Consider the following 57,671-nt stretch of genomic DNA (forward strand, 5'->3'; position numbering starts at 1 on the left):
CTTGACGACATCGCCAGTGAGATCCTTGGATGTGTACCAGCCCATGAAAGCATACCCCTCTGCCAACTTGGAAGCGACCATCGCCTCGCGAGGTTCGGCCACCGTGTAGTCTCCGACGGGCACCGTCAGTGTATCGACATCATTATTGAGATCATCATAAACATATGATACTTCGACTATTTCCTTAACAACCTTTACCAGACAAGTCTTCTCAGAAGAGTCGGCGTACATCGTTATCGTTGCCGTACCTTCTGTCAACCCACGTATAACGCCGCTTTCGACAGTTGCCACCTGTTCATTACTTGAATGCCACTGTATAACGATTGGTTGTCTAGAATAATTGGGCTCTAATTTATGTGTACCCCCGATAGCAATTGTTACGGATTCTTCAAAATTGGTTATAACAATTGGATCAATACGAACCAATGCCTTACCTATTACTGTACGATCGCCAACATTAGGTTGGAAAGTATAATATCCAATTGACTCGCCCGAATCATATGTCCAATGCGATGCAGAAACTCCATTTGATTTGGTAATCACATAGTAATGATACGTGTCATTGGATGTATCTATAAAGTTGTCGATGTTTTTCCACATCCCATCCTTCAATGTTCCATTAAACATGAATATGTTGTAACTACCACCTTCGCCGAATAATGATACAGGGACCTTTACATCATCATTTAATGAAACAATACTGGGATCAAGCTTACTAAGAGCATCGAATGCTGAAGATCCTGTCGAACGATACCAACCTGCCCTATCGCCATTCTCTAAGAAGAAATAATAGTTATTCTTCTCGGGCAAAGTGTATATGAATACTAGGCCAGTATCATTAGTCCATATCATCTGTCCTTCCGAACCAGTGCGTATCGCTTGTGAACAGTATTGTTTATCTGATGGGATGGATTTGTTCCATACAGCCATTCCTGAGAGATTTTTTGCTTGATTGTCTGTATGAACCATCACGCCTCCACGAAGATCGTAAGGTATAACATAGATACTTACCTCCCACCCATTACCTTCTGTAGCACGACTAGTGTCAAGAACGATACCGCCATGATTGAATGCTGATCTTTCCTTGTAAATCAAGCTCATGTCCGACATGTTATATACCAAGAGTTCGGAACCATTCACGAGATATCCTCTGCCCCTGTATATTGCCAGATTGGTCATTGCAGCTGTTCCGCCGTCAGTAACAGACGTATACGTCGGTGATGAGAAAATACATCCATTCACTTCTACACATACTATCTGATTTGCATTACTAGAAGCCTTAGCTCCAAACAGACCGGACGAATAAGCTGTAAGATACAGTTTTCCATCAGAATATGTAAGCCATGCGTCATCCAGGAGTTGTTTATTGATGCCGTTCAAAATTACAGTGTTAGTTTCTTTTGTTATTGTATCAAACGCCAACAAGCCCCTATCATAACCAGCAGTTATAGCATAATACAAGTGGTTCCCTGCCATAACAGGGCTCCCATATAATGACCAACTTCCGCCATCAATGTTAAGTGAACAGCACAATTCAAGATTTTTCATCTCGTCCTTGATGTCTTCATTCTCATCAATAGCTGAGAATCTGTACAATCCCGAACCATATGGGAAGTAGAAATAGCCGCCATAATAACTTATCTGATTTTGATAACTAGTATTCTTAATTATCTCTGGAATACAATAAATCTGATTCAAATCAAGATCGTATGCTACAAACGCATTGTTGTCTATGATCACTCCGTTTCCATATGTTATGTAATAATAAAATGCAGACACCTCTACAGATGAGACGGACTTTATCACAAGACCAGTGTCCACCTCTATCTTCATTAATTGTGTCCCTATTCTGACATACAGATAATCTCCAACAACTAGTGGCACGCTGGATTGTCCTTTCCATACCATACTCGTGGCATCAGAAACCCCGCCTCCGATAGAAACGACCTTCACCAATCTTTGAATATCATCCGCGGATGGCAATCCAGATGATACAATGTAGGGTATTGATGCTCCAGCTCCACTCTGGGCCACATTTCTGCTCACGACGGACAAATATACATCACAATCCATGGTGACATTGAATGTACTTCCAACAGTTTTAGAAACGAAACCGTTCTTCTCACACACCCACACAGGGACCTCATGTCCGTAACTTAATTTCACTGAAAATGACAATTCAGTGCCAATTTCTACTTCTGATCCAGATGGAATATTACAACTAATCTCGCCATCCAATGTGCTATATTCGATACGAACTTTACTAGATTGTTCGGACCATAGTGCCTTCAATGTAATATCGTTGGTAACTTTGGTAGAGAATGAATACGGTGTTCCATCCAATGACCATCCCAGAAATGTACATCTGTCTTTCTTTGGAATAGAGTTGGGCTTTTCCTTATCGATTATAGACATCCCTTTAGGAACATTTACCTTGTATTCGAATAAACCTGGTGAAAAGTAACCTCCGTCACTATCAAAAGTTACATTATATGTTTCAACATTGATACGATCCTTTGTAGTAATTTTTACCAGTTTAGATGGTGCAACATGATACCCATCGTCATATGGTATTTCAGAACCATCGACATTAGATACTATTACATCCAAGTAGCTATAACCGCCGTCAATAACAAATTGAATCGTGAATGTTCCATCAGAGTATCCAAGTTGATATGTAGGTCTCAAGCCCGATATTAATGTTGGCAGATAGATATTGTTTTCGGAAACATCATGTTGCTTGTAAAGGTTGTTGCCCTCCAGTCCAAACAAATCCCCTTCGATGCAAGTTATCAAACCAGATTGTTTTAAATACTGAATCTCAGCCTCCGTGGGTTCCTTTACATAAATTGACGTCAAAGTTGAAGCGCCAAATAAAGAATCGTTACGTATCGCTAAACTCTGAGGTATATTCAATTCTGTTAATTTGTTACAACCGACGATTGCGTAAGGCATGAGTACAGAATATTCATTTAAACTCAATTGATCTGCATCAGACAATACTTTTTGAATGGATTTTTGTCCATCATGTTCTGTATACAATATTTTTCCAGTACTATCTACATTCAACCATGTTGATTGTATTTCAATAGAATCGATTGCGCCATTCAGCACATCCCTTGTAATGAAATCGATATGTTCATTAACAGTCAAATTCGACGAATATTTGTTAAGAAATGCCCCACCATTAATTCTTTTTTTACCTTTTTCTTCGCCCGCGTATTCCAAATATTTCCTGAGATCAATGTCTATGACGCCATGGGGAAGCGTATATGTCGTATCGTTTTTGCACAACTCACCCATTGATTCCAACTTTGTTGCGTTCGACAGATCAACATCGAACCATGTATTGAAAGCACTATCCCCTACACTTATTAAACTGCTCTTGTCCGCAACTGAGAATTGTTTATCCTGCTGACCAGAATATATAAGGTAAAATGCATAATCTCCTATTTCTTTGATTGATTGAGGTAAAACATAATCATTAGGGAAATAACACTCATAAAAACAAGATGCGCCTATAAAAGACAAACTATCTGGTAATTTTAACTCGGCCCCTAATTCCATATAGACATATTGAAAAGCATAATCCGAAATTTTTGACAAACTCGTTAATCCAGAAATATCGATTTTGGTAACCGTACCAACCCTGTATGAGTATTTATTTTCACCAGTACTCTCAAATGGCCCCATGACATCTCCATATCCAGCAAAACAAGCAAGAGGGATCTCATTGATGTTATTATTTGCCTCAAATAATATCTCCGCAATGTGCTTATTTCTGCCTATTCCATTAACATAATTTTTTCCTTCTAAAACGTTAGCAGATGTCTCTCTGTTACCAAGTTTTCCTATGAATGCCCCTTCTCCCAAAGTCCTGACAGAAGAAGGGATTGTGATGCGCCCATCTGTGTCTCCAAACTGTTTTATTTCTGATGTACACATCGCATAATTGCCAATTTTTATTATCCTGGTGTTTTCCTTAAATTCAAATTTTAATGGATCTAACTCAACACTTCCATCGGAGCGTGTGAATGCATGTGTGCCGATACTCAGCCCTTCATTTTTCTCTGATAAACCATTGATTTGGAAAAATGTCAAATTTTTACATCCTTTGAAAGCATAATCTGATATGACCTCCAGTAATGAATCATTTTGAATGATGACCTGTTCTATCAAGGAATCACAGAAAGAATATGCCCCTATGTACGTTACCGAACTTGGAATAGAAACAGACGATATATCTGATTGGGCAAATGAATAATCTGATATTGAATCTATATTTAATTCAACACATAGTTCATCGCGAACCCCGTTATTCGTATACGTGAACGCATAAGTCTCAATAGATGCTACAGAATCAGGAACTATGATTTTCTTTGTTGTGACAAATTCAGAACGGTTGCCTGAATTGTAATTAATTTCGAAGAAACAATAAGCCCCTATGTTTTGCGTACCTGCTTTTATTGTTAAAGTTTCTGACCCACAATAAATTCCAGCAATGATTGATAGCCCATCTTTAGTGTATAGGCCCCCATCTTTAATATCATAAAAATTGTTCTGGGGAGATATCTCTATATCTATGCCTGAACTAAAAGCCGCATACCCTATCGATTCAACGGTTGACGGTATGTAAATTGAACCTGATTGTCCGCTGAATGCAAAATTTCCAATTGTTTTTAAAGCAACATCTTTGGATAAATTGATTTTTATGGACCCCCGTTTCATAGCACTAGTTATGTTGTCTGCATCTGCACCAAATTTAGAGAAAGAATAACTGCCAATGTTTTCAACAGTTTTAGGTATATTCACAATTAGTTCTCTGTCATTATTGAATTGTGTTATCTCTGCAAAAGCTTCCGAACCGATTTCCTTTAATTGCGATTCTCCGATGAATGAAATATTTTCTAGATAAACTTGTCTTTTAAATGCAGACGGCCCGATCACATGTACAGTATCTGGTATCTCAAGATTACCTTTGATACTATACCTCTTTACCATCCAATTGAATGCATTAGATCCTATTTGAGTCACAGTGAACTGTTCTTCACCGATATTCAAAGTTTTTGGTATAGAAAGATTGTCGACATCACCACTTGTAGTAATGCCTGTAATGGTAATCGTAGAATTGCCATCCGTATTCAATTTGAATACATATTGAAATTTATCACCATCACACTGGTCTGCTACATACTCCTTATTGTATTGATACTCGCCGGATGTACCTCCATCAATAAAGGATAACGTCCCGAATGCAATAACTAAAAGAAACAACACAACGAAAAAGAAAACTACAAATGTATGATTTTCTTTCAGATTGATTTTTTTTAAAAATGAACGCATAATACCCCCTGCCAAAAAGGGCCCTCACATTGACAGATGCACCTTATTGTCATCCTCCTCGGCCCTTCAAAGGAAGGAACTGGGCCGTAGCCCAGTATGTTTTTCTTGTCAGTAGTTGTACGAGGAATAGGTCATACAGATTATGTCCGGTGCCTCGTAATACCCACCTGTGAAATGTGAATAATAGCCAAGGCTGTAATCAAATGCTACATCCACGTATTTGTCTTCATCTTCGTTGTATTGGCTGTAGTATGTGTACCAATAGTCCCATGAATTTGTTGAAGCATTGTATGAATCGCTCTTTCCACACATGGACAACATCCAACTGTAATAGTCGAATGAACCAGATGAATTAGGCACAGAAGGTGCAACATTCTGATAGGAGTAGTACGTGGCAAGTGCCTGTTTCAATGCAAGATTTGCATCCGATCCATAGCCGACGATGGTAATCCCACTGTTAAGCGATGTCGCGTTCAGAACTCCTGTCCCATACGTTCCATTGCTATATGTTATCACATTCTTGTCTGCAATGCTGATGCCATATGATATGTTTGCTTGAAGTGTGAATTTGTATTCATAAACAGAACCTTGTGATTGGGATATCTGCTGACGGTTCTGAAGAACAATGTTGTTGCTTGTTATGTAGCTATTGATCTCGTTTTGTCCTGTAGGCATACTCGTTCCATAAACAATTGCCATGTTGGCTGTCGCACAAGAGGTTCCATTTGTAGCTGAATCAACTACAGGCGCATAATCCTCGAACGGCTTAAGCCATCCAACTGTTACACCAGTCTTCACCCAATTCGGGTTTGTAGCATTGCCGATGTTTATGAAAACGGACCAATCATTTGCTGCATTTCCAACATTGTTGATTGTTTTGAACTGTCCATATTCTGGATTTGGATAGTTATATGTCTGTTGATACTGTTGGCTGTATATACCAATTGTTTGACTTGTGTTAGATGTTGTTGTGGTTGCTAATGAACTGTTTGTGAACGTAACTGTAAGATTTGAGGCCTGCAATGCCTGGCTTCCATCATATGCAGTTATGTTCAAATCGTGACTCCACGATGTTCCGTTGTAGAAGAAGACATCCATCTTCCCTGTCTGCGCCACAGTTGCATCTGAATTATCAGATGCGCCGACTATCGCGATTCCAACAACAGCCAACATCATGACTGCTGCTGCAATAGCGAAAATTTTATTCTCTTGCCTCATACTTATTACCCCTTTTTTAGGTGTAGTTTTTGATACATATCGACCTCTTGTGATCGACGAAGTATCCTCGGCTTTCATTTGGCGCACAAACATACATGCCTTGGAAGGGCGACCGATCTCTCGGCACTAACATCCTTACAAGACAATACTTTGGAGTGCTTTTGTCCTAAGAAAGCCTGATTATAATACGCGCTTCCATGGAATATAAAAGTCCGTGCATTTTTTCTGTCTTAAAATAACCGTCTAACATAGGTGTCTTATTTCAGACATTTAATTAGTTGGATTATTGCTCCAATTCAACGAATTTTTCAACTTTTTGTAAAAATCGAAGCCGTTTCTGCTGGCGAAAAATGTGGTGAAAATTACAACATTTCTCATTTTTTGAAGCAAAATCAAAAGGAATTGATTGATTTTGAACGCAATATCATTTGAAAAATAGATTCGAATGAAAGGAAAGGACGCTCATCATGCCTTTCCCTTATTCTGCATGATAAGCACGATGACAATGAGGATCGATAACGCCACCATACCAACGATTGCAAGAGAAACGATAGCATTTCCACTTCCATCCAGATCCCCCACGACCTCTAGGCCGAATTCAGATGATTCCCATGAATCCACAGCATCTCCTTTGCAATGGATCACAGCATCCACGTTCAAGAACACGGTATCATCCCCTTTAGGGGCCATACCATACGCATCGATACTCCTCAAAGAGATACAATCTGCGAACGCATAACCTTCGATCATAGATACTGTGGAAGGTATGCTCATAACCCTCAACGACTCGCATCCTCTGAACGCCATCCTTCCAATGTTCTCGACATTCTTCAGATCCATCTTCTTCAACGAAACACAATCACGGAAGGCCTCCTTGCCGATATCCTTCACTTTTTCAGGGATCCTCACGGATTCCAATGATTCGCACTGATAGAACGCTGAATGACCTATATCATTCACAGAATCGCCCAATGTCAACTCCCTCAGTGAGGTACAATATCCAAACATACGCGGACTGATGTCGGTGTCAACATTCAACGATTCCAATGAATCGCAGATGTAGAATGCTCCATCCCCAACATATCTTACAGTCTTCGGTATCGTCAATCCCATTATCGAATGACAATCGCGGAATGTCTCGAATCCGATATGATGTACATTATCGGAGAAACTCACTCCATTGAGATTGTAACACGCACGGAAGGCCTCATCCTGTATCTCCTCCACGGAATCGCTTATCCTTATCTCTGTTAGATCATTGTAATAGAATGCTCTCTTGCCGATGATCTGCAATCCGTCATTGGTCACGACAGTTTTGATATCCGATCTTCTTTTCACATTCCCATCATCCATCATGGTACCTGCGAACGCATAATCATCGATCCTCACGACCTTGTTACCATTCACTTCGTTCCTGATGGAGATGATACCATCGGTTGGTTTCCCGCCAATTACCGCAGCACCGTCCGGTAGCAATGCATAATCGATGCCATTTGATGTCACCATTTCAATGATCTCTGTATTCGTCCATCCAGTGGTGCTGGGCATCGTATGTATCACAACATCCTTCGGTACAACATCCCCCATGACGGGACGATCGCCCATGAAATAGATGTTCTTCAATGATTCGCAACCAGAGAATGCTCCATCCTCTATCGCCCTCAGATTCTTCGGAACGATCAATGTGCTCGAAGAACATCCGTCGAATGCTCCATCGGAATATGATCTCACATCATACCCTTCCAACACAGAAGGAAGATGCAATATTGCTTCATTCGAAGTCACCGATGTTATGACGCAATAGTAATCCGGATGTCCGCTCCCATGAGTCTTATATCCATAGATAGCGTCATCGAAACCCATCTCTGATGCATCGGCATCGGAGATCAATAAACAAGAGAATAGGATCAATAAAGAGACTACTACGATCCATCTTCTCATCTCATCACTAATCCAACAGCTGCGGCCACGGCTCTCGCCACATCGGCATCATTGGAATCCACAATGACCAACGCATCCCCTTCCTTCATCCCCGTGTCCCTTATCTTCTTCGCAAATCTGGGATCCCTCTCATCGATATCCCAATCCTTAGGGAATATTATCCTGCCATCCCTCATGACGAATATAACAGCACCTTCCGCACCGTTCCTTATCGCGATGTCCCTCTGGGCCATCCCATTGGTGACCTTATCTGCGACACCTTCGACCATTATGCCCTGTTGATATTTCCCCACGGCATATTTATCGTTGAAGATGTCGACATATCTCATACCGAATCCATGGAAACTCTTCCTTCCGAACTCCGTGATGCTGACGCCGGTCTGCTTCACCTCTATCCATTTCCAATCCTTCAGGACCTTCAGCATACCTCTGATGCTTCCTTCTCCGAGCCCGGTCTCGTCCACGAGACCTTTCCTGCTCATGCGTTTGTTCCACTCTAAAGCATCCATCACGAGGAATATGTGCGCGTCGGAGTACCTCGTCATCGGACCATAGTTGTTACCATCGATCAACTCCATGACTCCACCCCCAACGATTCGCAAATGGCCATGTACGGCAGTATGATGTTCATCACCTGAGAAACGGACATGGAGACATCGGATGCTATGGTCGGCACAGGTATCCCGCGGTCGAATCTTACTATGACCGTAGCTTGTTCGGGAGAGAATCCGTTATTCCTTAATGTGACCTCTCTGAAAAGATCGTCATCATTGCTCCACATCTCTATCAGAACATCCTTGTTCATCAATGATGTTCTGTTCTTGGTCACATCCTTCAGTGTACCTTTGCGAGCTCTGCCGAATATGTAATCATCTGGACCCAATTCCCCGCAGACGTGACAGACGATCGGTCTGCCTTCCCTCATCTGGTCATCCCAACGCATCCCGCATTTGTTACAGATGATCGTTATGGTTTCTGCTTCCCATCTCTTGCTTCCGCAGTCTGGGCATTTGGGAGGATTCTTCTTGGCGGTGATCCATGCGTGTCCGCATCTGTTGCATCTGACCTCGCGTACATCACTGCGATCCCATAACGATGATCTACAGGATGGACAGAGTTTGGAATTGTTCTCGCCTTTTCTTGTGTTCCATACGTAACCGCACAACTTACACTCATTCATCATACCGCTATCATCGATGCCTTTGGAGCTACGATTCTGCTTTATAATGCGTTCTAGGCGCTTCATCCCTATCTGATAGTCACTCTCATCTATCATCCCGTCACCCCCGTTGTGTTAATGGATGATACATCCAACGCGTGATGTAACTATATAGGTTATCTGTCCAAAATGTAATTTGATGTAATATTACTCCTTCTCCTCTTCGTATGAAGAGACCGGATCTTCGGTGTATACAGAATCGTTGACGACGATTCCGCTCTTATTATAGGCCTCTTGTATCTTGGTGAATTCCATCCTGATGTCCTTTAGCGTTCTATTGGATCTAACAGATATCACCTCGGGACTCATTCCTGTGAAATGCAACGCCAAGATCTCTGCAACATCCTCATCCAACCCTAGCCGTCCTTTGAGATACGGGATGTTCTCCTTATAATCGTCCTTGTGAGAGATCATATCATCGATCACACCATTCCAGAACTTCGCGTATCTCTCGGACATCGCATGCTTTATCCATGATGAGAAACTCATCGCGGATTCTTCCAGGACCTCGTTCAGATATCTGCACGATACGGGGTATGGCCCATCCCAGAGGTATATGCAACCTATACCGTCCTTGAAGAGATAGTTCAATCTCTTACTATCATTCTCCCAGAGTTCTGTCAATTTTTCGGAATTGCCCTTCTCCGACAATACCAATCCGCATTCTGGACAGACCTTGGCCCCATCCGCGGATGAAACCCATTCCATCCCGCAGAATCCGCATCTGTATGTCCTGCTCTCTTCCCCTCTGCATTCAGGACATTTCGTATTCCTCTTGGATAATATGAATGGCCTACCGCATCTGAAGCATTCCTTGATGACTGGGAGCTCATTCCATTTAGTTGATCTGCATGAAGGGCATGTCCTGACGGAGTCAGGACTTGCACCATTATTCATTATCCATTTATGGCCGCATCTGAAGCATTTGAGTTTGAACGTATCCTTATCCCATGTCTTCGACCTGCATGATGGACACCTATCTGGATGTTCTATCTTACTCCTCCACACATGACCGCATTTACGGCAAGTGAACTGCGGGAGTTTCGCACCTTTCCAGTTCCTTGACTTACATCTTGGGCATTTCAGCGGTTCATCCGAAATGCGGGATATCCAAACGTGATTGCATTGGTTGCAATGGAATTCCTCGGCATCATCCGATGCCTGATAATTGCATTCAGTACAACTATTTTCATCGGAAGGAACATCATAACGGCGTGAACGACATTCCGGACAGATCAAAGGCCTCTCGTCTGAACGTGATATCCATTGATGACCGCATTTAAAACAACGTAATCTCTTCCCCTTCCATGAATCGGGTGACCTTCCCTCATTGCGACAGTTCGGCATCATCTTCAGTAACATTATAATTGGATGTATAATCCATCATCATTCATTATCAAAGGGTACCTTCAACATACCTCTTGGGAAGAACGTAGATCTCCCCATCAGCATCGAAACCGACCCTCGCTTCGACCTCGTACACATCCTTGATCAATTGTTCTGTGATGATCTCCTTAGGATCACCGACAGCGACGATCTGTCCCTTCTTCATTATGACACAAACCTCGCAATATCTTGCCATCAAGGAGATATCATGCTCAGCCACCATGACGGTCATATCGGATCTCGCCATCTTCTGGAGGTATTCCATCACCTGAAGCTTGTATTTCATATCCAAATGGGATGTGGGTTCATCGACAAGCATCAGCTTAGGTTCCTGAACATACGCCTTTGCGATGAGTGCGCGTTGTCTCTCTCCCGAAGAACATAAAGCGACCTGTTTCCTTCTCAGATGATCTATGCCGAAAGTCCTCAAAGCTTCCCTCGTTATGCGTTCATCCTCTGGATTCTCCCACCATATCTTATCGACGAAGGGATACCTTCCGAGCATTACCATGTCCATCACACTGATACCGAATGTCTGTCCCGTCTCTGCAGGAACATTGGCAACGAGCTTCGCCACTTCCGCGGCCTTCATCGTAGAAACATCCTTCCCGTCGATCTCGATCGTTCCTTCTGTCTGAGGGTGTATCTTGGAGATGCACTTCATCATGGTGGACTTGCCGCATCCATTCGGCCCTATCAATCCTATCAACAATCCTTTACCGAACTCTAGATCTATCCCTTGAAGGGCCTTGAAACCGTCAAAATCCTTGACCAAGCCTTTGATCTTGAGGACAGGATCATCATCCGTCATAATTGCGCCCCCTCTTCATGAGCATATAAGCGAACACTGGGGTTCCGATCATAGCAGTGATCGCCCCTACAGGAAGTTCCGCAGGGGACATCACAGTCCTTGCGACAAGATCAGCGAACAACATCAGCATTGCACCGATCACTATGGATGCAGGCATTATCAAACGGTGATCGCTTCCCAATGCCATACGGCACGCATGCGGTACGACCAGACCGACGAATCCTATGATACCAACAAATGCCACACATAAGGAGGTCAATACTGAAGCAATGATCATGGTAACCCTCTTGAACATCTTGACATTCAATCCGAGCTGCGCAGCCTGATCCTCTCCCATGGAATAAAGATTGAATTCTCTCGCCCAGACCATGGAGATTATCGATATCCCTATCACAGGGATGAAGACGATCCAAGCATTCTCCCATGTTATGTTCGCGAATGAACCGTACAACCACCACATGACATCCGTCAGATTGTCCTTCCCCATGGACATGAACACCGTCTGTACTGATGAGAAGGCGAATCCCACTATGGTTCCTGCCAAGATGTAATTCACAGGCGAACCGCCAGCACCTTCCGCTACCGTCATGGTGATGGCGAAAGCGATGATACCTCCGATGATCGCTACGACAGGGATGATGTAGAGGGTGTTGTCAGCAAGGAAGGGTATGCTGAAACCCAATGCGGTGGCCGCCATGGCCAAACAACCTGCTCCAGATGATACTCCTGTGATGTAAGGATCGACCAACGGGTTCCTGATTATCGCTTGATACATACATCCTGCTATCGCAAGACCTGCCCCGACAGCGATGGATGCTATCGTCCTTGGCAATCTTGCGTTATAGATGTATAACTCGATCATATCGAGATTCCTATCTCCGCTGATCGATTTACCGATCGATGAGAACAAAGCGGCAACGGCATCGCTCAACGGGATCACACCACCTGAAGATATCGATATCGAAATCAGGAATGCGATGATCGACATGAACAATCCAAAAAACACTATCAGTCTGAACCTCTTCTTCTTCAGTTCTATCTCTGATTCATCTGGATTACTCTCCATATCGGATCTCAATCCCCTATATCCCTTCTTCAATTGAGAGAACAGCCCTTCCTTAGACATTAATGGTCCTCCTATATAGTATAATAAATATGATTATAGACAACACAACGACTATCTCCGTCAGATACCAGGACCAGTGTGCGAAACCAACGGTCTGCAACGCAAGCACCCTCTCCTCCTCGGTACCTTCGCCCTGTATGTTCGAAAGACAGTATACTGCGCCGAAGTCGTTACCAGTGTATATCCTCCCGTCCACGACAGTGGGCGGGACCATGGAGTATGAATCCTCCGAATACGGTGAGAGTAACACCCTCCATATCTCCTCCCCATTGGATGAATCCCATGCTGTCAGCCCACCTCCTGTGGGCCAGAACGCTCCAGCGGAATAATCCGTTCCGTAGAGTATGCCATCAGCATCCAATGTGAGTGCACCTTTGATCATCTGATAGTCCTGTGATTTCCAGACAACCTTCCCATCCCAATCGAATTTGTATATCGCAGTGGTAGCATCTATCTCACTGCCGTCGACTTTCATGAATTTCTTGGAACCTGATGACAATGGCGAGACGTATGTGTAGAATCCACTATCTGTGACCACAGGTGATGTGAACAACGCACTTAGTTTCCAATCCTTCCCGTCCACCTGTAATGTCTCACCAGTCTTAGGATCCAAAGCGATAAGGAATCCCTCCAACGAGAACAACGCCCCATCCGTACAACCGACAAGGAGATGGGAACCATCCGGAGATAAGGAGGTCGATGCGGCCGAACCAGGTGTTCCTGGGGCCGTCCTGTTGTCATCACGCATATCGATGACTCTCTTCACCCATACCTCCTTGCCATCATCCGCATTCAATGCGTACACGAATCCCTCATAACTTCCGATGAAAAGCATCCTCTTCCCGTCGATCTTAGCTATCGTGGGAGCATGGAAGTAGAAACATCCTCTCGTACCGATATAGTTTCCAGAGGGATCCTCCTCGCAAGGCGGTTCATACTCCCAATCGATGCTCATCTTACCTTCGGACGATAATTTGAGACAAATAACGAGTCCATGCGATGTTCCGAAGTATATCCTTCCAGAATCGTATACCGGTGTCGTACCTCCGGTCTGGAATACCCTCCCGTCCCAGATCACATTACCTGAGGAATTGGTCGGAGGATCGATTTTCACCTCTATCTTATCCTTTATCTCACCAGTGAATCTATCGAAGCATATCACATCACCACAGGTGAACGTGACGATGAGATAATCCCCAACGATTACAGGTGTAGTGACCTCATAACCAGCACCCTTGATGCCGTGATATTTCCAAACGATACCTCCTGTGAACCTATCCAATGCGTACACCCATGCATCCTCATCCCCTCCTGTCGCTCCGTACACTCCACCGGTCGTATGATAGAGCATGTTGCCTGCGACCACCAATCCAGAATCTACGAAACCTGTGGTATATGTGTTGTACCACTCGACAGGCATCTTAGGTTCCTTCTGCCCATGGGATACGGATACATTCGTTGAGGATGATGAACCGCTCAATGTGGTCCATGATGTCGGATACTCCGGTGTCGATACAGGTGCGAAACCATTGGGATAGTAACCGAACGCTATCGGACCTGAACATGATGTGTTAAGATCGATCCCCTTATCCACCCATCTGCCATCCCACTGATAGCAATGCCATCCGCAATCAGCGGTCTTCGTTGTCTTGATATCTTTGATTATGTTGGGATCGTCCACCGAACTCTCAAGAACACTGATGAATGTTGACCCTCCCTTGTTCTCATACCATTGGTATTGTCCGTTACCGAAATCCACCAACAAATCATCGGACGATGCGGCACCGTCCACTGGGATCATCGGCACCATGGTGAATAGGAGTATGGATAGGATCGCTATCGGCAATACCTTCCTCATATCATCCCTCTCTGATACTTCAGATAATCCTTGTAATCATTCCCGAGGAACTTCGGTATCGTATCCAACGGATCCCTGTATTCGAACTGTTCAGGGTGCAATGCCTTCCCCAACAGTTCGGCTGCCTGGGCCAATCTTGGTCCAGGCCTCGATAATAGATCTGCGGCCTGACCTGTGAAAACATAGATGTTACCGTTCCTGTATGCAGGCGTTTCCCTCCAGACAGGATCGATACGTTCCAAGAACCTCTCGTACCCCTCCTGCGAGGTTATCTCGTTGTTATGAAGGATGATCATCACCTGAGGTTGCTTGGCATGGATCTGTTCCTTGGAGACCATGAACCATGAGGAAGATTGTGAATCGAAGACATTCGTTCCCGATACCTTCGATATTATGCTGGAAGCGAATGTGTTGTTACCGGATGTCCATGGGGATGGATCTGCGGATAATGCGATGAATGTCCTGACGGATGCTTGATATCCTATTACTCCGGAGACGGCATCGAACGTTCCTCTGAATGCCTGTATGACGCTGTTCGCATTCTCACTCAATCCCATCGCAGATGCTACCATCCAGATGTTATCGTAAAGGAGATCGATGTTTGTGACATCGTATGTCACCACACAATCTATCCCTGATTTCCTGAGCTTGTCGGCCATAGCGACATGCTCCCCGGTACCTCCTTCGCAGAACACGATATCCGGTCCGAGCTTCACTATCCATTCGTAATTCGGATCGGAATACCCTCCGACGTTCTTTATCTTGCCTTCGGCCTTCCTCTCCACGATACCTTCGGGATAGTTGCTGTACAGATCCGTACCCACGATATATTCCAAACCGCCTATCGAACAGATCGTCTCTGTCACAGAGGGTGCCAATGACACCACCCTCAGCTTCTCACCGGTCTTCAATGAATGACCCGAATCAGCGTAACTGTAGTATGTGAATCCCGTCTGATCCGTACCAAGTATGACATCATCCGGACCTGATGCTCTGGCCCATGATACTATGTCCCCTTCACCGAATGTCACCGATCTAGGATCATCGCATTGGACCCATTCGCCTCCGTCAAGGATGTACATCCCCCATCTCTTTCCTTGGAGGTTAGATTGTTCGTTGATCGAATGCACCATCGTATGCTCATCATCTTGGTAGACGAGAGGATATCCTTTCAGCTCGCACGCTTTCTCCAATAATTGGTAACCATCCATCCCGTTGAATACCAATGGTATCCATACCGTATCCCAATACCCGAAATCAATTACCACGCCGCTCCTATCATCCGCTTCGGCCTGCGTAAGGCCCATCGCTGGAGTTAGGATTATGACCGCTACTGCGACGATAGCGGTTATCGTCAGCTTCTTCGCAGTAGCATTCATGTCATAGGCCCTCTGGTATCTCAGACGGAGTCTGCATCACGATCTCTGCTCCGTCGCCCGTCTGTTTCTCCGTCGTCGTTTGAAGAACGAGTCCGAAGTAACGATACTTACCAAGGTCATACTTACCAAGCGTCAGATTGTTGTATGTCCATTGTTTGGTATCATCCAACGTCTTTGCGTTGGGGTTGTAGGTGTATTGGGACCAATATGTCCAATCGCCGTTATTCAATTGGGTATCCGCCCATCCGAGGAAATCCGTGAACCATCCGAACATATCCTTGCTCATCAGGTGACCATGAACGGTCTCTCCATCCAATTTGTAGTTGAGAACGCCTTTGTCCTCGACCACCTCCACCTCTGACGAGGGGAACCATGTACTTTTCAGAGCATTCACCAAAGCTTCGTTAGCATTGGTACCCGAACCCTTGACCCAAATACCTCCTTCTATGTCAGATTTGGTCAATCCAGCCTTCTCCAACCAACCCATCAGGACGTCATATCTTTCTGATGTGGTGAGTTTCTTCCCTTCGGATTTGTCATCCGGTTTGGAATTCGGATCCTTAGCTATCTTCTCGATCTCCGACATGTTGGGGATCTGGATGAAGAAATACACCTCGTTGCTTATACTGAACCCTGGCTGCACATATTCCGTTTTACCATTGTTCGTTATCTTCTTCGTATACTCCAACACAAGTGTGGAATCGTCCCTGAGATCAGTATCCTTCGCGGGCACCCATCCCTTCAGACTCTGCCATCTGAAGACGATCCATGATTCATCAATAGTATTCTCCTTATTCTTATAACTCTGAACATTACCATTGCTCTTCAGAACGATGTCGTCACCTAACGTCTTGGTTAGAATATCCTTCACATTCATCCCTGTGGCAGCATATTCCTTATAGGCCCCATCCTCCTGGGCGACCTCAAGTGTTACACTATAGATCTTACCATCCTTGGTGTCATCGTTCCCATCTCCAGTCATCATCATGACGGCCGCCGCGATACCTATGACGGCAACGACCGCCACCATCAGGATGATCAACGTATTCTTCTTCATAATATCACCAAGATCCTTTCTCCATCACGCCACTCTCTACTCCGAATGACAATTGCACACCGCCAAGAACATTGGAACCGTACGCATCGAACACAAGATAACCGTCGATGACCTTCCCTTTGACAGTCACCACATTGTTCAGGTAATAGAACACCTGGACTTCCTTTCCATTGTAACTGCTGTTCGCCTTGATCTTGACCTTCAAAGGTAACTTATTATCGACACCGTCCCCTTTCAGAGTGACCAGAACACAATCAGGATCGAAACCTGTCTTCTCTTTGCATTCCTTCGATATCGATTTGTATGTGTTTCCAGTGACATTCAAAGGACCTGTCAACAACGATGATTCTGCAGGGAACTTGCCTGTGATCGACAATCCTTTTCCGTTATCGATCGTCGTGGATGTGTTCTCTGCCCATTTGGCCTTCAATGTTATACCATCATTGAATTTGTAAACAGTCTGAGAAGTGTATTCCTTTCCATCATAATACCATCCCTTGAATGTATAACCCGCTTTGACGGATACCGGAAGGTTTCCGAGAGGTTTGTCGTATACTCCATAATACTTGCCTGTGACAGGAGAACCGCCATCGGTATCGAACTTCAGCAGACTGACCTCCAACCATTTGGCTGTGAGTGTCACATTCTTCGACACTTTGGTCTCATTAGGCTTGTATAATGTCGAACCATCGTACCATCCGCCGAACTGATACCCATCCTTTGATGGATCGTAGATGAATGGCAACTCAGAGCCTTTTGCGGATTGTATCTCGTATGCACTCGCTCCATTCTGCGGATTCAGCTTTATCGTTACCGCATCGGCATAAACCGGTGTGAGTACGGTGTCCTTCATGACGGGCGTGTTGAAGGATGTCCATGCAGACTTTCCATCCATCCATCCCGTCAGTACCTTACCCTTGGGAACGGCCACGTCAGGGATATCTATTATGGATCCCTTCGGTACCTTGATGACGATATCCTTCGATACCGTCTCCAACCTCAATGTAACACATACGCCCTCCAACTTGGAATAGTTGGTGACCTTGGCCTTATCATCTTCACTCAACTCAGAATATCTTGAGATTATCCTTTGATAATCCCTGTAATTGACATTCCCTTCATCATACATGGAAAGGAATCTCTCTATGGATGAGGACACATCCTCCGCAGTGTATCTGTTTTCAACACCATAGCAGAGCAATGTCGAATCATTCCTTATCAACACATATCCGTTCTTAGAAATCGAGAAACTCTGATAGCAGAACTGTGCTGGATCGGGCCTCATCTTGAACACGATCGATGTTCCTTTCTCCTTGGAATCCTTTATCACGAATATGTCGGCATATCCATTGGTACTTTCGGATGATTCTCCCTGATAGACGTGACCATATTCCATGACATAGATGTAAACCGCATATCCGTTCTCTTTGGTGGAATATGCGGTGGAGATCACTGGTGTTGCCTTCGTGCACACATCCTTAAGATATGCACGGGACTTCATGTTGCCATTCTTGTCTATATCGATGATCCAAAGAGGTTCATCAGTCCCTAAGGTCTTCCCTCCGCCTCCGATGTAGATAGTATCATTCCAAATGACAGGGATGGATTGCGTACCTCCCCATACTCTCCCGCCATGGTTATCATTCCAATAACTGTCGTCCGATTCCCAGAACTTCTCGGATGATCTGTCGAATCCACTAGTTGTAATCTTGTATGAACGGATCGCAAGCTTATCGGGAGTGTTCTCATTCGGATCCGTGATGGTACGGTCATGCACCCTGTTCAATGGGATGTAGACCCTTCCCTCGTATGCCGTAGCACCGGATGAGGCGTACTCCCTGTCGAATTTCATCATATCGATGACCTTTCCGGTGTTAGCATCCATGAAGTATGCTATAGCACCCATGTCGTCGAATCCCCTCTGCACCAATACGATGTAGTCATCGAAGAATGCCGGTGTGGCATTATACCATCCCTTGTGCTTGAGCAACCATAATGGTTCTATCTTCTCATCCGATCTTGCCTTGTTCTTATCCTCGGTAGAGAAACATGCGTAATCGCCTGAATAAGTTCCGAAGAACACCTTCCCGTCGTTGTATGTGATCGTCCCTTGCGTCTCCCCGCCTTCCACAGGCACAGAGACGAATAATTGTTCCAAGGTCTCAGCATCGAATGCGTAGAGGATCGATGTCGAACCTGTGGACGTGACAACGAATACTTTCCCATCACCGTACGTGATGGCCATGTTGTAAACTGTCTTCGATGGACATACTGCCTTAGCTATCGTATTTCCCGTAGCTACATCCACACAATAGAGCGTGGAATCCTGACCTTTGTAGTAATAGACCTTATCATCAACGCATAAAGATGAACTAGGTGTCTTCCAATTCGAAGACGAGGTCTCTGTATCCGATGTGACCATCCACAGCATCCTCATGTCCGATTCCGTTATAGGAGTCTTGGAATCGGTGACACCGAAACTTCCCACATCCCCTCCGACATAGGACCATTGGGATGGCGATGTCGATTGTATCTCCCTAGGTTCTACGGAATCGGTATGCCTGTATGCTATCACATACGGTGAGAAGTGATTGGTCGAGAACCTTACGCTATCACTTTTGAATGTGCAATCCAACCTTTCTATAGTTTTACCGAGATATGCGACATACAGGTTCCCGGACTTCTCTCCGGACTTTAACTTATATGGTATCGACACCTGTACATGATCACTGAATGATGATACCACGGAACCTCCGCATTCCAATGCGAGATCGTATGCCGGACGCCCTTCCAATTCAGCATATTCCTTCGGAACGGTCGCTTCCTTCACTGTGAAGGATACGTTCCCGCTGTTCAAAGCGTTCAAGGCCTTGTTGGATATCTTCGTATATATTCCCTTTATCATGAACGAAAGGGAGGCACCGCTATCCTTGGTAGCCTTCAGAAGTTTCGATGATATCGAAGCAGTATCGGACATCTCGGATGTTATCCTCACCTCTACGTTAGAACCATCCTCTTTACCGATCGAATCGATGATGTTCTTCTCAGCATTGTCCGAGAGTATGCCATCAACTCCAACGGTCTCCTCCAGTACAATAGTGCTATCTTCACCCCCGTTGCCCAAGGCTAGGAACACCCCGGCCCCGATGACGGCTACAAGAGCTATCAATACCGCTATTACGGCCGTGGCCTTCATAGCATGCCCTCCAATCTATACATGAGAACAATACTGTTTCTTATTGGATTTATTAGGATGTGCATTATTTTCCCGATAATGTATCCAACGTACAACTTTGTACATCCATTTGGCATTATTTTTAGTGTTAAGGGGCTGTGGCGATGCATTCGGAGAATGCGTATTAGAAGGGCTAAAAATCTAAATTATTAGTGAGGTCGCATCAAAAATCGAGGTTCATTCATGATGTCATATACATGTCACGAATACCTTTCGAATCCGTCACGGGATTGCGTTGGATTATGATCTACACCATGCAATCTGCTTCAGAATTGTTGCGCATTATAATCGACCATCGTGTATTGATGATATCATCGATTTATCTTCTACCGATTAGTAGAAGATAAGTAGAAGATAAATTGGTGAACATGATGGATAATATCGATCGTGAAGACGAATACAATGAATTCAAAGAGAGTATCGATGAATTAGAGGGTGGCATCACATCACTCAGTGCGATGCTCAATATTTCCTGTAAAGGCGAGGCGTTCTTTGGTACCAATAAGGGTGGCGATGTAATCGATACAGATGGAAAGAGATGCCTGTCGATGAATGCCGTTGGAGACACTTGCCCTTACACCGTAAAAAGAGTTGCATACCACGATAGTGGTGAATGTGGTGAGATGTTTTTGCAAAAGAGAGTATTGTAATCCCCTTTTTCAACAAAATTTGTCAATAAGTGAAACTACAGTCCCCTTTTTTTTCAGTTGGAGATAGTGTCTTGATCGTTGCATTGGCCGCTTATGAATCCATTATCAATGAACTGATAATGGATATGGCCTCTGAATCAGAACTCCTCCCTAGATGATCATCTCTGACCTAAATTCAAAAATAATCTGTAGAAGAGATGACCTGCCGCACCGCGCTCGAAGCGCAAAGACGTCATTCGCCTTGATTATGTGGTCTAAGCCACAGAATCCATATTCGTGCACACTTAAGGCACAGGGATTTATTGGCGGCAGGACGGGAATACGTGATTACGACCCCGCATATAGTTCATAGACGGTCCGAACGTTTTAACTTTCCGCATAGAGAGATTTTCCGACCATCATTCGACATAACTCTTTGGACGTAATAGAAAAAATCCCGGAGTCAGACCAAGATGTCCGACATCCTTTGTCATAAGTCGTTTTCGATCATTTGTATATGGGATGCTACGCGAGTGCCTTTCTCAGTGAGTTTTATTGTGGTCGTAGTTCCGCGATCCATGGTGATGAGACCGCATTCTTCCAACAGATCCAACTTGAGTGGCATCCTCGGATTCCTGGATACATTGCTGTAGATCTCTGTCTTGATGGATTCTCCATTTTCGTATAAGTAAAGCAAGGTGGACAACAAGTGTTTCTCTTCTATCGCTTTGAGCTTGTATTCGATCATTTCATTCCGCCTGATTAAAGAAAAAAACAGAGATGACATCCGAGGATGTCATCTCATGTGTTATGGTTTCATCTCTTCTTGATCACGTACGCAAGGAATCCGAGTGATGCGACGAGTACTACGAATGCGATCACGAGTGAGTAATCGTTCGTTGCATCTCCGCCGGACACCGTTGTCGTACCTGTATGGGATGTGTTGGACAACACGATCGTGAACACGGAGTTGTGTGATGCGTCGAATGTTACGTATCCTGTTCCTGCGTCATAACGTACCTTGCTTACGCCCAATTCAGAATCGTCGCAGTAGACCTTGGCCTTCTTGAAACCGATCTGACAGGGGAGCTTCATGCTGAAGTTCTCTATTCCAGGAGTGTTGATCTGATATCTGGTGACAGAATCGGACTGATACTCGATGAAACTGACAGAGATAACGGTACCTGCGGCGATCGTTGTTCCCTCGGGGATGGTGACTGTGTACTGTTTATATTCACCATCTTTCAAGACGATGTTGAGTTTGCCTGTTGTCGTAATGGGTGTGATGAAAGCGTACTTGTTTGTGTTCACTTCGATCTTGCCCTCAGTAGCTACAGGCTTATCGGGGTCCTGTTCGACAACATCGATATTTGCTTTTTTGTATTCATCGGCATTGTTCTTAGCTACGACAGTACCGTCGTTAGTAACAGGTACAACATCGGTTCCTTTAGCACGCTCATCGATGACGACACCGTTGTTGACAACCTTCTTGTCATCATCGGCTGTAATCTTTGATGCACCTGTCATCTTGATCGTACCATCGTTTGTCAACGAGGCTTCGTTCTTGATGATATTCTTGTTGTCAATGACTCCATTGTTGTTGAAGAGACCTTTGTTATCGATAGTACCTTTGTTGTCAATTGTACCTTCGGACGAGAATGCCTTATCATTTTCGACGGTAACAACTGTGCCTTCTTCGATGACCATAGTTGCACCAGATTCCAATGAACCGCTGATCTTGATTCCATCACCTGTTACGGTGACTGTTGCACCAGCCACAGAACCGCTTTCACCCACGATCTTACCGTTGATGATCAATGAACCACCTGTGATGGTGATTCCACCATTACCAGCTTTCATTCCGTTGGCAACGAGTTTGTTATTGCTGGGGCCAGATATGGTACCAGTGAGTGTGACGCCCTGGTTCAATGTCAAGGCGATACCACTTTCAACGGTGAGTGCCTTTCCTGCATCAATAGAGATTATTGAATCACCAAATGAAATAGACTTGTTGACTGTGATATCTTCATTAACAATGATGTTTCCACCGATGGCTGATGCAATCTCTAACGCAGAGATATTACCGACAGAAAGTGTACCGTTGTTGACGATAGATCCTTTATTATCAACATCGCCATTGATAGTGGTGATGTTGTTGTTAGTGAGTGTTATACGCTCACTGATCTCTAATTCCCCGCCATTGGACACGATGAGTTTTCCATTGATTGTTGCATTGGCTGGCGATTCTGACTCACACTGTAATGCAACCATACCGCCGATTGTAAGAGTAACATTCTTTTCGACAGACATGTCGTTAGAGAATCTAACATTTACGCCCGCTTTGACATCAAGATCTTTTGTAACTGTAAGGTCTCTAACAAATGCCATCGAATCTTCTGTAAGCCCATTGATTATTTCGACAGCATCGTACGATTTATTGTATAAACAAACCTCTAACTCTGTATTAACAATGAGTGCTGCGGATGGCTCCAGGTAGTCAATATTGATTTTATCTCCTGATGCATAAAGAACATCATTGTTGAATCCAACAATATTATTGAATGTTCCGCCAGTAATATTCAATTTAATCGCTTTAGCAATTTTTTGTGGATCCCCAAGATTGAATGAACGGATACCGCTGAACGTTCCGCCACTGATGGTCACAGATATGTCTTTTCCTGTAGTGTGCTGTGCGATTGCAATCGCTGCACCAGATGTCGTGATACCATTTCCGTTGCCTGTAACAGTGAACGATTCGGCTTTGGATTCGAATCTACCGCCAGAGATCTCCAATGAACCTGAACGGATTTCGATTGCAGAATCCTTACCAATAAAAATACCGTTTGTAATCTTCGTTACTCCTTTCTGAGGCAGATAAATCGCGGTACCTTCTATGGAAGTAAATGTTCCGCCAGTGATTTCGATGTATGTTCCGTTTCTGTTTCCATTTCCAGATATTGCATAATATGCACCTGTGATACTTCCGCCGTTTACGTAGAGTTTCGCATCAGCACCAGTGGCATTGTCAGCTCCACTGATGAATTCAGTCATCTTGATTGCCACCATACGTTCACTTCCATCAACGGCACCTGTCTTTTCAACAGACGAGTCGTTTATGGTAAGAATTCCTCCACGTTTCACACAAATCAAGGCATCGTCATTAGCATCCTCTTTCCATGTTGTGCCTTCTGATATTTTGTGGCCGCTAAGATCTATCGTAACTTCTTTCGTAATGTAGAGGACCTTATCGAGCGCAACATTGTCTGCAAGTTTAATCGTTGCACCAGACGTTGCATACTTCACAGCATTCGCGACATCAGTGAATGAACCAGATGATATCTTGATGTCTGCAACGGTTATTTGATTAGAACTGAACTTTAAGTCGCCCTTAAATGTACCTGATCCATTTATTGTGAGGACTGCCTTATTTGTAAGATCTTCACTCCTAATTCTGGAATCTGCACCATACTCTATTGTACCATCCACAATACCTGTGAATTTCTCATCGAATATGACAAAAACGCCATTATCATAGGAAGAACTCATACCATACCAGAGATCAAATGCTACTCCATTACTGGGAGCAATAATCTGCGTATTTCCTGTTATCGTTATATTTCCGAAGTTGTTGGATAATACATACCTTTTTGCACCAGGAAGGTTACTTCCATCAAGTGTTACATTGTCCAAAGTGAGATTACAATAGTTTTGGACAAGCATCAATACATTACTACCAGATGAGGTGATTGTACCATTCTTTATTGTAACATCAAAACCCATTTCCAAATGAAATGCTTGAGTCTCATATCCTTTCGAACCTACAGCAGGAGTTGTCACACAATACGTTTTTCCATTCAAATCTAGAGTTAATTTTTCTCCTTTTTTAAGTACCATCTCTTCTTTTTCATGTGTTGTTGCATTGTATACTATGTACCCATCGCCGTTAACGAATATTCCAACCCCAGATCCATCAGTCACATCGCGCACTAGTGTTATAGTCTCTCCATTCTTAACTTTCTTTATTGCATCGACAAGTGTCGGATATGATGTCTCGCCTATCTTAGCGACATTTGTCGTTGTATCCCCAGCATCCACTTCGCCATCATTGATAGCGACGAATCCGATGAAACAGACCGCGAACATCAGTGCGACAGCCGCGAACGCTAGGATCTTTGTTTTATTTTCCATTCTTACACCTCCCTCCTTCACATATGGTTTCCAGGGGTGCGGGTGATCACGCACCCCCTTCCGCCGGAAAAAGAAAAGGTCGGGGAGACCTTCCCGTTCATTATAACGATAAGGTCGATCCCCGTTTCGTTCGCTCGTCTCACTCCTTCTTCTGAATCACAGTGTATACGACTGCGATCAGAGCTACGATCACTGCTGCGATACCGATCACGAGAACTGACGGGCTGATGCCGTTGTCGTCGGATGCGGTCTCGTATGTGGATGCCTTATAGTCTGCATACACGAGACAGCTCTCGGTCACTGTGTACACGTACTCGAGATCGTCGGATACCTTGACACCGTTCACGTACCATCCGTTGAATTTGTACTTGACGACAGTCGTCTCGTTACCGTCCTCGAGAGGTTTGTATGCGACTTCGGATGCGCGGAGGATGATCTTGTCACCGACCTGTGCGTTGGTCGCGTTGTATATCGTGTAGAACTCGCCGAAGAACACATCGTCAGTGGCGATGCTTACGACTCCAGGTTTCTTTCCTACGTCGAGGTTCATTGCGACTGCACTTGCAGCGTATGTTCCGTATGCGTTGAAGTTGCTAGCAGTTGCAGAAACTGTCATCGTGTAACCAGTTACGAACTCATTGTCTGCGACGACGTAGTATTTGTCATCGACGATCGCAGCCTTACCCATCTGGATGAATGTTGATCCATTCTTCATCTCGAAGACAACGACGACACCGGAGACGACCTCGCCGTTGGCGTAGAGACCTGAGTAGATGTACTCGGAGATCCTGAAAGTGTCTGTAATAGTCGCCTGATCGAGTGTTATCGCACCATACTTGGATGTGTTTGCAGTGATCTTCTTGACATCACCAACGATAAGGGTTGCAGACCATTTTCCATCAGCATCCGTCTTGGCTGTCGTCAAGACCTTTCCATCCTTGTCGAGGAATGAGATGGTTGCATCAGGTATAGCTACACCGTTCTGTGACACGAGATCACCTTCTCTTGTGCTCTCTTTAGCTTTGATTACTGAAGAAGTAGCAGCATCATACTCTTTGAATGTGTATACTGAACCTGAAGGCGATGTGACATTGAAGACGTAACCAGCTCCTGTGTACAGGCATTTGAACTCACCGTTCTTGTCGGTTGTGAATGTTCCGATGAGATCATACTTCGCAGTAGCGCCTGAACCTGTCATGTAGTATGCTTTAACGACATATCCTGCTCCAAGCTTCTCGCCTGCTGCATCCCTGAGTTCTATTGTACTGGTTGTAGTAACATCTGTTATCTTCGTTGTTGATTTGATATCTGCAACGTAGTCTTTGAATGCGACTCCAGTTGTTGAGAATTTGAGAACTCCAGCATCCTTTCCTTTCACAACATATGATTTATCATCTGCTACAGAAAGAAGTACACTGTATGAACCATTTGCGCCCGTTTTTATCTCTGTCGGATTCGTCACCACTTTTTTATCATCTTCTGTCGTAGATGTCTTCCAGACTTCTATCACAACATCTTTGAGAGCTGTTGTTCCGTCTGCAAGGTAGACCTTACCAGAGTATGTTGCCTGTTCGGAGACGACATCGAGTATTGTCTCAGTTCCCTTCAGTGTGATGTCTGCGAATGTACGTGTACCTGCAGAATCTGTTGCCTTGAGTTTGTATCCTTCTGCAACTGCAGTAACGATTGTGAATGTTCCATCAGCCTTAACGGTAGCATTTGCACCAACCTGTGTAGTACCATTCATTACTTTGATTACGTATGATCCAGCAGTTATTGCTTTTCCATCGGCATCTTTGAGAGTACCTGTGAATGTCTTCTCGTTGGCTTTGATTGTGATCTCTTTCTCGCCAACGACTTTTACATCCTTGAATGTGTATCCTGAACCCGATGCGACAGTAATTTTATCTTCCAATGCATTGACAAGAATGCTGAAGTAACCTTTTTCTGTGGTTTTTACACTGTCATCGGACACTTTACTGCTCTTAACAACAACATTTTTCACTGGTGTTACATCTGCAGCATCCTTTACGTATCCCGTGAGTGTGTACTCATTTGCTTTGACAACGAGTTTATCTGCATACTCTGTAATTTGTGCGAATGTGTATTTTGAATCGGCACCAGTAGTAACTTTAACACAGTACGAAACTCTGTACTCTCCAGTCTTTCCTACATAGTCTGAAGATCCGATGAATGAGTACACGTCATTGACTGGTGTGATCGCAGTACCATCTGTACCATCATACACAACAGATGAACCTGCTGTGTGGATCTTGTATTTTGCAACACTGACTGTTATTCCAGTCAGATCTTTGATTGCAACACCTTTTGCATCAGCGAGAGTGAATGTATATGTCTGCTCTTTTGCTTTGATAGCTGTTGCTGCACTCATTGCAATCGCAGTCTCATCATCCTTCGCATCGAATGTGTATTTTTCTTTTGCGAAATAGACCTTAACGTCTTCTGCTTTGACATTCGAATTGACGGTGATCTTGTAACCATTCTTGTCCGATGTGACGGTGCTGTATCCTGTGGCACCAGGCACTTTATAATTCACTATTACGCCAGTTATCACTTTGTCTGTGGCATCCTTTATAGCAGAGCCTGAGAGTTCTATTGCATCGATCTTGAATGCGACCTCTGTATCTCCCATGACAGTGAATGTACGATCCTTGACATCGAATGTACCTGTCGGTGTGATCTTTATAACACTTCCAGTCTTGACATAGAATTTTGCATCTCCATTGCTGTCAGTTGTTAATTTTTTGCTGACAGCTCCGATTGCATCCTTATCAAGAACAACCTCGACACCAGATACTGCATCGGTTCCTTTCTTGACGTTGACTGTGATGAGGTTGTATCCCTCTGTTTCCAAATTGACATCAACATTTGTTACTACAGAATCTTTTGTGAAATCGACGGAATCAGATATCTTCTTGTTTCCGTTGGCATCTACAGTGACCTTTATCTTCTTCACATCATCTGAGATGGTGGCAGCACCGAATGCTGCGTAGTATGTGTTGCCTATCAATTTAGCCCCTGAAATTGAGGCGACTTTGACCTCTTTTCCTTCTGCATCCAATTTATAGGTGTCTATTGAGACTGTTGCAGCAAGGACATCCACACCTCCCATCTTGATTGCACCATAGATATATGCATTGAAGTTGTAGCTTACTGAATCGGATACGTCGACTTTCTGTACTTTACCGAGGTTGAGATTGTCTTTGATCTCTATGTCGAGCTTATCTGTCGCATCAGCTTTGATCGAATACTCGAACATCACCACTTTATTGTCGACGACTTTACCCGAATCAAGTACTGCAAGTGTGTCTACGTTATCGCCCTTCTTTGTCATTGTTAATTTGATTTCCAAATCCTTGAACAGTTCAGGTACGGTTGTAGTTACAGTACCGAGGTTGAGTTTTTCATTTTTAAGATTTACTGTGGTGTTACTTGTAACCTCAGTCTCCCCCGATGATACAAAACCAGTTGCAGAAACGATTACCTTAACACCTACGGGAACAAGGATTGCATATTCCCCTTCTTTATCTGTTGTAGCGCTAGCAGTTTTTTCTGTTGATCCAACCTTATATTTGGCAGTAACAGAAGTTGATTTCACAAATTCTTTGTCGTTTTTGTAGTACAACTGTCCGCTGATCGTCACATTTCCATCTTTGAAATTGACGTTTTCTATCTTTTCTACATCTGCTTTGACATCTGTGAAGGTCTGTTCAGCGAATTTGTATGATGCTGCGGGGTTGACTGCACCTGCACCCATGTATGATACATATGTTGCTGCATCAGTTACTACGGATACTTTGAATGTGAGCTTGTCATCGATATAGAGGTCGATAGAATATTCACCGCTACTGTTGGTCACACCATAGCCCACTAGTTTGCTGTTTGCTTCGATCTTAACCAATGCATTTTCAATAGCTGTGTCCGAGCCGTTCTTGACGGTACCAGAGACAGTGATCTTACCGGTACCTGGTATTGCCACAGCATCCGCTGAGGAATCCTCAGTGAACACTCCGACCATAGGTACGACTGCGACCATGATCATTAGGGCGACCGCTATGAATGCGAACGCCGATTTCATCTTCGTTTTCATTTGAATTACTCCTTTTCATCTTCCGGCGATTTCCGACGAATTGGTGATCGAATCCGAGGAGATCCTACACTTACGTACTGAAAGAATCTGGGCAGGAGTATCTTGGGATAGGACAACAACACCCTTCCCTGCTCTCTTGATCAATTGAAATGTAATTAACATCCTATCAATTGGTGACTTAATCGGACATAAGTCTCTTTCAATATGATCACTAGCTATTTTGAGAGTGATAACAACGCCCCCGCCCATGGCTCCATCACTCGGATATGTTCAACCATCGTCGTAGCGTACAATATCGCCAGTGACTTCGCCGTAATGCAAAGAAGTCTCTCGGAATATAAAGTATTTACGTTTTATAGAGTTCAGTATTTATTATTTCTATTCTATAAGATATTTTATCTAATTTAGTACTTATTTCTTCTTGTTCTATTGCACATATCCAGATATGAAAAAATTTCTTGTGACTTATGTCCGATTAAGTCACCGCTTTTTTTACATAATTATTTCATACTGGCACATCATTTTCTTCTTTAAAAAAGTCACAAAAAAAATAATATTCTCTTGAACTTTCCGTCGGTGCAGAATCTTCCACGATGTCCGTGTCAAAATCGTTATCCCGTTGATTGGTATCGAACTTTGAATTCCTTTTTACAATGCAAAAACATGTGTTAGAGACAAGATTGACTTCTTAGTCACGTCTCTTCCATTAGGTGTAAGATGCGATCCTTATCAAACTATGCATATCTCGCCATATCTTCGTCGCAATATTCACTACATGTGAAGTGTGACCAAACATCTTGCTGATGTTCACAAAACCAATCTCGATCAAAATATTCTCGAGAAGTTCTTCATGTCCCCAATCTACGTATGCGCTCCCTTAGAGACATCACATAAATTCGGAGACATTGGATGTTTACGTTAGATTCTCCTGAATCCACGGAATGTCCAATGTGATAACGTTCTCACGGCATATCTTATTGAACCGATGATGGTACGGCTCCTACCGCCAACAATAACGTTCCCTTCCTTCAATGCTGTCATGACATCCTGCCATGTCCTGCAGGTATCCGGGATCTCGACATATGCCTCGCCGATATGCCCTGGACTGTGCGCGTCACTACCGGCGGTTATGATCTTGCCGAATCTCTTCGCCAATCTCGTTGATTTGAAATTGTCCCCGGCCATCGATCTCGCGTTGAATGCCTCGACTCCATCGAAATCATCAATCACGTTCTTGGGACCGATCCCCGTCACCCACCTGTATGGGTGAGCTGCGATCGCTATGCCGCCCGCCTCATGTATCGCATCGATCGTCTCTTTTATCGAGAGACCTTGCTCTATCCTCGATGATATGCCGTATGCGAGGATGTGGCCCTCGGAGGATGATACCTCCTCCGCAGGGACCGCGATTATCCTCCCATCCTTCTCCAGATCGAAGAATGCTTTCCATTCGTTATGGTCGGAGACTGCGACGCATCCGATACCGTTATTCAATGCGGATTCCACTATCTGTTCCGGTGTCGACTGTCCGTCGTCCGAATAGCATGAATGGACGTGCAGATCTGCCTTCATCTTACGTTTGCCCCGTCCATGATGTCCCTATCGACAGTGGCGATGCAATCCTTCCCATCAGATAGAGGCAAGAGCTTTCCATCCGCATCGACTATTGCTACCACACGTGTCGGCGAACCATCAGGGAGATCGATATCCTTACCGCCATCGATGTTGAACTTACCATCATTAATGGTCGCGACCTTCAGATTGACCTTGACGAAATCCTCATACTCTATCTTCGATTCGGAATTCTCCAATCCTGAATTGATCTGCGTACCGTTCGGCATATCCTTCGACGGTTTCAGCAACAGGACTGTCGTACCTCCGAGATCCTCATCATCGGCTGCAAGGAGCATGCCTTCGGATTTGATACCGCGGAGTTTCCTCGGTTTGAGGTTCTTGAGGCAGAGTACCTTCCTGTTGAGCATCTCTTCCTTCTTGTAGAACGCCTTGAGACCTGCAACGATCGACCTAGGTTCATCCTCGCCGACATCCACCTTCATCTGGTAGAGCTTGTCCGCATCCGGATGATCGTCGATCCATACGACCTGCGCCACACGTATGTCCAATTTCCTGAAATCAGCGAACGGACCTGTGATCTCCTTCTTCTCTTCCTTCTTCTTCGGTGCTTCCTTCTTCTCGGAAGTCTCGTTCCATTCCTTAGGGACCTCTATCCTCTTGAAGACAGGGACGGGTTCCTTCAGTTGGACCCCGACAGCCATCGGTTCCAATGCTGAATCCAATCCGGCATCGATCATGGAACATCCTACACCAAGATAATCCCACACCGTTTCCGAAGCTTTTGGCATGAACGGCCAAGCCATCAATGCCAACGCCTTCGTCAATGTCAATGTCGCGTTCATCACATGACCACATGCGATCTTATCAGTCTTGATCAATGCCCAAGGTGCCTTCTCGGCGAAATACTTGTTACCCTCGCTGGAGAGGTTCATCACGACCTTGATCGCTTTCTTGAAGTCGCATGCTCCGAGGCACTCCTTGTACTCCTTCAGAGCGACATCGATCAAGCCGATGATATGCCCTGTCTCGGTATCGTTACCTTCGGGTACGGTACCATAATTCTTGAATGTGAAACTGAGGCTTCTGTGCCAATAATTGCCGAGATTCGATGCCAATTCATTATTGACCTTCGTCTCGAAATCCGTCCATGTGAACTCGGAATCATGCGTATCGGGCATCACTGCTGAAAGGTAGTATCTCAACACATCCGCGTCGAAATGCTCCAATACGGATGGGATGTCTATCGCTCCTCCCCTGCTCTTCGACAGCTTACCGCCCCTGAACATAAGGTATTCGTTCGCAGGGATATCGTATGGAAGATTCATCCCACCATATCCCATGAGGATCGCCGGCCATATGATCGAATGGAATGGGATGTTGTCCTTACCCAAGAAGTAATAGTTCTTGACCTCAGGATCCTGCCAGAATCCTTTCCAATAATCAGGCTTGCCGATGATCTTGCTGTATTCCTTGGATGCGCTTAGATATCCGATGACCGCATCGAACCAGACGTAGATCACCTTGTTCTCCCATCCTTTCACAGGAACGGGTATCCCCCAATCCATGTCCCTCGTTATCGCACGGTCGTTCAGACCGTCCTTCAGCCAATTGGTGGTGAATGTTTTGACGTTCGGTCTCCAGAAGTCCTTATTGTCCAAGTACTCCATGAGTTGTTTATCGAAGGCGGAGAGTTTGAGGAAATAATGCTCTGTCCCCCTTACCTCGGGTTCCGTACCACAATTGATGCAATGTGCATTCTTCAGATCGCCTGCCTCGAACGTCTTACCGCAGGAATCACACTGATCTCCGCGTACGTTCTCCGCACCGCAATCAGGACATGTTCCCTCTACGTATCTGTCAGGAAGGAACTTACCGCATTTCGGGCAGTAGTATTGATTGGATTCCTTGACGTAGAGATATCCGTTCTCCAGGAGTCTGAGGAATACGTCCTGTACGACCTCCTTATGATTCTCTGTGTGCGTCTTCGTGAATAGGGAGAAATCGACTTCCATATCCTCGATGGCCTTCTTGTTTATCGCGTGATACCTCTCAGCGATAACCTCGGGTGTGACGCCCTCCTTCTCAGCACTCACCGTTATGGGCGTACCGTACTGATCGGAACCGGAGACCATCATGACCTCGTTACCTAAGAGTTTGTTGTATCTGCTGAAAATATCTGGTGGCAGTATGGAACCTGCCATGTGACCTAGATGGATTACACCATTCGCATAGGGCCATGCGACGCATACGAGAACCTTGGACATGATTCCAGGCTATGTGTCGTTCATATTTATTTGTGAGCGCGTTCACGTCTCCAAGGATTCGCTCGGAGATGACATACCGCCTTTGGAGATACTCCTCAACAACATGTAACTCCAGACACCTGCGATTATCGAGCCGAGAATCTCCATGGCAACTACGCCCCACATGATGGAGATGAATGTACCGACCGTCACGACCAATATGCCGCTCGATATCAATTGCGTACCATTCCTTATGAACGTGCAAACGAACGATGATCCACCTTTACCGACAGCTTGGAACAATCCCACTGCGATGAATCCCCATGATGCGAATGGGAGGAACAGACTCGTTATCCTCAGGCAATCCACCATACTGCCTCTAAGTGCAGATGTGGAATCGGAATAGGTGAATATGATCGCCATATATTCTGCGAATATCTCCGTTATGAGAACGAGTACCACCATCAAGACAAGACAGAATTTGATCGAGTATACGTATGCCACATTCATCTTGTCGAAGCGTCTTGCACCATATGCTGCGCCCAGTACAGGTACGACAGCACCGCCTATGGACATGAGAGGTATCATCAGGATGTTGATCAGCCTCCATGTCGATGAGTATATGGCGACACCGTTAGTCCCCTCATCGGAGAGAACGATGATGAAGTTCATGACCATCGAGATGATGGATATGACAACGAGCTCACCCGATGCAGGGAGACCTACTTTCAAGATATCGACATCTGTCTCCCTGTGGAGAGGGATGTATCTCGTTCTGAGTTTGATGTATGTGTCTTTCTTGATGAAGTACCAATAGAGCATTATGACGAAGGATGTGATCACTGCAAGGATGGTCGCCCATGCGGCACCAGCCATTCCCATACCGAGACCCAGTTTGAAACCGACATCCATTCCGAATATCTCACCGAACACATCACCATAGATGAATATCGGATCGAGGATTATGTTGATCACAGCAGCTATGATCTGTGTGATCATGGATCTGTTCGATGCACCTTCTGCCCTCAACAAGTTGCTGAACAGTCCGTTGAGAAGGAATATCAACGTACATATGAACACAGGTGTGGCGTATTGGACACAATATTCGATGGTATCTCCGGCACCCATGGCCTCTAGCATAGGTCTTTGGAACAGAAGGAGGGAGACCATCCCGATTATTCCGCCTATTATCAAAAGAACGACGGATTGCATCGCGGTCCTGTCGGCCGATGGTTTGTCTCCGCGACCGATATGACGTGCTATAGCGGATGAGGCACCGACACCGACACCGTTTCCGATACCGATGAGGATGAAGAACAATGGAAAGACGAAACCGACCGCTGCCAATGCATCAGGACCTAGACCCGCGACCCAAACAGCATCGATCAGGTTGTTCGCAGACTGTGCTACCATACCGACCATCATCGGCAACGCCATGAGCAACACGGCCCTCTTAGGGTTGCCTAGCAACGTCTCTACACCCTTTGTACTCTCTCCTCCCAAACAGACACCTGGGTTCTTCATATCCGTGTCATATATAAGAGTATTCAATCCCGTACGAACCACAGAGTACGGACACCCACAATTTCCTTCCCGATAACAAGATTAATAACGGTGATGCCATAACCGCATACCATGAGGATAGCTGCTGTCATCAAGGATAGATGTCAGAACAAGAAGTGCAATCAAGAGTGCATAAAATTCTGTCCGCTCATGAGAACGGGCGTTGATTGCATAACATTAGGCGAAAGAGGAAAACCGATCATCTCGGAGACGTTGTGTGCAGGTTGTGGTATCTGCGTCAACAAATGTCAATTCGAAGCGATAAAGATCATCGGTCTCGCCGATGAGCTCAAGACAGAGATGGTTCACCAATACGGTGAGAACTCCTTCCGCCTCTACAGACTGCCGGTACCTAAGAAAGGTGTCGTCACAGGTATCCTCGGACCGAACGGTATCGGTAAATCCACTGCAATCAAGATGTTATCAGGGATCGAGATCCCGAATCTTGGCAGATATGACGATCCTCCATCCAAAGAAGAGGTCCTGCAGCACTTCGCAGGGACGGAGATGCATGACTATCTTCAAAATGTGTACGACGGAAAGATCAAGACAGCTACGAAACCTCAATATGTCGATAAACTTCCATCACAGGTCAAGGGTGTCGTCAGGGACCTGCTCTCCAAGGTCGAGGAGAGGATGACCGTCGAGGAAGCCGCCAAGGAATTCGATCTGACGGAAGTCCTCGATAGGGAATTGTCCAAACTCTCCGGAGGAGAACTTCAGCGTCTTGCAATGGCAGCCACCATGATGAAGGATGTCGATGTCTATTTCTTCGATGAGCCCTCGTCATATCTTGATATATATCAAAGGGTGAAGATGGCTAGGCAGATCAAGGCCCTTTCTGAAACAAAGCAGGTCGTCGTCATCGAACACGACCTTGCCATATTGGATTTCCTTGCGGACAATGTCAGTGTCGTGTATGGTACCGAGGGCGCGTACGGAGTATTCACGCTCTCGCGTCAGGTAAGGACTGCCATAAATGTTTACCTTGACGGTTATCTCCCCGAAGAGAACATAAGATTCCGTGACAGACCCGTGGAGTTCTTCGCTACGCCTCCGAGAGGGGAGTGGAACACTGCGAACCTTGTCGAATTCGATACGATAAAGAAGAATTTCGGTGAATTCAGCCTGACTGTCAATCCTGGTGCGATAAAGATCGGTGAGACCGTAGGTATCGTCGGACCGAATGCGACAGGTAAGACCACATTCGTGAAGATCGTGGCAGGCGAGATCGAGGCGGATGAAGGCAAATTGGATACCAAACTCAAGATCTCATACAAACCTCAATACATAACACCGGACTTTGACGGTACTGTCAAGGATCTCCTCTACACAGAGGCGTTCGACGTCATAGAGACGGGATTCTTCCAAACCGAGGTCTTCGAACCATTGTGCATCAAACACCTGATGGATAAACAGGTGAAGAACCTCTCGGGTGGTGAGTTGCAACGTGTCGCCATCACGGTCTGTCTCGCTAAGGAAGCTGATATCTATCTTATCGATGAACCTTCAGCATACCTCGATTCGAACCAGAGGATGAATGCCGCAAAGACCATCAGAAGGATGATGGAGAAATCAGGTAAGAGCGGAATGATCATCGACCACGACATGTACTTCCTCGACATGGTGTCGGATTCCATGATGGTGTTCGGCGGCAATCCGGGACATGAGGGTATCGCCGATGGTCCCTTCGATATGAGAGAAGGCATGAACAGATTCCTCAAAGCCGTCGATATCACCTTCAGAAGGGATGCTGAGACGCACAGACCCAGGATCAATAAACCAGATTCAAGGTTGGATAGGGAACAGAAGTCGAAGGGCGAATATTACTACGCTGATCCGACCGCTAGCGGAAAGAAGTGATTCGATAATCATTTGGACAATCATGCCTTTTGCCGATTGTCCGACCATCCTCCTTTTTATGTTGGAATGATTAACACATATCTTCTAATTTAGTCAACACTAAAAAACAAAATGAATATATATAGCCAACAGAATGCACGAGCATGATATCAAGGGCGGACACTCATGTCCACACCTATTATTCAGGAACGACCAACTACAAAGCACTCAGGTTCCCTGAATCCGTGACCACTCCGCAAGAACAGGTCGAAGCGGCGAGGGAGAACGGGATGAACCTTCTCTGCATTACAGACCATGACGCGATCAAAGGCGCATTGGTCGCCCGCGAATATGCGAAACAATACGAAGATTTCACAGTTGTCATCGGCGAGGAGATAACAACTGCCGATGGAGAGGTATTGGCTTACGGTCTTAACGAACTCATACCTCCCGGATTGTCGATCGAGGACACCATGGACAGGATCCGTTCACAGGATGCCCTCGCTGTCGCACCGCACCCATACAGCTTCTACCTCAATTGTCTCAAGGACAGGATCAAGGATCTCGACCTCGATGGTATCGAGACACTCAACGGGGGGCACGTGGATAAATTCACGAACACAAAGGCTCAGATGGTATTCAAGAAGAATCCTGGAAGATGGGCCGCATTATCAGGAAGTGATGCGCACTCCACATACACCACAGGATACAATTGGACCGAATTCGATGGTTGCGGCGAAGAGGACTTCAGACATGCGATCATCAAGAAGAAGACCATACCTTGTGGCAGACCCGCACCTGTGATCACACAGGTCCAATGGAGTATCAGGGTTGTCACTGATGCACAAGTCATGATGGCGAAGGCATTGGTCGGTAAATTGGAACCGATGCCGGACAATCCCCTTGTCACTAAGGTCCTCAGCCTTCCGACAGTGAAGAAGGTTGCAGGTATCATCGGAGGCAGCATCTATCTAATACCTCCGATACCGTACATAGGAGCATTCGCAGCCACGAGATGGCTTGAGAAGAAATCACAAGCACTTCTCAATCAGATAGAATACAAACTGGAGGTAAGCAATTGCCCCAAACCACCTATAAAGTGACCGTTCGCATTCCGGAGGAATACTCTGAAGAACTGATGGATGCGATAGATCAGGTCATCGAACCGTTATATCCCGGATACGACAGATGCTTCAGCATTATAAGATCGACAGGCACATGGAGATCGTTGGATGGTTCCAATCCATACAACGGAACTGTCGGAGAGATTACCGTTGCAGAGGAACTCACGATCGAGTTCATGTGCAACGAGAACGAGATCAAAGATGTCCTTAGAACGATAGAAAGAGTACATCCTTATGAGGAACCGGGCATCGATGTCATCCCATGCGTGGGATGGAGATCGTACCTTCAGCGATCCTGACCTTCCGGCCTGTATGAGTATACGCCATCGAAGATCTTCTGCAATCTATGCGTCTTCAGACTGTTAACCCTGTAGTCATATTCCTCTGCATCGATCAATCCCATGTCCTTGTACTTCTCCAACATATCGAATGCAAGATCGTACGCAGAATCGATACCGACGATTATGTCGATGTATCTGTTCCTGAAATTGATCCTCTTTGGAAGTATGCCGCCATTATCTGAGATGAATCTCTCCTTCACGATGGGATAGAGTTCTAGATTCGCATCACATGCAGCCTTGGCATCCTCGTATCTTTCGGCCCCTATGTACGCATCTATCAGCTTCTCGTTGATCAAGAACCTCTGATAGTCATCCATGTCGCATATGTCGTAGATCTGCAAGCACATGAACACCGCGAATTTAGGATTCTCGTCCGATAACGCACAATCAATGATAGATGAGAAGAATGCGTAATTCGAAGAGGATTCTGCCTTGTCGAGATATCTTGAAAGTTTCATCCTGTCAGCATCGCTGAGCGATGAATACCAATCTTCCAGTTTCAAATCGACGATATGTTCAGGAACTCCCATATGATGACCTTCAACAGCGTTATCGATTCAATCGATTTAATGCTTGTCAGGGTCAGAGGTCCCACGGAACCATGAGAAGAATATGCCGACCACACTGAATGATATGCAGATCACCCAAGCATACCTCAGGATGTCGATGAACACCTCATAATTGGATGGTTCTATGGCAGTATCCGTACCCATGAATATGGATATCAGGCATGTGGCCAAACCCATCGACAGCATCATCCCCGTCTGTCTGAACACGGCGATCATACCTGATGCTTGGTTGTATTGTGCCGCTCTCACATACGACATCACGGCATTCGTGTTAGGTGCCGAGAACAGACCGAAACCGAGTCCCATGACGGCTTGTGAGATGTATATCGCAGGATAGTTGATATCTATATCCGTAGTGAACAACAGAATCGCGAGACCTATGCAGAGTATGATCATACCTAAGGTCGGCAATATGCGCTTGTCCATCCTATCCGACAATCTACCAGAGATCAATGTGAACACTACCTGTACCGTCGGTTGTATCATCATGACGATACCTGCCTCGGTGGCTGTGAGTAGACCTATCCCCTGAAGATATCTCGATAAAAAGAATGCTACTGAGAACGAAGCGGCATAATTGAGGAACAACGCTACCATCGATCTTCTGAAAGCAACGTTGGAGAACATCTCGCCATGGAATATCGGATGCTTCTCCTTTGATTCGAACTTGAGGAATCCGATGATTATCACCGTTCCGATGACCATCATGGCCACCGCATACAGTTCTGGTAGCGATATCAATCCGAACATCATTATCGCGATACCTGTGACGTATATCATCGAGCCTTTACTGTCAAATGCCTCATCCGGAGAACTGATCACATTCTCCCTATACTGTGTGATCATGAATGCAGAGGATATCATCAAAGGCAACAAAAGGATGAATATCGATCTCCAACCGAACAGATCCGTGAAGAATCCTCCGATCGCCGGGCCCAATGACGCCCCTAAGTATACGCATGCCGTGTTGACGCCCAAGGCCCCTCCGCGTTCATCAGGAAGATAGACATCGGCTATCATCGATACGCATGTGCATGATGTGAACGCTGTACCGACGGCGGTTATGCCTCTGAAAACGTAAAGGAAAACGATGTTTGGAGAGAATATCGAACATACCGCCCCTATTGAGCCTATTATGGAGCCCCATATGAACGTCCGTTTCTTACCATATATGTCCGCTAGCCTGGAAGCAGGCAGGAGACACATGACGGAAACGATGAAGAATACGCTGGACACCCATCCTAGCTCATGCTCACTGCATCCGAAATCTGTCTGAATCGCACCTAGGGCGAGATTGAGCATGCTTCCAGCAAGAGGGTTGACGAAGATCGCCAGACATGAGGCCGCCAAGACCAGATGCTTTACCCTCTTGCTGTGTTCTGCCATGATGATCAACTGTTCACGCCGGTGGAGATCATCTTACGGTTCTTGTCAAGAAGATCCATTTTCTTGGCAGGGATGCTCTTTACCAACCCTTTGTCGAGATTCTCCTCGGAACAGAACTTTGTCTCCTTCCAGAGTCTCCCTACTATGACCATGTTGGCGGCACCCTTGACACCTGCATCCTCTGACAATTTCGATGCAGGAAGATAGATGACATTCACGTCATCCCTCTTCACTTTCCTGTTGATGAGAGTGGAATCGAGTATTATCATACCTCCAGGGACGACATCCTTCTCGAACTTGTCAAGCGATGGAAGATTCATCGCCACCAATATATCTGGATTGGTGACCAATGGCGAACCTATCTTGTTATCTGATATGCATACCGAACAGTTAGCGGTACCGCCTCTCATCTCCGGCCCATACGACGGGAGCCACGAGATCTCCTTGCCCTCCATCATACCTGCGTATGCGATGACCTTGCCTGAGAAGAGCACGCCTTGACCTCCGAATCCTGCGAAGAGTATGTTGAGATCCTTCATTCCTTCCCCTCCTCTATGTCCTTGTAGACACCAAGCGGATAGTACGGGAGCATGTTATCCCTCAGCCACTGCAAAGCATCGATAGGCGTCATACCCCAGTTGGTAGGACATGTTGATACGACCTCGACGATACAGTATCCTTTGCCTTCCATCTGATATTCGAATGCTTTCTTTATCGCTCTCTTGGCCTCTTTCACATTCTTCACGGAATCCACTGTTACACGCTGTGCGAGAGCTACCCCATCCAACGATGAGAGGAGTTCGCAGACCCTTATCGGGTTACCTGCGGTCTTGACGTCCCTACCATATGGCGTGGTCTGTGTGACCTGTCCTGGAAGTGTTGTAGGTGCCATCTGACCTCCGGTCATACCGTAGATGGCGTTGTTGATGAAGATCGCAACGATGTTCTCTCCCCTTGCTGCCGCATGTACGGTCTCGCCCGCACCGATGGCTGCGAGATCCCCGTCTCCCTGGTATGTGAACACGACATCCTCGGGTCTTGCCCTCTTGACGCCTGTGGCTACGGCAGGTGCACGTCCATGCGGTGCCTGGACCATATCGCATCCGAAATAGTTGTATGAATAGACTGAACATCCGACGGATGCCACACCGACCGTCCTGCCTTCGATACCGAGCTCATCGATGACCTCGGCCACGAGCCTGTGGACGATACCATGCGTACAGCCCGGACAGTAATGGAACGGGACGTCGAGCAATGCCTTCGGCCTCTCTCCCTTCACCTTCGTCATTGTATCCCTCCGTTGATAGAGACGATCTTGTCATAGACCTCTTTGGTCGTAGGTATCATACCGCCTGTGCGTCCGTAGAATTCCACGGGCCTCTTGCAATCGATGGCAAGCTTCACGTCATCGATCATCTGCCCCATGTTCATCTCAACATCGAGGAACACCTTGGCGTGATCGACATGTTTCTTCAGGATCTTCTCCGGGAACGGCCAAAGTGTGATCGGTCTGATCAATCCTACCTTGATGCCATCGGCCCTTGCCTTATCGACAGCGGACCTCGATACCCTCGATGATGCACCGAATGCGACGACTATTATGTCCGCATCGTCGCACATGTACTCCTCTGCCCTCTGCTCGTTCTCGATTATCTGAGCATATCTCTTGAACCTGTCAACATTCATCCTCTCCAAAGTCGGTGGATCGGTGTTGAGTGAGTTGATCACGTTATGAGGTCTCTTGTTCTGATGACCGCATGCGGCCCATCCTTTGGATGCGTTATCCGGTTCCTTAGGTTCCGGAAGAACTACGGGCTCCATCATCTGACCGAGCATACCGTCGGAGAGCACCATCGTCGGTACCCTGTACTTATCGCCGAGATCGAATGCATCCGAAATGAGATCGACAGTCTCCTGTACCGTTGACGGAGCGAATACGACGAGATGGAAGTCACCGTGACCAAGGGATCTGGTCGCTTGATAATAATCGGACTGTGACGGCTGTATGCCTCCGAGTCCTGGTCCGCCTCTCTGAACGTTGACGATGAGACATGGAACGTCCGAACCTGCAAGATAAGAGATGCCTTCGGACATCAGACTCACACCAGGGGATGAAGTGGATGTCATCGCCCTCACTCCCGATGCTGCCGCGCCGAGGACCATGTTGATTGATGCTACTTCCGACTCTGCCTGAAGATATACTCCTCCGATCTTGGGCATCCTCTTCGACATGTATGCAGCGACCTCGGTCTGAGGTGTGATAGGATAGCCGAAGAAGTGTCTGCAACCTGCGGCGATAGCTGCCTCAGCTATTGCCTCGTTACCTTTCATCAATACCCTTTCGCCCATGTTATCAGATCTCCACCCTTATCGCTACGTCCGGACACATGATCGTGCATGATCCGCAACCAGTGCATTGGGATTCATCCGTCACATGAGCAGGATGATACCCTTTGTTGTTCGTGATCGACCTATCCAATGCAAGGATACTCTTCGGACATGCTGCGACGCACATCTCACAACCCTTGCAGATGTTATTATCAACGATTACCTTCGGCATTTGCAACAACTCCATTCTCCCATGGGGCGCCTATGTAGACATCAATCGGGTATGTCATCTTCCCTTTAAGGTTGATGTCTCCCAGTGCCCTAGGTGCTGTCGTCATGATTATCGGCACATCCATCAATTCTGATGTACGGTCGGCGAAATCAGATGAATCCAGTATCGTATCCACCGTCGTCAATTGCTTCAGATGGGAATTGTTGATTATCCCTGTCATCCTCAGATGACACGTATCCTCTATCTCCTTCGAGATAGCGACAGCCTCCTCTGCGGTCGTGGTACTGGATCTGTATCTGTTGATGACACAGAACATATCATAATCGGTGTCGGCTATCCCCTTGGAATACCTTGAGAGTGTCATCGCACCCACATCATCCCCACCGACATCTATGATGACACATTCATCATCCGATATAGCAGAATCTATGCTCGCAGGGAGTGCTGGTATGTCCACATTGGTATTGGCATACAACGGTCCGATCACACGTATGCCTTCTTTGGAGAGCATATCCGCATGATCGCTCGAACGGAAGTAGACGTTAGCGGTATCGATATCGATCAAAGTCACCCTCTTGCCTTCCCTCGCACATTGTAATGCGAGATTGAGACAGAGGTTGGTCTTTCCGGACCCGTAATGTCCGCATATCACCGTCAATCTCTTCCTGATCGGATTCATCGGTTTCCATATCAGACGAATCCTATTAAACCTCTTTTTGATTGATCATATCATAACAGTGTTAATCACAAGATCGGATGATATCATTCGAACTGATATCGGCGTATATCCTACCACATCCATAGGATTATTCATTCAAACAAGTAGAAATATCGCGCGTACACGCGTAATCTTTTAATACAATCTGAATGTCGAAGGTTTCGACTACCATGTACAATATTACAGAGATTTCGGAGCGCATCGGAGCTATGCGCGATCTTTGCGGATACACGATTGAAGAGATGGCGAAGGCCACCAACACCACTGTCGAGGAATATGAGAACTGCGAAGCAGGGAAGAAGGACTTCTCTTTCACATTCCTTTACAAATGTGCCGAGAAATTCGGGATCGATATGGTAGAGCTCCTTACGGGAGAGAATCCGCATCTTACCGATTTCACAGTTGTACACGACGGGAAGGGACTCCCAATAAGAAGACGTTCAGGATTCGAATACTTCCACCTTGCATCATATTTCAAAGGGAAGATCTCGGAACCATTCCTCGTGAAGGCCCCGTACAGGGAAGAGGAACAGGACAGGGAGATCCATACCTCCGTCCACGATGGACAGGAATTCGATTATGTCCTCTCCGGAAGCCTCAAGTTCGTCTACGATGGACATGAGGAGAATCTCATCGAAGGTGACTCCGTCTACTACGATTCAGGAAAACCACATGGAATGATAGCAACCAGCAAGGATGGATGCACATTCCTTGCAGTCGTGATGAAAGAAGGTTCCAAAAGATGACGAGAGACATCAACCTGAGATACGTTGATGAGACCTACGATTCGAATGGATTGTTGAAGACATACAGCGTACACTATCCAGATAATTTCAACTTCGGGTACGATATCGTCGATGATATAGCGATGAACGACCCGGACAGAAGGGCCCTTCAATGGTGCGATGACAAGGGACACGAGAAGATGTTCACCTTCGGGGACATCAAGAGACTCTCCGATAAGACCGCCAATTACCTCACCAAGAATGGTGTGAAGAAAGGAGATATGGTCCTCGTCATACTGAAGCACAACTACCAATTCTGGTATGTCTCTGTCGCTTTGCACAAGATGGGAGCGGTGATGATACCCGCCACATACATGCTGACCAAGCATGATATCGAGTATCGTATCAACTCAGCATCTGTGAAGGCCGCTATCGTCACATCGGATGCCCCTGTTTACAAGGAGTTCCTGAGAGCCGAGAACATACCTACACTCAAGTTCAAAGCAATAACGAATGTCGAATGGAACGGTCCTGTCGAAGGATTCGATGACTTCGACAAAGGTGTGGAAGAAGCATCGGAGGAGTGGAAGAGAGTACCTACACATGTGAAGGACATGATGCTCATCTACTTCACATCAGGGACATCAGGCAATCCCAAGATGGCCGTCCATGATTTCTCATACCCCATAGGACACATCCTCACTGCGAAACATTGGCATTGCGTCGTACCCGACGGACTCCATTGGGCTGTCGCAGAGACAGGATGGGCCAAGAATGCATGGGGGAAACTGTACGGTCAATGGATCATGGAAGCGGGATTGTTCGTCCATGAATATGATGGGAGATTCGAACCGGAGACGGTATTGGATCTCATAGAGAAGTACAGGATCACGACATTCTGTTGTCCCCCTACCATGTTCAGGATGTATTGCAATGCAGGGTTGGAAGGGCATGATCTCTCATCCCTCACGCATACCAACATAGCAGGCGAGGCACTCAACTCGGATACGTTCAACAGATGGTATGAGGCGACAGGACTCAAGCTCATGGAGGGATTCGGACAATCGGAATCCACCGTCATCGTCGGTAACCTCAGAGGGATGGAACCTAAACCAGGTTCGATGGGCAAACCATCCCCCCAATACAAGGTAGATATCGTCGATGCGAACGGTAAGAGTTGCCCACCGGGTACGGTCGGGGAGATAGTAGTCGGCATAGAACCGCACCCCGCAGGTATATTCATCGGATACTACCGCGATCGTATCAAGACAAGAGAGACGCTCTTTGGAGGATTCCACCACACAGGTGACCTCGCATGGAAGGATGAGGATGGATACTATTGGTACGTCGGAAGGAACGATGATGTGATCAAATCATCAGGATACAGAATAAGTCCGTTCGAGATCGAGAGCGTGCTACTCCAACATCCATGTTGCCTCGAATGTGCCGTAACGGCCGTACCTGATGAGGTGAGAGGACAGATCGTCAAGGCCAGCATAGTGCTCAGGGGTGGATATCAACCATCCGAGGAACTGAAGAAGGAACTTCAGAACTTCGTGAAACATGAGACGGCCCCGTACAAATACCCGAGGGCGATAGATTTCGTCAAAGAATTACCTAAGTCCGTTAGCGGAAAGATCAAACGCGTTGACATAAGGAACAAAGATAAAGCTGAATTTGCAGAGAAAAGAGGTGACAGATTATGAGGAACATCAATCTCCGTTACGTAGATGAGGAGTATGATGATAATGGCGTCATCACCAAATACAAACTGAAATACCCCGAGAATTACAATTTTGGATACGATGTGGTCGATGATATCGCATCGAACGAACCCGATAGATTAGCAATGGTATGGTGCAACCCCAAAGGAGTGGAGAAGAGATTCACATTCGGCGACATCAGCAGACTCTCGAACAAGACTGCCAATTACTTCAAGTCCATCGGTATCAAAAAGGGGGATGCAGTCCTTGTGATCCTCAAACGTCACTATCAGTTCTGGTATGTCTCCGTAGCATTGCATAAGATCGGTGCCATAATGGTCCCCGCGACATTCATGCTCACGAAACGCGACATAGAGTATCGTGTGCAATCCGCATCGATAAAAGCGGCCATATGTACCGACGAGGATGGTGTTTGTGATTCGATAGATGTCTCTGAGGGCATACCATCGCTCGAGATCAAGATGATCGTCAACCATCCAAAGGATGGATGGCGCTATTTCGATGATGAGATGGAATCATATCCTGACAAGTTCGAACGCGTCGACACGAAAGCCACAGAACCCATGCTGATGTATTTCTCATCAGGGACCTCGGGATACCCCAAGATGGTGTTGCACGATCACCTCTATTCGCTTGCACACCTCTTCACTGCTAAACATTGGCAGAATGTGGATCCGGAAGGCATCCATTTCACGATAGCCGACACCGGATGGGGAAAGGCCGTATGGGGTAAGCTCTACGGCCAATGGTTGATGGAATCCGCTGTCTTCGTATACGACTTCGAGAAGTTCGACGCTGATGACATAATGGATATCATCACCAAATACAGGATAACATCACTCTGCTGTCCCCCTACCATGTTCAGGATGTTCTTCAATGCAGGTGTGGATAAACACGACCTCTCATCGTTGAAGTATTGTTGCATCGCAGGTGAAGCTCTCAATCCCGATATCTTCTACAATTGGGAGAAATCCACAGGATTGAAGCTCATGGAAGGATTCGGACAGACCGAGACCACATGCACCATCTGTAACGTACCTGGGATGACACCGAAACCTGGTTCGATGGGTAGGCCGTCACCGCAATACAATGTGATGATAGCGGACCCCAACGGAGAGCGTTGTCCCCCAGGACAGACAGGCGAGATCCTGATAGAGTACAATGATCCGAAACCACCGGGCATCATGATGGAGTACTACCGCAACGAGGAGAAGACGAAAGCCGCTATCCACGACGGTTGGTTCCACACAGGCGATGTCGCATGGATGGATGAGGATGGATACTATTGGTTCGTCGGACGTGTGGATGATGTCATCAAATCATCAGGATACAAGATAAGTCCGTTCGAGATCGAGAGTGTATTGGTCACGCACCCTGCGGTACTCGAGTGCGCTATAACAGGCATACCCGACCCTGTCAGAGGACAGATCGTCAAAGCCACCGTAGTGCTCAGGGATGGGTACGAACCATCCAAGGAGCTGAAGAAGGAGCTCCAGAACTTCGTGAAACGTGAGACCGCCCCATACAAATACCCCAGGGCATTGGAGTTCACGAAGGAACTTCCGAAGACAGTCAACGGTAAGATCATGCGCTCCGCCATTAGAAAAGGAGACGAGAAGCATGAGTGAAGAGAAGATCCTGCGCACATTCACCACGAGGACACCGGATAAGCCCGGAGCATTCATGCTTGCCTGCAAGGTCATAATGGACCATGATGGCAACATCGTACGTGTGAGCTTCAACAAAGGAGTGAACCTGTTCATCGAAGTCTATGCTACGAGGGAACAGTTGAATGCCATCGACAAGGAACTCAGCGAGATATCCTATGTGGACTACATGCCGAAGGAACCTACGATCCTCGTCATGGATGTCAGGATCAAGGATGTGCCTGGCGCATTGTATCCTGTGCTGAAGGTCATAGACAAGTATGATGTCAATATCTCATATCTGAACTCCAAGGCAGAGAGCAGGGACTATCAGAACTTCAACATAGGTATGGAGGTCGAGAGACCCGAGATATCCAAGAAGATCCTTGACGAGGTCGCCACCATCTATCCTTTGGATGTGGTGTCATACAATGGGAATTACCATGATCTCGACATAACCGTCGAATACATCCGCCTTGCGAATTCCATCCAGAGACTCTTCAGTCAGAGCGATGACGTCGTCAAGATGTTCATCGAGGAATCGAAGCAGATCACCGAGGTTATGAAAGAACACGGGCAGGAACCCAAGGAGGTCTTCGACAGTATCAAACAGCTTGCGAACTTCATCGCATTCCACAGGGACCTCAACTTCAAACCGAGGTTGACGGAGATCGCTCTCACACCTGAGACGACACTCCATGTAATCGAACCGCCGTGCGGAAGCAACACGTACATCCTCAGGAACAATGACAGCCTCCTGTTCATAGATTCCGGACTCGGCATATTCGCCGATGAGATGATCACGGAACTGAGGGAGATGTTCCCATGCTTCTTCAGCATGGAGAAGATGATGATCGCGACTCACGCTGATGTGGATCATAATGGATTGTTATCCATCATAGAAGGCGCTAAGATCCTCATGACAAAGAAGACCAAGGACATACTGATAGGACACAAGGGCGATGACGGCATCAAGAATGTGTTCGCGGATTGCTTCGGTCGTCTGAGCAGGATAGTCAATGATTATGAGGAACCGAACATTGATTCGATATCGATATTGGGCAAGGATGTCCCCGAATCTCATGACGATCTGTTGTTCATAGACAAATTCAGATTCGGCGATATCGAGTTCGAGGTGTATGAAGGCAATGGCGGCCATATGAAGGGCGAGACCATACTCTACAGCAGAGAACCGAAGATACTCTTCACAGGCGATCTGTACTCCAATCTCGATGATCTTTCACCTGAAAGAGCAGAATTCGAAACAGTCGCACCGTTCCTTCTGAAGAATTCGGATTCGAATCCAGAGTTGCTGAACTCCATCTGTTCGAAGATCAAGGACATCATCGACAAGGATGGGAAGAAGGGCACCATAGTCTGTGGTGGCCATGGTGCCGTGAAAAGACTGTGATCATTCGATCTTGAAAGTCACATCCGATTTAAGGCAGAGGTCACCAACGATCTCTGCCGCCTTTATCACTGCGGAAGGGACCGAACAGGCCACGTGAGGAAGGTATTCTCCTGCCTTAGCGTAGATGCAATTCTCACAGAAGGGTGTCGCGATAGCATCCATGAGTGATATCGAACCGATGTTCTTCCCGAATTCCCTGACATTCGGACATTCGCTCTTGATCTTGAACGTTACATTCATCTCCTCATCCATCGAGGGTTCGATCACGGTTTTGAATCTGCATACGCCTGCGTTGACTGTTATCGTCGTATCTGCCATAGTATCCTAACGGCGTTATTTGCTTGATAAAGATAAATAATATCGCAGTGCCCCTCACTGCGGATTGATCAATCTGTTGAGGATTGCATCCTTGATGAAGCCGTTATACGCATTCATGTCCGGTTTCTTAGCCATTATATCCTCGACAGTGTCCTTGATGTGTGTGAACAGACCCTTGTATATCCTGCACGCAGAACCGCCGGGAGAATCAATCTTACCGTCCGCAAGGGCATCGATGGTACACCCTCCGTTGCAGTATCTGTAGATGTCGCAATCGGAGCATTCATTCCTTCTTTGTATCGAAGGGACGAGAATGTTCCTCATGCCGTCCGAATCGAACAATTCATCGATTGAACTCACTTCATTCACATTCCCGAGACGGAACTCGGGAGGACATGCCTTACCGCAAGGATACACATCGCCATTGGGGTGGACGCATATCCATTTCATCAAACAGGACGAATGCGGACAATCGGAGATGTTCGGAACACCATCCAATGCCGTCATCACGTATGGGTAGAACGGAAGAACGGATATCTTGACCGAAGGGTCGCTGATCCATTCATCGAACACCTCTATGGCATTCTGAACATACACATCTGAATCCAATTCAAGATCGGGATTATCGCATGCTGTACCCGACATTATGATAGGGTTGAATGAGAATGATGCACCCATCCCTTTGAACTTCTCGTATATGGCGGACATATCATTCACATTTCCGCCATGGATGGTGGCACTTATCATGAACATGTGTCCCTTGTTCACCATGAAATCGACCAACTTATCGATCTTCTTGGTATCCATCCCTGGGCGCAATCCTCTTTCGAATCCGCCCTCGTATGATATCCCGATGTTGACCCTGTTACTTCTGCAGAACTCTATCAAGCGTTTGTTCAGCAGAGTACCGTTGGTCTGTATGGTATTGTCGCATCCTTGAGGATAATATCTCTTCTGAACTGAGAATACAGATTTGTAAAAACTCACAGGTGCAAGGAGGGGCTCCCCTCCATGCCATATGAATCTGGATGAATCGAATCCATCCTTGACCAGTTTGACCGTCTTCTCGAACGTGCTGATATCCATTATCTTATCAGAACGGTCACAACTGCGATGGTAGCAATGCCTACAGTCGATATTACAATCCAACGTAGGTTTGACTATGACAGTAACGAATTGCCCCACCATTAGCACATCCTATTGGACTCAGAACGGCCAATAGCAGATCGAACAGCACTGTCCGTCTTGAGATGTGTATGCACAGCAGACAACAAGGACCACGATGATACCGATGAATGATACGAGACATTTGGGTCCACAGCAATCATAACATGCAGGACCGTCCGTATGTGCTTTGGATTCCCATGAATCCTCTTTGCCCGTAGGTCCTTTGTAGTTCATCCTTCCGAATGATTGGATTGACTGTGAATTGTACTCATCAGCCAGGTCTTTATTTGATTTGGAATCAGCTGTCATTCTTTCACCATCACACGATCTAACGTGCTTGAATGGAATGTGATTGTTTGGACAATATATTAAAGTAATGTCCACCGATACTGGCACGATGTTCGGTTATACGATACCCGTCGAAGGCCTCCTCTCCAATGACGACAGAAGGATCTACAGAAGCTACTACTGTGAGACCTGTCATCACCTCAGAGAGGAATATGGGTACATACCGACGTTGACAGTGAATTATGAGATGACCTTCGCGAACCTGTTCTTCAACTCCATACTCGATGAGGGAAAACTGATCGATAACAAGCCTGGAGGTTTCCTGTGCATATTCAGACACAGCGCATCGGATGATGAGTTGATGCATAAGCTCACAGCATACACGATCCTTGTGGCTAAGAACAGCCTTGTGGATGATGTAGCGGATAACAACAACAATCTGAAAGGTAAATTGGGATTGCTAGCGCTCAACCCTGCGATAAGGAATGCATGCAAGGAATTCCCAGAGTATGATCGTGTCATCATGGAAGGTTATGAGGAACTGCGCAGGATAGAAGGGACTGGTGAGAAGGATCCATTCATCATGGGAAAGTATTCGGCCCAATCCATGTTGGATGTCTTCGATCTCATGCTGGGAAATAGGATCGATGATGACATCAGAGAATTATTCAGAGGATTCGGGATATGGGCATACATTATGGATGCTATAGAGGACCTTGACGAAGATCACAAGGAAGGGCAATACAACCCATTCCTTGTCGACAATGATTCATTCCATGACAAGAAACAGTTCATCAGGGACAACATCTTCATGATCGGAGAGATCATGGGCAAGGCCATAAAGGACATACAGGACTCCTATGCCGTCGTTCGCCCACGTCTGAGATTCAATCACAACATAATCGATAACATCATCAATGTCGGACTATCGGCATCCGCTCACAGGATCATCCGCGGAGATAAGATGGATCTCAGCCTCAAGAACATGCTGAATGGAAGGATGAATAGAGGTCTCCCCCCTTCATCGATATGATCGTTTCAATTCGATCCTTCTTCCCTCATCTTCCTGTCGTATTCCTCGAGTTCCTTGTATGCTATCTTACCGACCTTCGTATGCGGTAATTCATCTATGAACTCGAATAACTTCGGAACGGCATATGCTGCGATATATTCCCTGCAGTGAGCTATGAGCTTCTGTTTCAATTCCTCATTGCCCTCGACACCAGGATTGAGGACCACATAGACCTTGACCCTCTGCTGCCTTACCGGATCCGGTACGCCTATCGCACATGATGTCTTGACACCAGGATACTTGTTAACGGCATCCTCGATCTGTGATGGGTATATGTTGTAACCTGAACTGACGATGATCCTCTTGTATCTCTGTTTGAAATAAACGAATCCGTCAGAGTCTATGGAACCCGCATCGCCTGTGTGCAACCATGTCCTTCCGTCGCTGTGCACTCTGAGTGTCTTCGCAGTGAGTTCGGGATCACCTACGTAGCCCATCATGACATTCGGTCCAGACATACAGATCTCTCCCTCCTCGCCATACGGCACCTCCTCTTCCGTTCCGTATTTCACGATCTTGAAGAGAACGTTGGGGAATGGGATGCCTATGCCTCCCTCGTGATACTCGTTGACAGGTGTGATACACGATGCTGTCACACATTCCGTGAGGCCATATCCTTCCCTTATGACTGTCTTACCATTATGCGTAGCGAGGAATTCATTGAATTTCTTCCTTGTGGATTCTGGAAGCGAATCCCCTCCGCAGAATATCCCCTCGAGCGAGGACATATCCGCATCCGCCATGATGTCAAGACCGATCATCTTCTCGAACAATGTCGGAACTCCTGCGATGAAGTTCGGATGTTTCTCCTTGATGAGCTTAGCGTATGATTCTGGAGTGAATGTCGGTACAAGGACGCATTTGCCTCCGAATATGAGAAATGAATGGATACCTACGCCCAATCCGAAACCGTGGAATATCGGCATGACGGAAAGAACGATGTAATCCCTCTTTTTGATCAATTCGGTGGCTTTGTCTGTGCACATGTCCTCTATGAAACATGGGAAGCAGTTGCTTATGGCAAGTGTCCCGTATGACGTGAAATTAAGATTATCGTTCGATATCAGGATACCTTTGGATACGCTGGTGGTACCTCCGCTATACAGGATGCATGCGGGATCCTCCCCTTTGACCTCCACATCCACGTAATCCTCCGTTCTAGCAAGATTGAGGAATTGTTTCCAACCCATCATGTAATCCTTCTTCGGATACTTTGGTACCTTCCTTCCGAGTGTGAGTGAATACCCTATGCTTTTGATGAATGATAACTCATCCTTGATCGATGTGATCACCACCTTCTCGAGCTTTGGCACATCGTCTTTGACTGCGATGAAATTGTTGGTGAACCCATCGAGCGTGAACGCTATCCTGGAACCGGAATTGTTGAGATAATACTCTATCTCCTTCTTAGCTGAGAGCGGATGGATCAATACGCATATCGCACCGCATTTGGAGGATGCGTAGAACAATTGTATGGCCTGGGGACAATTTGGCATACAGACGAGTATCTTATCGCCTTTCTTGACTCCCATCGCCTGAAGACATGCCGCAACATGATCCACCTTCTTGATGAATTCCGCATATGTCGTCTCCTTGTTCTCGAACTCACATGCAATATTGTCTGGCAGCCTCTCGGCAGCCCCCCTCACCAATTCATACGTCGATGTTCTGGGGTAATTGATATCAGGCGTAGTCTTTGAAGAATCATAATATTTGATCCACGGTCTTGGGAAATCGTCCATCCATATCCCTTCGGTCCTGTGCGAGTACATCCATTATTGATAAAAGCGTTACGCCTCAATCGGCCTCTATCATATTGTAAAGAAGATTGATATGATATCACTTGACCCCTGCCAAGAACCAATGAGCAATGTTTTTATTAGACGTTGCTTTCCGCATTTCCGATGGACGCGAACACCGTATCATCCAATGTATCTGTCTTGGACCTTATCTGTAAGGACAAGTATGCAGAGACTAACAATCACAAACGTGCAAGGGACGACTTCAACAAGGAAGCGAAGAATTGGGTCAACACCCGTAACATCAATTCCGAAAGAGCGAAGGAACTCTCCAAGAAGGCCGTAGAGGCCAAGTCCGAACGTGATGTCTGCAACGAGAAGGTACGTGAACTCAAAGCCCTCAGGGATCAGATGCATGCGAAGGCCAATGAACTCAAAGAGAAGGGCGGGGACGAATATGACAATGCCAAATCCGAAGGCAACAGATACCACGATGAGATGGCATCATTCGCTTCAAAGGGTCAGCTTGCACACCAGTTGATGATGCAATGCTATGAAGATGCAGATGTCGCGAGGAAACTCTCCGATATCGCACACAAGAAATCCATCGAATGCAGGGAATCGGCCAATCGCGAACATGAAGCCTTCCTCAACACACTGAAAGAATTGGAAGATCTCAAGAACGATCCGTTCGGTGCTATCGATAGTTTAGAAGACGATGCGTGATGCATCGTCCGAATCCACTTTTCTTCTTATCAGGTCTGGAACATTGCCTGCCGTTCCGAACAATCCGTTCACATACGCCAGGCATCCATCCACACCTTCTATCGACGATATCGAATCCAATGCTTCCGATAACATCTCTGAAGTACCTTCTTTCACAAGATTGCCCAAGGATGTAGCACAACAATCCGCAAGGATGACATCATCGGATATCACTGTACATATCCCGCTGATACCGAATGATACCGAAGGACCTATGTTCCCCGAGGATGAACAAATGCCGAAGATATGATCCCTAGGTTTCACGTCCAATGCGATGTCCTTCATCCTATCATCGCCCGAATAAAGACCGACGGATACATCGCGATCGATCATCATCGCGATGTCTCCGCCATTCTCAACGATGGCGTATGATGCTCCACCCTCGACCATGCGCTCAACGGCATACGATGCGACAGCACCCGCCACACCGGCCATCGGACCTACGCCCGATCTAGATGATGCGACACACATACGTCTTATCAACTCATCATCGATGTTGGAAACAGGATAGGGATCATAGGTTATCTTGAAGAATGGATCGTTCGCAATCTTAGCGAGTATGATATCCCTTGCCTCAAAGATCGCATCCTTGGCGCATTTATGATAGATTTCGTCGGAGATGACCGTTACTGCGGTCTCTCCGACCTCGAAATGTATCGATCTCATAGTTTTAAGGCGACAGCTTTGGTGGAACAGGATGTTATGCAGGCACCGCATGCGACGCATGTGTCCACATCCAAGTGCACCTCATATGTCTCAGGGTCGATGGTGAATGATTTGGTGGGGCAGACCGATACGCATGAACCGCAGTTGAAGCATTTCTCCATATCGCGGTCGATATGCTTCCCCAACTCCTCGATGTATATGTTCGCCTTACCAAGATTGGAGATCGCCGTGTTTATCTGCGACTCCTCCCCTCTCATCTTGATCAACAATATCCCTCCGCTCCCCTCTATCTCGGCACGCAGAACGACAGGTTCTATGCCATATTCGGAAACGAGCTTGTAAACGATGGATTCCTGCAATGCATCCTCATCCGAGAATCTGATCTTGTATTTCTTCTCCATATCGTTCACCCCTTCACAGCAAGACCCTTCACCTTGCCTTTCTTGGGCATCATCCTCACGGGTTGCGTGAGTTCGAATTCCCCTCTCTCGATCCAATCTTTGAGTTCTGAGGCCACCTTCCTTGCACCCCAGTATGATGATAATGAGGATGTCCTGATCTTACGTCCCTCGTACTCTATGGATCCCGATCTGAGCTGTGCATAGCTGTATTGACCGAGAACAGGTCTGTTCTTTGATGTCACGCTGTAGTCGATCATGTTCGTGAAGATCTCCTCATCCGAGATCGATGCACGTTCGACGACCTCGGTGTTGAGCACAGGTATCGGGACACCGACACCTATCGCGATCGATGTACCGTATCCATAGATATCCAATCCGCGGACGTATGTCCTGTCCATCTGTTTCATGTCACCGATCAACGCCAATGTCCTTGCACCTGATACGGGTACGCCGTTCTTCTCTGGTGTCTCCGTATTGAACTGCGTTCCCTGCCATGAAACATAACCCTCTCCCCCTCCGAGGAAGATGTGTGTACCGACACCGATCGTATCGAGATGGGGATCATTGAGCAATGGGGAGAGCTGTCCTGCAGAGCTGTATGTGGCGTTCTTCATCCTCGGGAGGAGCTTGCCCATATAGGTGTGCAAAGTCCTGTCAGATGTGTTAGTGGCGAGATTGTAATTCTGATAACAGTTACGGGGGTTGAACATGTAGCATTCGTTGAGGTCATCGATGGTGATGTAGGTGTTTATGTCCTTCCTGACATAACAATCCGTACCTGGTCCCCATGCACGGAGATGTATCCTCTTACCTGCGATGAGGTCCTCGATGACGTGTCCGCCACCGTATCCTTCGGGATTTGGTGATTTTGAGGTCGACGCGATGTATGTATCCACAGCTGCAAGGCCCCCGTATGCCTCGACATCATTCAGCAGGATGTTCGTCATCCTGATCGGGGGATCTGAATGTCCAAAATTGATGAAAGCGCCCGATGAGCACATCGCACCGAATGTTCCGGTGGTTATGACATCCACTTCCTCTGCGACCTTCTCCGCACCCTTTTGCCTGACGAGATCGACTATCTCCTCGGCGGTGCATACAACTGCTTTTCTTTGACGGATCTTCTCGTTGATCTCCTCATACGTCTTTGCCACAATATCCCCTTCAAATGAGTTTCTTCACATATGCAAGTTCAGCATTCAGAACAGAACCTCCGGCACCTCCCCTAAGGGTATTGTGAGAAAGTGCAAAGATTTTGTAAAATTCATCCTTCTTCCTTATCCTTCCGAGCGTGACAGCCATGCCCTTGGTCCTTCCCGTACCTCCTGCGAAGACATCGAATGCTGGTTGAGGACGGTTCTCCTCCTTCCTGACGATGATCGGGTCTTCCGGTGCTGACGGGAGACCGAGCTTTTGAGGCTCGCCCTTGAAGTTCTCCAATGTTCTTGTGAGTTCATCGATCGATGGTTCCGAATCCATGCTCAAGGTCAACGATTCAAGATGACCATCGACGACAGGCACCCTGACGCAATTCGCATAGACCTTGAAATCAGCGAATTTGAACTGCTTATTCTCGTACTTACCGAGCATCTTAGCGAGTTCCGTCTCCATCTTTTCCTCTTCGCCCTTGATGAATGGTACGACGTTACCGACCGCATCCAATGACGGGACACCGGGATAACCTGCTCCCGATAGGGCTTGGTATGTGGATATGAACACTTGTTTCAGACCATATGCGTCATTCAATGCCGCGAGAGGTGCTGCAATGCCTGTGGATGAACAATTCGCGTTGGTGATGATGAATCCACCGTTATCGTATGTGCTTTGATCCTTGATGGATTCGATGTGCTGTGGGTTCACCTCAGGTATCAATATGGCGACATTCTTGTCCATTCTGTGTGAACCTGCGTTGGTGAACACCCCTATTCCTTTCTCGGCCAATTCCGTCTCGGTAGGGCCTGCGAGATCCGAAGGTATACCGCTGAATGCGATCCTGCAGTTCTTGGATATCTTGTCGAGATCCATGGCCTCGATCCTCCTGTCCAACGTCTCGTCCTTGTAGACGTGATCCCTGACCTTCAGAACATCACCGAGTCTCTTCCCTTCGGACCTCTCCGATGCGTAGAGACCTTCCATCTCGAAATACGGATGATCCTCGAGCATCTCGATGAATCTCTGTCCAATCATTCCAGTTGCACCTAAAACCGCGACCTTGACCTTACTCATTCATCCATCACCAACTGTATCTAATATCGCCGTAAATACATCGCAATAATAAAGTTGTGTTCGGAGCCCTATCGCATTTCACATCGTTGCGATGAGACTGA

44 protein-coding genes (1 of these 44 running past the window's edge) are annotated in these 57,671 nt (G+C 46.2%); 10 read left to right on the forward strand and 34 right to left on the reverse strand.

The window, feature by feature from the left end; all coding sequences use genetic code 11:
* The 12 genes from ACI2NF_RS00005 to ACI2NF_RS00060 all read right to left on the reverse strand — a co-directional run.
* Positions 1-5,358 (reverse strand): leucine-rich repeat protein (locus ACI2NF_RS00005; RefSeq protein ID WP_400210893.1); only part of this gene is annotated, 5,358 nt, incomplete at its 3' end.
* 93 nt (positions 5,359-5,451) lie between these two features.
* Positions 5,452-6,561, reverse strand: a complete 1,110-nt coding sequence (locus ACI2NF_RS00010; RefSeq protein WP_400210894.1) for a hypothetical protein — start codon at positions 6,559-6,561, stop codon at positions 5,452-5,454.
* Between the two features lie 465 nt (positions 6,562-7,026).
* Positions 7,027-8,502 carry a leucine-rich repeat domain-containing protein gene (locus ACI2NF_RS00015; protein ID WP_400210895.1) on the reverse strand — a complete coding sequence of 492 codons (1,476 nt, stop codon included), beginning with the start codon at positions 8,500-8,502 and terminating at the stop codon, positions 7,027-7,029.
* A complete protein-coding gene (locus ACI2NF_RS00020; protein WP_400210896.1) occupies positions 8,499-9,080 on the reverse strand; it encodes a DUF4443 domain-containing protein in 582 nt (193 codons plus the stop codon). Before ACI2NF_RS00020 ends, ACI2NF_RS00015 begins: the two co-directional genes overlap by 4 nt.
* Positions 9,071-9,778: a hypothetical protein gene (locus ACI2NF_RS00025; RefSeq protein ID WP_400210897.1), complete on the reverse strand. Its 708-nt coding sequence runs from the start codon at positions 9,776-9,778 to the stop codon at positions 9,071-9,073. The genes ACI2NF_RS00020 and ACI2NF_RS00025 overlap by 10 nt, the downstream gene beginning before the upstream one ends.
* A gap of 90 nt (positions 9,779-9,868) precedes the next feature.
* The gene (locus ACI2NF_RS00030; RefSeq protein ID WP_400210898.1) at positions 9,869-11,071 is read right to left on the reverse strand and encodes a hypothetical protein; all 1,203 of its coding nucleotides are present in this window, start codon (positions 11,069-11,071) and stop codon (positions 9,869-9,871) included.
* A 46-nt stretch (positions 11,072-11,117) separates the two neighbouring features.
* The gene (locus ACI2NF_RS00035; RefSeq protein ID WP_400151049.1) at positions 11,118-11,918 is read right to left on the reverse strand and encodes an ABC transporter ATP-binding protein; all 801 of its coding nucleotides are present in this window, start codon (positions 11,916-11,918) and stop codon (positions 11,118-11,120) included.
* Positions 11,908-13,044: a FecCD family ABC transporter permease gene (locus tag ACI2NF_RS00040; RefSeq protein WP_400150218.1), complete on the reverse strand. Its 1,137-nt coding sequence runs from the start codon at positions 13,042-13,044 to the stop codon at positions 11,908-11,910. The genes ACI2NF_RS00035 and ACI2NF_RS00040 overlap by 11 nt, the downstream gene beginning before the upstream one ends.
* On the reverse strand, positions 13,037-14,902 hold the full coding sequence (locus ACI2NF_RS00045; RefSeq protein WP_400210899.1) for an outer membrane protein assembly factor BamB family protein: 1,866 nt from the start codon (positions 14,900-14,902) through the stop codon (positions 13,037-13,039). Before ACI2NF_RS00045 ends, ACI2NF_RS00040 begins: the two co-directional genes overlap by 8 nt.
* Positions 14,899-16,281 (reverse strand): ABC transporter substrate-binding protein, encoded by a 1,383-nt coding sequence (locus tag ACI2NF_RS00050; RefSeq protein ID WP_400210900.1) that lies wholly within the window; start codon positions 16,279-16,281, stop codon positions 14,899-14,901. The genes ACI2NF_RS00045 and ACI2NF_RS00050 overlap by 4 nt, the downstream gene beginning before the upstream one ends.
* A gap of 1 nt (position 16,282) precedes the next feature.
* On the reverse strand, positions 16,283-17,338 hold the full coding sequence (locus ACI2NF_RS00055) for a hypothetical protein (RefSeq protein ID WP_400210901.1): 1,056 nt from the start codon (positions 17,336-17,338) through the stop codon (positions 16,283-16,285).
* Positions 17,339-17,342: 4 nt separating this feature from the next.
* Positions 17,343-20,534, reverse strand: a complete 3,192-nt coding sequence (locus ACI2NF_RS00060; RefSeq protein ID WP_400210902.1) for an InlB B-repeat-containing protein — start codon at positions 20,532-20,534, stop codon at positions 17,343-17,345.
* A 407-nt stretch (positions 20,535-20,941) separates the two neighbouring features.
* Here ACI2NF_RS00060 and ACI2NF_RS00065 point away from each other — a divergent pair, with 407 nt between their 5' ends.
* Positions 20,942-21,223 (forward strand): hypothetical protein, encoded by a 282-nt coding sequence (locus ACI2NF_RS00065; protein ID WP_400210903.1) that lies wholly within the window; start codon positions 20,942-20,944, stop codon positions 21,221-21,223.
* Positions 21,224-21,692: 469 nt separating this feature from the next.
* Here the strand turns inward: ACI2NF_RS00065 and ACI2NF_RS00070 are convergent, their stop codons facing one another.
* From ACI2NF_RS00070 to ACI2NF_RS00095, 6 genes are all read right to left on the reverse strand, one after another.
* A complete protein-coding gene (locus ACI2NF_RS00070; protein WP_400150209.1) occupies positions 21,693-21,950 on the reverse strand; it encodes a hypothetical protein in 258 nt (85 codons plus the stop codon).
* A gap of 68 nt (positions 21,951-22,018) precedes the next feature.
* Positions 22,019-25,390: a hypothetical protein gene (locus tag ACI2NF_RS00075; protein WP_400210904.1), complete on the reverse strand. Its 3,372-nt coding sequence runs from the start codon at positions 25,388-25,390 to the stop codon at positions 22,019-22,021.
* A gap of 139 nt (positions 25,391-25,529) precedes the next feature.
* A complete protein-coding gene (locus ACI2NF_RS00080; RefSeq protein ID WP_400210905.1) occupies positions 25,530-29,501 on the reverse strand; it encodes a hypothetical protein in 3,972 nt (1,323 codons plus the stop codon).
* A 918-nt stretch (positions 29,502-30,419) separates the two neighbouring features.
* Entirely contained in the window at positions 30,420-31,073 is a 654-nt protein-coding gene (locus ACI2NF_RS00085; RefSeq protein ID WP_400202026.1) for a PHP domain-containing protein, read from the reverse strand.
* A complete protein-coding gene (metG, locus tag ACI2NF_RS00090; protein ID WP_400210906.1) occupies positions 31,070-33,340 on the reverse strand; it encodes a methionine--tRNA ligase in 2,271 nt (756 codons plus the stop codon). Before metG ends, ACI2NF_RS00085 begins: the two co-directional genes overlap by 4 nt.
* 42 nt (positions 33,341-33,382) lie before the next feature.
* Positions 33,383-34,843, reverse strand: coding sequence for an MATE family efflux transporter (locus ACI2NF_RS00095; protein ID WP_400210907.1), 1,461 nt, complete (start codon positions 34,841-34,843; stop codon positions 33,383-33,385).
* Positions 34,844-34,954: 111 nt separating this feature from the next.
* Between ACI2NF_RS00095 and ACI2NF_RS00100 the strand changes: the two genes are divergently transcribed.
* The 3 genes from ACI2NF_RS00100 to ACI2NF_RS00110 all read left to right on the forward strand — a co-directional run bounded on the left by ACI2NF_RS00100 (position 34,955) and on the right by ACI2NF_RS00110 (position 38,147).
* A complete protein-coding gene (locus tag ACI2NF_RS00100) occupies positions 34,955-36,745 on the forward strand; it encodes a ribosome biogenesis/translation initiation ATPase RLI (RefSeq protein WP_400150418.1) in 1,791 nt (596 codons plus the stop codon).
* 143 nt (positions 36,746-36,888) lie between these two features.
* On the forward strand, positions 36,889-37,827 hold the full coding sequence (locus tag ACI2NF_RS00105; protein ID WP_400148201.1) for a PHP domain-containing protein: 939 nt from the start codon (positions 36,889-36,891) through the stop codon (positions 37,825-37,827).
* Positions 37,803-38,147, forward strand: a complete 345-nt coding sequence (locus ACI2NF_RS00110; protein ID WP_400209520.1) for a hypothetical protein — start codon at positions 37,803-37,805, stop codon at positions 38,145-38,147. Before ACI2NF_RS00105 ends, ACI2NF_RS00110 begins: the two co-directional genes overlap by 25 nt.
* Here the strand turns inward: ACI2NF_RS00110 and ACI2NF_RS00115 are convergent.
* Genes ACI2NF_RS00115 through ACI2NF_RS00145 form a run of 7 tightly spaced genes read right to left on the reverse strand, consistent with a single transcriptional unit; the run spans position 38,135 to position 43,383 of the window.
* Positions 38,135-38,719: a hypothetical protein gene (locus tag ACI2NF_RS00115; RefSeq protein WP_400148197.1), complete on the reverse strand. Its 585-nt coding sequence runs from the start codon at positions 38,717-38,719 to the stop codon at positions 38,135-38,137. The two genes, ACI2NF_RS00110 and ACI2NF_RS00115, sit on opposite strands and share 13 nt — an antisense overlap.
* A gap of 36 nt (positions 38,720-38,755) precedes the next feature.
* Positions 38,756-40,144: an MFS transporter gene (locus tag ACI2NF_RS00120; RefSeq protein WP_400206388.1), complete on the reverse strand. Its 1,389-nt coding sequence runs from the start codon at positions 40,142-40,144 to the stop codon at positions 38,756-38,758.
* 5 nt (positions 40,145-40,149) lie between these two features.
* On the reverse strand, positions 40,150-40,683 hold the full coding sequence (locus ACI2NF_RS00125) for a 2-oxoacid:acceptor oxidoreductase family protein (RefSeq protein WP_400148193.1): 534 nt from the start codon (positions 40,681-40,683) through the stop codon (positions 40,150-40,152).
* A complete protein-coding gene (locus ACI2NF_RS00130) occupies positions 40,680-41,432 on the reverse strand; it encodes a thiamine pyrophosphate-dependent enzyme (protein ID WP_400148191.1) in 753 nt (250 codons plus the stop codon). The genes ACI2NF_RS00125 and ACI2NF_RS00130 overlap by 4 nt, the downstream gene beginning before the upstream one ends.
* Positions 41,429-42,493 (reverse strand): 3-methyl-2-oxobutanoate dehydrogenase subunit VorB, encoded by a 1,065-nt coding sequence (locus ACI2NF_RS00135; RefSeq protein ID WP_400150409.1) that lies wholly within the window; start codon positions 42,491-42,493, stop codon positions 41,429-41,431. Before ACI2NF_RS00135 ends, ACI2NF_RS00130 begins: the two co-directional genes overlap by 4 nt.
* Before the next feature lie 4 nt (positions 42,494-42,497).
* The gene (locus tag ACI2NF_RS00140; protein WP_400148187.1) at positions 42,498-42,704 is read right to left on the reverse strand and encodes a 4Fe-4S dicluster domain-containing protein; all 207 of its coding nucleotides are present in this window, start codon (positions 42,702-42,704) and stop codon (positions 42,498-42,500) included.
* The gene (locus ACI2NF_RS00145) at positions 42,685-43,383 is read right to left on the reverse strand and encodes a ParA family protein (RefSeq protein WP_400148185.1); all 699 of its coding nucleotides are present in this window, start codon (positions 43,381-43,383) and stop codon (positions 42,685-42,687) included. Before ACI2NF_RS00145 ends, ACI2NF_RS00140 begins: the two co-directional genes overlap by 20 nt.
* A 209-nt stretch (positions 43,384-43,592) precedes the next feature.
* Between ACI2NF_RS00145 and ACI2NF_RS00150 the strand changes: the two genes are divergently transcribed.
* Genes ACI2NF_RS00150 through ACI2NF_RS00165 form a run of 4 tightly spaced genes read left to right on the forward strand, consistent with a single transcriptional unit; the run spans position 43,593 to position 48,928 of the window.
* Positions 43,593-44,168: a helix-turn-helix domain-containing protein gene (locus ACI2NF_RS00150; RefSeq protein ID WP_400150408.1), complete on the forward strand. Its 576-nt coding sequence runs from the start codon at positions 43,593-43,595 to the stop codon at positions 44,166-44,168.
* A complete protein-coding gene (locus ACI2NF_RS00155; protein WP_400148181.1) occupies positions 44,165-45,853 on the forward strand; it encodes an AMP-binding protein in 1,689 nt (562 codons plus the stop codon). The genes ACI2NF_RS00150 and ACI2NF_RS00155 overlap by 4 nt, the downstream gene beginning before the upstream one ends.
* Entirely contained in the window at positions 45,850-47,499 is a 1,650-nt protein-coding gene (locus ACI2NF_RS00160) for an AMP-binding protein (RefSeq protein WP_400210908.1), read from the forward strand. Before ACI2NF_RS00155 ends, ACI2NF_RS00160 begins: the two co-directional genes overlap by 4 nt.
* Entirely contained in the window at positions 47,492-48,928 is a 1,437-nt protein-coding gene (locus tag ACI2NF_RS00165; protein WP_400150404.1) for an MBL fold metallo-hydrolase, read from the forward strand. The genes ACI2NF_RS00160 and ACI2NF_RS00165 overlap by 8 nt, the downstream gene beginning before the upstream one ends.
* On the opposite strand, the gene ACI2NF_RS00170 is transcribed toward ACI2NF_RS00165, so the two are convergent.
* From ACI2NF_RS00170 to ACI2NF_RS00180, 3 genes are read right to left on the reverse strand one after another with little or no spacing between them, the layout of a single operon-like run.
* Positions 48,929-49,246 carry a DUF6951 family protein gene (locus ACI2NF_RS00170; RefSeq protein ID WP_400148175.1) on the reverse strand — a complete coding sequence of 106 codons (318 nt, stop codon included), beginning with the start codon at positions 49,244-49,246 and terminating at the stop codon, positions 48,929-48,931.
* A gap of 54 nt (positions 49,247-49,300) precedes the next feature.
* The gene (locus ACI2NF_RS00175; protein WP_400210909.1) at positions 49,301-50,434 is read right to left on the reverse strand and encodes a radical SAM protein; all 1,134 of its coding nucleotides are present in this window, start codon (positions 50,432-50,434) and stop codon (positions 49,301-49,303) included.
* An 18-nt stretch (positions 50,435-50,452) separates the two neighbouring features.
* Positions 50,453-50,722, reverse strand: coding sequence for a hypothetical protein (locus ACI2NF_RS00180; protein ID WP_400196970.1), 270 nt, complete (start codon positions 50,720-50,722; stop codon positions 50,453-50,455).
* A gap of 67 nt (positions 50,723-50,789) precedes the next feature.
* Here ACI2NF_RS00180 and ACI2NF_RS00185 point away from each other — a divergent pair, with 67 nt between their 5' ends.
* Complete coding sequence (locus ACI2NF_RS00185) at positions 50,790-51,734, forward strand: DUF5685 family protein (RefSeq protein WP_400210910.1); 945 nt, start codon at positions 50,790-50,792, stop codon at positions 51,732-51,734.
* 5 nt (positions 51,735-51,739) lie between these two features.
* Here the strand turns inward: ACI2NF_RS00185 and ACI2NF_RS00190 are convergent, their stop codons facing one another.
* Positions 51,740-53,515, reverse strand: a complete 1,776-nt coding sequence (locus tag ACI2NF_RS00190; protein ID WP_400210911.1) for a class I adenylate-forming enzyme family protein — start codon at positions 53,513-53,515, stop codon at positions 51,740-51,742.
* Positions 53,516-53,677: 162 nt separating this feature from the next.
* On the opposite strand from ACI2NF_RS00190, the gene ACI2NF_RS00195 reads away from it, so the two are divergent.
* Positions 53,678-54,238 (forward strand): DUF7121 family protein, encoded by a 561-nt coding sequence (locus ACI2NF_RS00195; RefSeq protein ID WP_400210912.1) that lies wholly within the window; start codon positions 53,678-53,680, stop codon positions 54,236-54,238.
* Here the strand turns inward: ACI2NF_RS00195 and ACI2NF_RS00200 are convergent.
* The 5 genes from ACI2NF_RS00200 to ACI2NF_RS00220 all read right to left on the reverse strand — a co-directional run.
* Complete coding sequence (locus ACI2NF_RS00200) at positions 54,221-54,943, reverse strand: UPF0280 family protein (RefSeq protein WP_400150398.1); 723 nt, start codon at positions 54,941-54,943, stop codon at positions 54,221-54,223. The genes ACI2NF_RS00195 and ACI2NF_RS00200 overlap by 18 nt on opposite strands.
* Positions 54,940-55,344: a 4Fe-4S binding protein gene (locus ACI2NF_RS00205; protein WP_400148162.1), complete on the reverse strand. Its 405-nt coding sequence runs from the start codon at positions 55,342-55,344 to the stop codon at positions 54,940-54,942. The genes ACI2NF_RS00200 and ACI2NF_RS00205 overlap by 4 nt, the downstream gene beginning before the upstream one ends.
* Positions 55,345-55,349: 5 nt before the next feature.
* Complete coding sequence (locus tag ACI2NF_RS00210) at positions 55,350-56,498, reverse strand: homocysteine biosynthesis protein (RefSeq protein WP_400210913.1); 1,149 nt, start codon at positions 56,496-56,498, stop codon at positions 55,350-55,352.
* A gap of 10 nt (positions 56,499-56,508) precedes the next feature.
* Entirely contained in the window at positions 56,509-57,570 is a 1,062-nt protein-coding gene (gene asd / locus ACI2NF_RS00215; RefSeq protein ID WP_400206377.1) for an aspartate-semialdehyde dehydrogenase, read from the reverse strand.
* A 68-nt stretch (positions 57,571-57,638) separates the two neighbouring features.
* Positions 57,639-57,671, reverse strand: partial view of a chorismate mutase gene (locus ACI2NF_RS00220; protein ID WP_400148159.1) — the final stretch only. The gene runs 279 nt beyond the window's last position; only the last 33 of its 312 coding nucleotides appear in the window; its start codon lies off the right edge, out of view; it ends in the stop codon at positions 57,639-57,641.

This window comes from Candidatus Methanarcanum hacksteinii (genome assembly GCF_964305265.1).
In the GTDB taxonomy this organism is placed as follows: domain Archaea; phylum Thermoplasmatota; class Thermoplasmata; order Methanomassiliicoccales; family Methanomethylophilaceae; genus Methanarcanum; species Methanarcanum hacksteinii.

Coding starts and splice junctions, on each gene's coding strand:
- ACI2NF_RS00155 (WP_400148181.1), top strand. CDS start 44,165: ATGACGAGAGACATCAACCTGAGATACGTTGATGAGACCTACGATTCG.
- ACI2NF_RS00125 (WP_400148193.1), bottom strand. CDS start 40,683: ATGAAGGATCTCAACATACTCTTCGCAGGATTCGGAGGTCAAGGCGTG.
- ACI2NF_RS00145 (WP_400148185.1), bottom strand. CDS start 43,383: ATGAATCCGATCAGGAAGAGATTGACGGTGATATGCGGACATTACGGG.
- ACI2NF_RS00095 (WP_400210907.1), bottom strand. CDS start 34,843: ATGAAGAACCCAGGTGTCTGTTTGGGAGGAGAGAGTACAAAGGGTGTA.
- ACI2NF_RS00160 (WP_400210908.1), top strand. CDS start 45,850: ATGAGGAACATCAATCTCCGTTACGTAGATGAGGAGTATGATGATAAT.
- ACI2NF_RS00205 (WP_400148162.1), bottom strand. CDS start 55,344: ATGGAGAAGAAATACAAGATCAGATTCTCGGATGAGGATGCATTGCAG.
- ACI2NF_RS00195 (WP_400210912.1), top strand. CDS start 53,678: ATGGACGCGAACACCGTATCATCCAATGTATCTGTCTTGGACCTTATC.
- ACI2NF_RS00100 (WP_400150418.1), top strand. CDS start 34,955: ATGAGGATAGCTGCTGTCATCAAGGATAGATGTCAGAACAAGAAGTGC.
- ACI2NF_RS00185 (WP_400210910.1), top strand. CDS start 50,790: ATGTCCACCGATACTGGCACGATGTTCGGTTATACGATACCCGTCGAA.
- ACI2NF_RS00115 (WP_400148197.1), bottom strand. CDS start 38,719: ATGGGAGTTCCTGAACATATCGTCGATTTGAAACTGGAAGATTGGTAT.
- ACI2NF_RS00040 (WP_400150218.1), bottom strand. CDS start 13,044: ATGTCTAAGGAAGGGCTGTTCTCTCAATTGAAGAAGGGATATAGGGGA.
- ACI2NF_RS00035 (WP_400151049.1), bottom strand. CDS start 11,918: ATGACGGATGATGATCCTGTCCTCAAGATCAAAGGCTTGGTCAAGGAT.
- ACI2NF_RS00150 (WP_400150408.1), top strand. CDS start 43,593: ATGTACAATATTACAGAGATTTCGGAGCGCATCGGAGCTATGCGCGAT.
- ACI2NF_RS00070 (WP_400150209.1), bottom strand. CDS start 21,950: ATGATCGAATACAAGCTCAAAGCGATAGAAGAGAAACACTTGTTGTCC.
- ACI2NF_RS00130 (WP_400148191.1), bottom strand. CDS start 41,432: ATGACGAAGGTGAAGGGAGAGAGGCCGAAGGCATTGCTCGACGTCCCG.
- ACI2NF_RS00050 (WP_400210900.1), bottom strand. CDS start 16,281: ATGAATGCTACTGCGAAGAAGCTGACGATAACCGCTATCGTCGCAGTA.
- ACI2NF_RS00170 (WP_400148175.1), bottom strand. CDS start 49,246: ATGGCAGATACGACGATAACAGTCAACGCAGGCGTATGCAGATTCAAA.
- ACI2NF_RS00055 (WP_400210901.1), bottom strand. CDS start 17,338: ATGAAGAAGAATACGTTGATCATCCTGATGGTGGCGGTCGTTGCCGTC.
- ACI2NF_RS00030 (WP_400210898.1), bottom strand. CDS start 11,071: ATGATGCCGAACTGTCGCAATGAGGGAAGGTCACCCGATTCATGGAAG.
- ACI2NF_RS00120 (WP_400206388.1), bottom strand. CDS start 40,144: ATGGCAGAACACAGCAAGAGGGTAAAGCATCTGGTCTTGGCGGCCTCA.
- asd (WP_400206377.1), bottom strand. CDS start 57,570: ATGAGTAAGGTCAAGGTCGCGGTTTTAGGTGCAACTGGAATGATTGGA.
- ACI2NF_RS00015 (WP_400210895.1), bottom strand. CDS start 8,502: ATGAGAAGATGGATCGTAGTAGTCTCTTTATTGATCCTATTCTCTTGT.
- ACI2NF_RS00010 (WP_400210894.1), bottom strand. CDS start 6,561: ATGAGGCAAGAGAATAAAATTTTCGCTATTGCAGCAGCAGTCATGATG.
- ACI2NF_RS00165 (WP_400150404.1), top strand. CDS start 47,492: ATGAGTGAAGAGAAGATCCTGCGCACATTCACCACGAGGACACCGGAT.
- ACI2NF_RS00140 (WP_400148187.1), bottom strand. CDS start 42,704: ATGCCGAAGGTAATCGTTGATAATAACATCTGCAAGGGTTGTGAGATG.
- ACI2NF_RS00200 (WP_400150398.1), bottom strand. CDS start 54,943: ATGAGATCGATACATTTCGAGGTCGGAGAGACCGCAGTAACGGTCATC.
- ACI2NF_RS00105 (WP_400148201.1), top strand. CDS start 36,889: ATGATATCAAGGGCGGACACTCATGTCCACACCTATTATTCAGGAACG.
- ACI2NF_RS00060 (WP_400210902.1), bottom strand. CDS start 20,534: ATGAAGGCCACGGCCGTAATAGCGGTATTGATAGCTCTTGTAGCCGTC.
- ACI2NF_RS00190 (WP_400210911.1), bottom strand. CDS start 53,515: ATGGACGATTTCCCAAGACCGTGGATCAAATATTATGATTCTTCAAAG.
- ACI2NF_RS00025 (WP_400210897.1), bottom strand. CDS start 9,778: ATGATAGATGAGAGTGACTATCAGATAGGGATGAAGCGCCTAGAACGC.
- ACI2NF_RS00085 (WP_400202026.1), bottom strand. CDS start 31,073: ATGAAGGCAGATCTGCACGTCCATTCATGCTATTCGGACGACGGACAG.
- ACI2NF_RS00065 (WP_400210903.1), top strand. CDS start 20,942: ATGATGGATAATATCGATCGTGAAGACGAATACAATGAATTCAAAGAG.
- metG (WP_400210906.1), bottom strand. CDS start 33,340: ATGTCCAAGGTTCTCGTATGCGTCGCATGGCCCTATGCGAATGGTGTA.
- ACI2NF_RS00020 (WP_400210896.1), bottom strand. CDS start 9,080: ATGGAGTTGATCGATGGTAACAACTATGGTCCGATGACGAGGTACTCC.
- ACI2NF_RS00135 (WP_400150409.1), bottom strand. CDS start 42,493: ATGGGCGAAAGGGTATTGATGAAAGGTAACGAGGCAATAGCTGAGGCA.
- ACI2NF_RS00180 (WP_400196970.1), bottom strand. CDS start 50,722: ATGACAGCTGATTCCAAATCAAATAAAGACCTGGCTGATGAGTACAAT.
- ACI2NF_RS00075 (WP_400210904.1), bottom strand. CDS start 25,390: ATGGAAAATAAAACAAAGATCCTAGCGTTCGCGGCTGTCGCACTGATG.
- ACI2NF_RS00045 (WP_400210899.1), bottom strand. CDS start 14,902: ATGAGGAAGGTATTGCCGATAGCGATCCTATCCATACTCCTATTCACC.
- ACI2NF_RS00175 (WP_400210909.1), bottom strand. CDS start 50,434: ATGGTGGGGCAATTCGTTACTGTCATAGTCAAACCTACGTTGGATTGT.
- ACI2NF_RS00080 (WP_400210905.1), bottom strand. CDS start 29,501: ATGAAAACGAAGATGAAATCGGCGTTCGCATTCATAGCGGTCGCCCTA.